This is a genomic window from Dyella sp. EPa41 (assembly GCF_016586165.1).
GTDB lineage: Bacteria > Pseudomonadota > Gammaproteobacteria > Xanthomonadales > Rhodanobacteraceae > Dyella.
This window is the reverse complement of sequence record NZ_BCPR01000006.1, coordinates 56,330-99,757: the sequence shown is the minus strand read 5'-3', so window position 1 is coordinate 99,757 and position 43,428 is coordinate 56,330. Positions and strand designations below refer to the sequence as shown.

35 protein-coding genes and 1 pseudogene (1 of these 36 running past the window's edge) are annotated in these 43,428 nt (G+C 61.2%); 22 read left to right on the top strand and 14 right to left on the bottom strand.

Annotation, left to right across the window (positions count from 1 at the left end; all coding sequences use genetic code 11):
* The 4 genes from JMF82_RS03850 to JMF82_RS03835 all read left to right on the top strand — a co-directional run.
* Positions 1-900, top strand: a 900-nt coding sequence (locus JMF82_RS03850) for a YadA-like family protein (RefSeq protein WP_201313219.1), incomplete at its 5' end; no start/stop codon positions are given.
* A 59-nt stretch (positions 901-959) separates the two neighbouring features.
* Complete coding sequence (locus JMF82_RS03845) at positions 960-1,766, top strand: OmpA family protein (RefSeq protein WP_201313218.1); 807 nt, start codon at positions 960-962, stop codon at positions 1,764-1,766.
* Positions 1,767-2,176: 410 nt separating this feature from the next.
* On the top strand, positions 2,177-2,863 hold the full coding sequence (locus JMF82_RS03840; RefSeq protein ID WP_201313217.1) for a class I SAM-dependent methyltransferase: 687 nt from the start codon (positions 2,177-2,179) through the stop codon (positions 2,861-2,863).
* Between the two features lie 43 nt (positions 2,864-2,906).
* Positions 2,907-3,047, top strand: coding sequence for a hypothetical protein (locus tag JMF82_RS03835; RefSeq protein ID WP_201313216.1), 141 nt, complete (start codon positions 2,907-2,909; stop codon positions 3,045-3,047).
* Between the two features lie 128 nt (positions 3,048-3,175).
* Here JMF82_RS03835 and JMF82_RS03830 read toward each other — a convergent pair whose 3' ends face one another.
* Positions 3,176-3,865, bottom strand: a complete 690-nt coding sequence (locus tag JMF82_RS03830; protein WP_201313215.1) for a type 1 glutamine amidotransferase domain-containing protein — start codon at positions 3,863-3,865, stop codon at positions 3,176-3,178.
* A gap of 183 nt (positions 3,866-4,048) precedes the next feature.
* Between JMF82_RS03830 and JMF82_RS03825 the strand changes: the two genes are divergently transcribed.
* Positions 4,049-4,978, top strand: coding sequence for a LysR family transcriptional regulator (locus tag JMF82_RS03825; RefSeq protein ID WP_201313214.1), 930 nt, complete (start codon positions 4,049-4,051; stop codon positions 4,976-4,978).
* Positions 4,979-5,050: 72 nt separating this feature from the next.
* Here JMF82_RS03825 and JMF82_RS03820 read toward each other — a convergent pair whose 3' ends face one another.
* Positions 5,051-5,845 carry an SDR family oxidoreductase gene (locus JMF82_RS03820; RefSeq protein ID WP_201313213.1) on the bottom strand — a complete coding sequence of 265 codons (795 nt, stop codon included), beginning with the start codon at positions 5,843-5,845 and terminating at the stop codon, positions 5,051-5,053.
* Between the two features lie 1,194 nt (positions 5,846-7,039).
* Between JMF82_RS03820 and JMF82_RS03815 the strand changes: the two genes are divergently transcribed.
* A complete protein-coding gene (locus tag JMF82_RS03815; RefSeq protein ID WP_201313212.1) occupies positions 7,040-7,288 on the top strand; it encodes an MFS transporter in 249 nt (82 codons plus the stop codon).
* Here the strand turns inward: JMF82_RS03815 and JMF82_RS03810 are convergent.
* Positions 7,285-8,223 (bottom strand): LysR family transcriptional regulator, encoded by a 939-nt coding sequence (locus JMF82_RS03810; protein ID WP_201313211.1) that lies wholly within the window; start codon positions 8,221-8,223, stop codon positions 7,285-7,287. The genes JMF82_RS03815 and JMF82_RS03810 overlap by 4 nt on opposite strands.
* A gap of 108 nt (positions 8,224-8,331) precedes the next feature.
* Between JMF82_RS03810 and JMF82_RS03805 the strand changes: the two genes are divergently transcribed.
* The gene (locus JMF82_RS03805) at positions 8,332-9,306 is read left to right on the top strand and encodes an NmrA/HSCARG family protein (RefSeq protein ID WP_201313210.1); all 975 of its coding nucleotides are present in this window, start codon (positions 8,332-8,334) and stop codon (positions 9,304-9,306) included.
* 22 nt (positions 9,307-9,328) lie between these two features.
* Here JMF82_RS03805 and JMF82_RS03800 read toward each other — a convergent pair whose 3' ends face one another.
* The 4 genes from JMF82_RS03800 to JMF82_RS03785 form a co-directional block, all read right to left on the bottom strand.
* Complete coding sequence (locus JMF82_RS03800) at positions 9,329-9,541, bottom strand: hypothetical protein (protein WP_201313209.1); 213 nt, start codon at positions 9,539-9,541, stop codon at positions 9,329-9,331.
* Positions 9,542-10,073: 532 nt separating this feature from the next.
* Positions 10,074-11,096 (bottom strand): RES family NAD+ phosphorylase, encoded by a 1,023-nt coding sequence (locus JMF82_RS03795; protein ID WP_201313208.1) that lies wholly within the window; start codon positions 11,094-11,096, stop codon positions 10,074-10,076.
* Positions 11,097-11,370: 274 nt separating this feature from the next.
* A complete protein-coding gene (locus tag JMF82_RS03790) occupies positions 11,371-12,048 on the bottom strand; it encodes a hypothetical protein (protein ID WP_201313207.1) in 678 nt (225 codons plus the stop codon).
* 180 nt (positions 12,049-12,228) lie between these two features.
* On the bottom strand, positions 12,229-12,909 hold the full coding sequence (locus tag JMF82_RS03785; protein ID WP_201313206.1) for a hypothetical protein: 681 nt from the start codon (positions 12,907-12,909) through the stop codon (positions 12,229-12,231).
* Between the two features lie 179 nt (positions 12,910-13,088).
* On the opposite strand from JMF82_RS03785, the gene JMF82_RS21910 reads away from it, so the two are divergent.
* Positions 13,089-13,415, top strand: a complete 327-nt coding sequence (locus JMF82_RS21910; RefSeq protein WP_236585284.1) for a hypothetical protein — start codon at positions 13,089-13,091, stop codon at positions 13,413-13,415.
* Positions 13,416-14,049: 634 nt separating this feature from the next.
* On the opposite strand, the gene JMF82_RS03775 is transcribed toward JMF82_RS21910, so the two are convergent.
* Positions 14,050-14,832, bottom strand: coding sequence for a hypothetical protein (locus JMF82_RS03775; RefSeq protein ID WP_201313204.1), 783 nt, complete (start codon positions 14,830-14,832; stop codon positions 14,050-14,052).
* A 174-nt stretch (positions 14,833-15,006) separates the two neighbouring features.
* On the opposite strand from JMF82_RS03775, the gene JMF82_RS03770 reads away from it, so the two are divergent.
* A complete protein-coding gene (locus JMF82_RS03770) occupies positions 15,007-16,347 on the top strand; it encodes a hypothetical protein (RefSeq protein WP_236585283.1) in 1,341 nt (446 codons plus the stop codon).
* On the opposite strand, the gene JMF82_RS03765 is transcribed toward JMF82_RS03770, so the two are convergent.
* The 4 genes from JMF82_RS03765 to JMF82_RS03750 all read right to left on the bottom strand — a co-directional run bounded on the left by JMF82_RS03765 (position 16,336) and on the right by JMF82_RS03750 (position 22,051).
* Positions 16,336-17,406 (bottom strand): hypothetical protein, encoded by a 1,071-nt coding sequence (locus tag JMF82_RS03765; protein WP_201313203.1) that lies wholly within the window; start codon positions 17,404-17,406, stop codon positions 16,336-16,338. The two genes, JMF82_RS03770 and JMF82_RS03765, sit on opposite strands and share 12 nt — an antisense overlap.
* On the bottom strand, positions 17,399-18,040 hold the full coding sequence (locus tag JMF82_RS03760; protein ID WP_201313202.1) for a hypothetical protein: 642 nt from the start codon (positions 18,038-18,040) through the stop codon (positions 17,399-17,401). Before JMF82_RS03760 ends, JMF82_RS03765 begins: the two co-directional genes overlap by 8 nt.
* Entirely contained in the window at positions 18,033-20,039 is a 2,007-nt protein-coding gene (locus JMF82_RS03755; RefSeq protein ID WP_201313201.1) for an AAA family ATPase, read from the bottom strand. The genes JMF82_RS03760 and JMF82_RS03755 overlap by 8 nt, the downstream gene beginning before the upstream one ends.
* A gap of 425 nt (positions 20,040-20,464) precedes the next feature.
* Positions 20,465-22,051: a hypothetical protein gene (locus JMF82_RS03750; protein ID WP_201313200.1), complete on the bottom strand. Its 1,587-nt coding sequence runs from the start codon at positions 22,049-22,051 to the stop codon at positions 20,465-20,467.
* Between the two features lie 899 nt (positions 22,052-22,950).
* On the opposite strand from JMF82_RS03750, the gene JMF82_RS03745 reads away from it, so the two are divergent.
* Both JMF82_RS03745 and JMF82_RS03740 read left to right on the top strand, forming a co-directional pair.
* Positions 22,951-28,902 (top strand): RHS repeat protein, encoded by a 5,952-nt coding sequence (locus JMF82_RS03745; protein WP_201313199.1) that lies wholly within the window; start codon positions 22,951-22,953, stop codon positions 28,900-28,902.
* 11 nt (positions 28,903-28,913) lie between these two features.
* Entirely contained in the window at positions 28,914-29,906 is a 993-nt protein-coding gene (locus tag JMF82_RS03740; protein WP_201313198.1) for an RHS repeat-associated core domain-containing protein, read from the top strand.
* 392 nt (positions 29,907-30,298) lie between these two features.
* Here JMF82_RS03740 and JMF82_RS03735 read toward each other — a convergent pair.
* Positions 30,299-31,331 (bottom strand): annotated as a pseudogene (locus tag JMF82_RS03735) (IS3 family transposase).
* Between the two features lie 311 nt (positions 31,332-31,642).
* Positions 31,643-32,845 carry a DUF4157 domain-containing protein gene (locus JMF82_RS03730; protein ID WP_201313197.1) on the bottom strand — a complete coding sequence of 401 codons (1,203 nt, stop codon included), beginning with the start codon at positions 32,843-32,845 and terminating at the stop codon, positions 31,643-31,645.
* Between the two features lie 598 nt (positions 32,846-33,443).
* Here JMF82_RS03730 and JMF82_RS03725 point away from each other — a divergent pair.
* The 11 genes from JMF82_RS03725 to JMF82_RS03675 form a co-directional block, all read left to right on the top strand.
* Positions 33,444-33,869, top strand: coding sequence for a MerR family transcriptional regulator (locus JMF82_RS03725; protein WP_201313196.1), 426 nt, complete (start codon positions 33,444-33,446; stop codon positions 33,867-33,869).
* Between the two features lie 2 nt (positions 33,870-33,871).
* A complete protein-coding gene (locus JMF82_RS03720; protein ID WP_201313221.1) occupies positions 33,872-36,319 on the top strand; it encodes a heavy metal translocating P-type ATPase in 2,448 nt (815 codons plus the stop codon).
* Positions 36,320-36,416: 97 nt separating this feature from the next.
* Complete coding sequence (locus JMF82_RS03715; protein WP_165418425.1) at positions 36,417-36,575, top strand: hypothetical protein; 159 nt, start codon at positions 36,417-36,419, stop codon at positions 36,573-36,575.
* Between the two features lie 146 nt (positions 36,576-36,721).
* Positions 36,722-37,129 (top strand): ketosteroid isomerase-related protein, encoded by a 408-nt coding sequence (locus tag JMF82_RS03710; protein ID WP_201313195.1) that lies wholly within the window; start codon positions 36,722-36,724, stop codon positions 37,127-37,129.
* 3 nt (positions 37,130-37,132) lie between these two features.
* Entirely contained in the window at positions 37,133-37,750 is a 618-nt protein-coding gene (locus JMF82_RS03705) for a GNAT family N-acetyltransferase (protein WP_201313194.1), read from the top strand.
* A complete protein-coding gene (gene folC / locus JMF82_RS03700) occupies positions 37,747-39,042 on the top strand; it encodes a bifunctional tetrahydrofolate synthase/dihydrofolate synthase (RefSeq protein ID WP_201313193.1) in 1,296 nt (431 codons plus the stop codon). Before JMF82_RS03705 ends, folC begins: the two co-directional genes overlap by 4 nt.
* A 61-nt stretch (positions 39,043-39,103) precedes the next feature.
* Positions 39,104-40,171, top strand: a complete 1,068-nt coding sequence (locus JMF82_RS03695) for an SPOR domain-containing protein (RefSeq protein WP_201313192.1) — start codon at positions 39,104-39,106, stop codon at positions 40,169-40,171.
* Positions 40,172-40,198: 27 nt separating this feature from the next.
* Positions 40,199-40,804 carry a CvpA family protein gene (locus JMF82_RS03690; protein WP_201313191.1) on the top strand — a complete coding sequence of 202 codons (606 nt, stop codon included), beginning with the start codon at positions 40,199-40,201 and terminating at the stop codon, positions 40,802-40,804.
* 16 nt (positions 40,805-40,820) lie between these two features.
* Positions 40,821-42,296, top strand: a complete 1,476-nt coding sequence (gene purF / locus JMF82_RS03685; protein WP_201313190.1) for an amidophosphoribosyltransferase — start codon at positions 40,821-40,823, stop codon at positions 42,294-42,296.
* Positions 42,297-42,413: 117 nt separating this feature from the next.
* A complete protein-coding gene (locus JMF82_RS03680) occupies positions 42,414-43,223 on the top strand; it encodes a ferritin-like domain-containing protein (RefSeq protein ID WP_201313189.1) in 810 nt (269 codons plus the stop codon).
* A 101-nt stretch (positions 43,224-43,324) separates the two neighbouring features.
* On the top strand, positions 43,325-43,428 hold the 5' portion of the coding sequence (locus JMF82_RS03675; RefSeq protein ID WP_201313188.1) for a VOC family protein. Its footprint extends 643 nt past the window's final position; the window shows 104 of its 747 coding nt (coding positions 1-104); the start codon lies at positions 43,325-43,327; its stop codon lies beyond the right edge, outside the window.

Genomic DNA, 43,428 nt, shown 5'->3' with positions numbered 1-43,428 from the left:
TTGGGTGCGGGATCGGTGACGGACGCGGCAGTCGCGACCACGGGCACTACGCTCAACGGCGTCACTTACAACTTCGCGGGTACCGCGCCGGGTTCCACCGTGAGCGTAGGCGCGGTGGGTGCGGAGCGCACGCTTACCAATGTCGCGGCAGGGCGCATCGGCGGAAGCAGCACGGACGCCATCAACGGTTCACAGCTGTATGCCACCAACCAGACGCTGGAGCAGTTGGGTTCGCAGGTGATCAACCTGTCCAATACGATCCGCAACCTGCCTGGTGGCGGCGTGGGCGGCACCACCATCACTACGTATCAGACCAGTGGCGACAACAACTCCACGTCTTCGGCCACTGGCGGCAACTCGACGGCGGCCGGCGCTGGCTCAACGGCGTCTGGCAACAACAGTACGGCTGTGGGTGCGGGTTCGACAGCCAGCGGCGACAACAGCGTCGCGATTGGCTCGGGCTCGGTGGCATCCAGCAACAACTCGGTTTCGGTAGGTTCGACAGGACACGAGCGCACCGTCACCAATGTCGCCAACGGCGTGAACACGACCGACGCGGTGAACGTCGGCCAGCTGAGCGACGCGCTGGAACAAGCGAAGAACTGGTCGAAGGATTACGTCGACCAGCGTTTCCAGAGCGTGGACCACGACCTCAACCAGATCGGCAACCGCGCCAATGCGGGCATTGCTTCGGCCATGGCGCTGGCGAGCCTGCCGCAGGCGTATCAACCGAACCAGAACTCGGCGGGCGTGGCGCTGGGCACGTTCCATGGCGAGACAGGTGTGGCTGTGGGCGTATCGGCCATCACCGAAAGCGGCCGCTACGTGTTCAAGCTCAACGCCACCACGAACTCGCGCGGCGATGCCGGCGCGGGTATCGGTGCGGGCATGGTCTGGTAATGACGCGGCCACGGCGCGTTGCGCCGGCCCGTCTCCCGAAAGCATCAAGGAGTCATCACATGCGCAAGACTTGGAAGCATATCAGCGTGGCGGTCTCCGCCGCATTCGTACTCGCCGCCTGCGGCAACGTCAGCCGCGACGTAGCAAGGGACGGGCACTCGGCTGGCGAACTGGTGTGGCCGACGCCCGACAGCGCTACGCCCATGCACAAGGGCGGTACGTTCCCGAACCTGGCCAACCTGCGCCAGATGCGCGCGGGCCTCAACAAGCCACAGGTCTCCGACTTGATTGGCTATCCGCACTTCAGCGAAGGCCTATGGGGCGTGCGCGAGTGGAACTACGTGTTCAATTTCCACAAGCCAGGCGGCGATGAAGTGACTGTCTGCCAGTACAAAGTGCTGTTCGACCAGGGCCAGTTGGCGCGCAGCTTCTATTGGAAGCCCGAATCGTGCGCCGATGTGTTGAAGGAACCGGTCGCATCCACACCTGCCTTGGCCACATCCAGTCGCCGCGTTTTTTCAGGCGATGCATTGTTTGCGTTCGACAGCGCAGACCTTTCGGCAGGCGGGAGGCAGGCGCTCGATGCATTGGCTGATGAACTGAAAGGGCAGGGCGAGGTATCCCGCAAGGTTCGCATTGCCGGTTATACAGACCGGCTGGGCAGTCACACATACAACCAGCAACTTTCCGACCGTCGCGCGCAGGCGGTAAAGGATTACCTGGTGGCTCGCGGTACAACGGGAAGTCTCATCACCGCGAGAGGCTACGGCGAGGCCGATCCGGTGAAGGATTGCCGCGACGGGCAGCGCGAAGCGCTGATTGCCTGCCTTGCGCCCAACCGGCGTGTCGAGGTGTTTCTCGAGTAGCACGCTTTTCGCGGCATCAGTCAGCGGATGCGGCTGCAGGGTCCCGATCACACTCGGGACCCCGCAGATCATGCCGTTCCAGCCTGTGTCATGCGCACTTGCGCCTCATCAAGTGCAGTGATCTCACTTCCTGCGGGACGATCATTCATCGACAAAGCGACGCGACAGCTTCCTCAATGACCTGAACGAGAAACCGTATCGACACTGAATCGGCGAATCGGCACAACGGGCACGTGGGACTTTTCCGATCAGCCAGCCACTACTCTTGGTCCGCCTCAATCGTTCCGATGGCATCGATGCACCAATCGATTGCCACTTCGTCGAGGGGATAAAACCAACACCAGTGTCGACGCGTGGGGTGGGGGCCACCTAGGCGCCATAACGGATCTTCGCGTGATAGGAGCGCTGTCATGAAAGGTTTGATCAAGCGGATCCCGGTCATCGGTCCCGTTGCACGCAGTGTCTACCTGCGTTGGATACACCCGGCCAAGCCGTTCCATGGTTCCGAGGACTACTGGATCACGCGATATCGCGACGGCGGCAATTCCGGCGCGGGTTCCTATAACCGTCTCGCGGAATTCAAGGCCGAGGTGCTGAACGAGTTCGTCGCCAGCCACGACATACGAGACGTGATCGAGTTCGGCTGCGGCGACGGCAACCAATTGACGCTTGCCCGGTATCCGTCCTATCTCGGCCTCGATGTCAGCCCGCACGCGATTGCGGCTTGCGCCCGTCGCTTCGCCGGCGATCCCGGCAAGTCGTTCATGCTGGTGCACGATTACAGCGGGCAGACCGCCCAGCTCGCGCTTTCACTGGACGTGATCTACCACCTCACCGAGAACGAGGTGTACGAGACCTACATGCAGACCTTGTTCGCCGCCGCGCGGGATTACGTCGTGATCTATTCGTCCGACGTCGACGAATCAAGCCCGCAGAGCGCGCACGTGCGCCACCACCAGTTCAGCCGATGGGTGCGTGCCAACGCGCCGGGCTGGCGGTTGCTGCGGCATATCCCCAATCGCTATCCCTACGCCGGTGACAACGATACAGGCTCACTCGCCGACTTCTATATCTATGGCAAAGGAAGCGTGACCTGAGCGGTTTATCCAGCGCCTGATGGGGTGGCAATGTGGCGGGACCTTGGCCAGGTTTCCACACGCGGTCGTGCGCTCCATCCGGGCCAGCAAGGGCGAGACGCTGAAGTTCTACGCGATCACGACGCCGGCATGGAGCAAAGAAGACGACGTACTCGTGCCGGCGCCGGGCGGGGCGCCCAAGTAAAACCGTATCGATCACGCGGGCACCCGGAGACCGCAGTTGCCCGGTTTTGGCCCGCCCCATCGCTTGCCTCACGCCCAAGTGCACCCACTAAGTGTGGGCGCACCTGGGCGGCGCGGGCAGCGTGGTGCTTACTTCAGAAGCGCGTCGCGGATCGCCGCGCCCACGCCCGAAGCCGACTGCGGGTTCTGCCCAGTGATCAGGCGACCGTCCATGATGACCTTGCTGGTCCACATCGGCGCCGCTTCGTGCAGCGCGCCGTCCTCCTTCAGCTTGTCGGCGAGCAGGAAGGGCACGACGTCGGACATGCCAACCGCATTCTCCTCTTCGTTGGTAAACGCGCTGACGCGCTTGCCAGCGACAAGGTAATTGCCATCGGAGAGCTTGACGTTGGCCAATGCCGCAGGTCCGTGGCATACGGCGGCCACGATGCTGCCTTGCTCATAGATGGCCCGGGTGACGCGCGCCACGTCCGGGCTGGTGGGGAAGTCCCACATCGCGCCGTGGCCGCCGGCGAAATAGATGGCCGAATACCGCGAGGGGTCGACCTGGCCGAGCTTGAGTGTGTGCTTCATGGACTCGCGGAATGACCCGTCGTTCCAGAAGCGGGCATTGGCCGGATCATCAAGCTCCAGGCCGTCGACCGGCGGCTCGCCGCCTTGGATGGAGGCAAATTCGACCGGAATGCCCGCGTCCTCCAGCTCGGCGAGCGGGTGGGTCACTTCGCCCAGGTAGTAGCCGGTCGGCTGGCCGGTGTTGCCTTTGCTGCCGTGGCTGGTGACGACGAACAGGACTGGCTTGACGTGGCTGGATGCTTTCATGGGATGGGCTCCTTGGATCTGAGGGTTGCCGGCAAAGGCGAGCGCGCTCGCGGCAAGCAGGAAGAAGGGGGCTAGCAGTCGTTTCATCGCTGGACTCCTGAAGGGAACGGGGAGCACTCTATTGACCGCCATGGCGGCGATAAACCAGCTCGACGGACAATCATTAGTTCCCAGGGAGACAAGATGGGGCGTCGATTCGACTACCTGGATGATGTGGAAGCCTTCATCGCCGTAGCCGACCACGGCTCGTTCACGGCCGGCGCGGTGGCGCTCTCCACGACAGCGTCCGTGTTGAGCAGGGCGGTGGCCCGTCTGGAAGTGCGCCTGGGCAGCCAGCTGCTACGCCGGACGACGCGCCGCCTGAGCCTGACGGAAGCCGGACGGCAATACCTGGAGCAAGTACACGCGGCATTCGCCCTGCTGGGCGACGCCGAACGGGACGTGCAGGGCGCCGGCAGCCAGCTCACCGGCCAGGTGCGCATCAGCGCCCCCACCAGCTACGGCCACTACCGCCTGCCGCCCTTGCTGGCCCACTTCGCCGAGCTGCACCCGCAGGTGCAGGTGGAAGTGAACATTGCCAACCGCAACGTCGACCTCGTGGCGGAAGGATTCGACCTGGCCATCCGTATGGGCCAGTTCCCCGACAGCGGCCTGGTCGTGCGCAAGCTGGAAGACGCTGCGCTCTGTCTCGTGGCTTCGCCGGCGTACATCGCGCGCAGGGGCACGCCATCATCCTTGGCGGAACTGCAGACCCACGATTGCCTGTCGTTTGTCATGCCGAGCACGGGACGCATCGCGACCTGGTCGCTGCAAGACGAGGGCAGGGATGTCGAATGGATGCCGCCGGGTCGCTTCCAGATTTCGGACGACGTGCTGGGCACGGCCTCCCTTGCCACCGCCGGCATGGGGATAGCGCAGACCTACGACTTCATCGCCGCGGAGCGGATCCGCACTGGAGCACTGGTCGACGTGCTGCCGCGACTGCGCGGCTGCACTCGACCTTTTTCCGTTGTTTATGCGCCGCATCGGCGCCTGTCGGCGGCGACGCGTTCGTTGATTGACGTGCTGACGCACGTCTCACGCGCAGGCGCAGGGTTGGCTGCCCGCTCTTGAACCAACCGAATCGATCAAGGGCATGATTTTCCGCAACTCGATTCCGATAACGATGGGCACCTCGGTGCTTGTTCAGACAATGGATCGCACCACGCCGCCGTCCACGCGAACAGCTGCGCCGGTGGTGGCTGAGGCCTGATCCGAGGCCAGATAGACGCTCAGATTGGCGACTTCATCCACCGTCGCCAGGCGCTGAATCAAGGACGTAGGACGGTGAGTGGCAATGAAGTCACGCTCGACCTCGGCCTGCGAAATGCCTTTCTCCGCGGCGATTTTTCCAAAGAAGTCGCCGACACCCTCGGATCGTGTGGGGCCCGGCAAGATGGCATTGACAGTGACGCCTGTTCCGGCCAGCGATTCGGCGAGACCGCGCGACACGGCGAGCTGCGCGGTCTTCGTGGTTCCGTAATGAACCATTTCTGCGGGGATCTGCACACCTGATTCGCTTGAGACAAACTGAATGCGGCCCCAGCCACGTTTGGCCATTCCTGGTGCGTAATGCCTGGCAAGACGAATGCCACTCAGAACGTTCACTTCAAAGAATCGAAGCCAATCTTCATCGGGAATATCAAAGAAAGCCTTCGGTTCGAAAATACCCAGATTGTTGACCAGTATGTCCGTCGCCGGTACAGCTTCGATCAGCTCCTGTGCACCCTTGCTTGTCCCCAGGTCGCCGGCAATACCCGACACCTTGGCCTGGGGAACGTCCTTGGTGATGGTGGCGATCGCACCATCCACGCGCTGTTGGGTGCGGCCGGTGACAATCACTCTAGCGCCTGCGGCAGCAAGGCCATTCGCGATGGCGAGACCGATACCGGCTGTCGAGCCCGTAACGATGGCGGTCCTGTTCTTAAGGTCGATCTGCATGGAAATCTCCTCTCGAGGTATTCGACAAGGTCATTACTTGGGTAGGCCATGGACCAGCAGGTCTTGCGCGAATCAGGGCGATAAGATTTCTGATATCCCCGTTTGGTCGCTGCCGCCAGCCACTCTAAGGTATGCCAGTAGATCTGGGTGACGCTCCACTTTTGAGTAGCACTGCTATTTGGGGTCCTGCCTCCTCTGACGCGGATTGGACGTAAAGAAGCGCTTTTCCGAAAAGCAGATCATCGGTTGTCTGCGCAAGGAGCAAGGTGGGACGGCAACGTTGGGATGCAGTCGACCTTCATTCCAATACAAACCTAGACCAAGGGGACGCCGGCCGCAGGCGAACAAAGGGTAGGGCGATTGGCCCGTGTTATCGCGGGTAGCCTCGTATTCGCGCTGGCCAGTGCCAAGGTTAAGGGCTCTCGACAATTGTCGTAGTTCTTTAACTCTGTCACTGAGTAAAAGCTATTCATGTACCTAGGGATTTCAATGTTCTCAAGGCTTGGTAAGGTGCTTCAGAGTCATCGTTATGGGCGATTTCCGGCCTAGAGACAACGTAACCGGCCGATATCCGGCACAGTGGATGGGCTCTGCCTCCTTGCTACCGGGCACGAGTGGCCTCCTCCCCTCAAGGAAGGAATGATGGATGTGCACCGACGGTAAAGACGTGAAAGCGCGATATGACTGGGGCTCGCTTTACCCATTGTCTGGATCTAGGCCGCTTTATGTAGATTGGCAATCCACCGTATGCGGGCCTGTCGCTTGCGGACAAGCGTCGCCGTTTCCTGCGCGTCACTTTCCCGAGCATCGAGGTTCGCCCGGACGCGGAGGAAGCCGAACTTCGGGAGCTCTATGATCGCTTGGCCTTCGGTGGCGTGCCTCACGAGCCGAGCGAGCGCGCCGTTACGTCGGTGGAGACAGCATGATCACCCCGGCGACATGGACTGACATCACCTCCTACCTCCTGTCTGCCGGACTTGTTGCACCGATAGCGATATGGGTGTTCTGGTTGGTCTTCATTGAAGCGTCCAAGTGATCGTGGGGTCGCGCGACGCATCCGCTGGGCCGCGCGCTTCTACTGGGTGCGGAGTTGGATGAGCTGTCCCGCGGCGTCCAGCTGACCTGGCGCGGCACGGTCATTCACCGCCCGCGTCGACGGCAAGTGCGAAAGCCCGTCGCCTAGGCGCTCTCGCCTTGATCAGCGCCACCTATCCGGCAGCGGCGCGCGGCGGTGCCATCGGCACCTGGTCAGGCTTTACCGGCATCACCGCCGCTGTCGGCCCTGTGATCGGGGCCTTTCTCGTCGATCATTCCGCCTGGACATGGGCCTTCCTGGTCAATGTGCCGCTTGGTCTGCTGGTGCTGGCGCCGCGTGGCTTTTTATTCCAGGCAATAGGGGCGACTCGTTACCCGAATGAGGCGAAATTACCGATTGACGTCTAGAGGCGGCGTCTGACGGCTGTGCCCTTCCTGCCATGCCTGCTGGCCACGAGCTCGACCAGCGCCTCGCGCACCCAGCGCTGGCCCTGGTGACCGTGATTGCGTTCGTGCCACACCATGCCCACCTCAAAGCCCGGCACGGGAAATGGGCATTCGACGATCTTCAGCTCACCGGCGCGATCGCGCACCAACTGCTGCGGCACCAGCGCCACGAAATCCGACTGCGCCACGATCTGCGGAAGAAACAGAAACGATGCCGCTGAGAGCACTACGCGGCGCTTGTGGCCCAGTGCAGCCAGCGCATGGTCCACCGGAGTGACGAACCCGCCGCCGTGCAGCGATACGACGACGTGCTCCAGTTGCGCGAACTTCTCGACGGTGATGTTTCTGCGCAATTGGGGATGCCCCTGCCGGCCGATCAATACATAGCGCTCATCGAATAGATGCCGTGCGCGCAGACCGGGTGCCGCAGCGCCAGGTGTCGTCAGCGCAAGGTCGACCTCGCCCCGCGCGAGCTGCGTCTCCAGTTGCAGTACGTCCAGACTCCGCAACGCCACCCGCACACCGGGTGCGCGGTGGCGCAGCTCCAGGATCAGCGGCTGCGCCAGCGCCGCCTGAAGATAGTCGGTGCACGCGATGTTCACCGTCAGGCGCGCCCGCGCGGGATCGAAGTTGCCGTGCTGAGCCACCGTGACGCGCACCTGATCCAAGGCCTGACGCAGTGGCTCGAGCAGCTCCAGCGCCTTGGCCGTTGGCGTCATGCCTCGTTGGGCCGGGACCAGCAGCGGATCGTCGAACATATCGCGCAGGCGACCGAGCTGCGCGCTCACCGCCGGCTGACTCAGGTGCAGGCGGCTCGCCGCCCTGGTCACGTTCTGCTCCACCAGCAGGGCCTCCAGTGTGACCAGCAGATTGAGATCCAGGCGCTTGGTATTCATGCAATGGATACTAGGCCAACAAAGATGTAATTTCACGAATGGCAAGCAAGACCCGAGAATAAGCACTCATTCGCACCATGAGTCCCTTGTTCACTCCGGGAAAACGCCATGTCACTCGCCTCGCAGAAACCCCTCATCACTGTCGCTGGTGCGGCCAGCAAACAAGGGCGCAGCGTCGCCGCGGCCCTATTGGACAGCGGCCGCTACCGCGTACGCGCACTGACCCGGCGCACCGACAGCGCGCCGATGCGCCAACTCGCCGAGCGCGGCGCCGAGGTCGTGGTGGCGCCACTGGAGCTTGGTCGACGAGCGGAACTCACCGCCGCCATGCAAGGCTCCCACGGCGCCTTTCTGGTGACCCCGCCGACCATGCCGGTACCACCGCCGGGCCAGCCCGAACTGGCGCTGGGACGAGAGCTGGCCGATGCCGCCAACGCCGCGGGCGTCAGGCACGTCGTATGGAGCGGCCTGGAAAACGTCCATGCGCGGACCGCGGGCGCCAAATGGGCGCCGCACTTCACCGAGAAGGCACTGGTGGAGGAATACATCCGCTCGCTGCCGCTGCGCAGCTCTTTCATCTACCTGGCGTTCTTCTACAGCAACTTCCTGGAGTATTACGTTCCCGCGCGCCGCGGCGACGGTAGTCTGGACTTCGCGATCTATCTTCCGCCCGACACGCCCATGCCGTTCGTCGACCCGCTTACCGCGACCGGGCCCGCCGTGCTGGAGATATTCGATCATCCGGAGCAGTACGCCGGCGCAGTCCTGCCGGTGATCGGCGAGATCCTGACGGCACGACAGCTCGTGGATACCTTCGTTCGCGTCTCCGGGCAGGCGGCGCATTACGCCTCCGCCTATACCCGGGATGAGCTGCTGCGGCACTTCCCTGCGTTCGGCAGCAACCCTTGGCTCGTGGACGAAACGGTAGGCATGGTGGAGTACGCCGTCGAGTACGGCTACTACGCCCCAGGTCGCGACCTGGCCTGGAGCCGAAGGATCAATCCTCATGCCCTGACCTGGGAGCAGTTTCTGCAGCAAACCCGATGGCGGGGCGAGCCCATGAGTTATGGCGTCCCCGCATAGGAGGCGCCGTTCGCGTAGGCTGTTAATGCCCCGGATGCCCGGTGGCGTAATCGAGCACGGTCGAGAACGGCGCCACCCAGATCGTGTCGGAATGAGCTTTGAGATAGGCCAGCAACTGGGCATGGTCCTGCGCGGACACGGCGAGATAGTCACCACCCACGCCATGGAAACCCAGCACGATCATCCCGCCCTTGCGCTCGGCATGCGTGCGGACGTTTGGCAAAGAGGCGGTCAAGGTGCGGCTCAATGAGCTGGCCACCCAGTCAGAAAGCTACGGTGCTGAGAGTCTCGCCCGGGCCATTTATTGGGCAGAAGCAAAGAGGTAACGTCCCGACCCAAAGTGACATCGGCTGTGCCAGGCGCTGGTCGCTTCTGGGTGCCGTAGGGCAGGGTGATTAGGCCTAGTTATCGGGGGGAACCTCATATTTGGGGCAGGCGGTGCCAGCGTTAAGGGCCAGTGCCAGTGTTATAGGCTTCAGTGCCAAGGTTAGGGACTGTCGACAAATACTGTCGAAGTAACTTAAGTCTGTCACCAAATGAAAATAGTTGATTGCATTTGCATTTCGCTCAGCGAGGCGCGCTAGGTACGCGAATCAGTGCCATCGTTAGGGGCTGTGCCGCTGGTCAGTGACAGCTTTACTGACCTATTTGGAACGCCTCCATTGACACATTCGTCAGTGGTTGGATGCTGTCTAGGTTGTGCCGGAATTCCACCGCGCACCCAACGATTGCGCAGCTAAAGGCTTAACCAAGCGGGGCGACGTCGGTCAGTGCTCAAAGGTGAAGTCGTAGTGGGCCATCGGGTCGAAGAGGGGGCGATCTACCGTTTCATAGGTGACACGCTTTACGTCGATCACTTTGCTTGATCCTTCCACCCAGTCGGCCGCCGATGGATCGAATATCACCAGGTTGTAGCCGTCACCGACCGTGCTTCGGAAAACGATGCCATCGAATCCAAGCTGGCGAAGAATCTCCGCCAAAAACTGTGTCACGGTATAGGTGCTGCGATTGCTGGGTGGGGCTGCGGTAGAAAAGACGTCCTCTATGGTGGCGATCAATTCAAGCAACTCCAGCTCCCCATCGCTCCGCCAAAGCTTGGTCAGATCATGAGCGCGGATGTCCGCGACGCGCAGATCACGCACCAGTTCAAAATTTCCCACAGACACCAGTTCACCCGGATGGGGGCGAATCTCCGCAGCGGCAGTGGCTAAGTCTGAGGCGAGATATAGATAGGACACTCCCGGGCGATTCGCACGGCCAGCGGAGGCTATGACTATAGGCGGCGCACCGATATCAACTTTATCGTGGGGTTGATACGCGTAATCGAGCGGTGCCCCAGCATGGGTGATCGAGGCGGATCGCTTCTTGATTCCTTGTCGCGCCCGGTGCCAACGCGTACCCGCTCGTAGCGTCTCGGTGATATAGGGAACGATAGGGCGCAGCTGGTCAATGTATTCCGCTTCGACCAGAAAATGATTTCGCTCCTTAAGCGCCTTTCTCGCCTCAAACAGTATGGCGCTGCCCGCAGACGCGACTGGCGTCATGGGCGCATAGTTATAAATGTCCCGGCCGAACGCTGTAATGATCGAGATTTGGGGCGCCCGGTTAACTATGTCGTAGACGCAGGACATCACGATGTCCTCGCGATCGATGGCGCTCTGCTGTGGATTGATCTTCAGGAAAGGATTCGGATCACGAAAGAAAAGCTCCTCAATGCTGCCATCGCCCAACTTGCTGTGGTACTCCCATTCACCAAAGTGGTATCGGATCAGCGCCTTTATGGCGAGCAAGAATTCGTGGTTCCCAGTGTCTACACACGGCGCGTTGGAAGCACCACATAGGCTACACGTTGCAGGCTGTCCCTCGCGGACAACTACTTGCTTCAAGAGGGGAGCTACACAGCAATCAAAGCAGACGCGGTGCGTATCCACCGGATCAGGGGTGCTATCAACATTGACAATGGGGTCTGACAAGGTTCTTTGCTCCTTTAGGCGGACACTCGGTGGGATGTGCCTCGCAGGTCGAAAATGGCGACTTGGCCGCGGGGTGGTGCTATGCCCAAACCTACGGCTTTGTAGCCTTCGGCGCGATTGCTTTGCGCCGTTTCTCTATCGCCTCAGCCTGTGCATCATCCAGCTCTCCCACTGTGCCTCGAATGACATGCTCTTTGAATTGGATCGGAACAAGTGTTGATAGTTTGCCCGTCGCTGACATGCAGGCGTCGCTGACACGCCTAATTCGGTTCGGCAAGATGGGGAACGTCACCTGTTGTTCGGCAGTCATGTGCTCAGGAGTCACATCCTTGTACCCGTTGAGGTCCGCGACCAACTCATTTCGCGTTTGAATGCATTGCGCCACGGTGGCGGCGATGTCCGCAGGCCCTTTCGCTAGATAAGCGATCTGATCATTGGATAGGTCGGCTGATGCGACGTGACCGCCGAGATGTTGAATGAAGGCAAGGTCGCGCTTGTTCGGCTGAATCATGAGTGCGTCGGGCGATCGCAAACCGATATTCTCCAATTGCCAGTCGGCGTCTTTGGTCGAATCGACTATCTCGTTTAGACGCTCTTTGATCAGCAGTACCGTGGCGTGGAACAGTGCTTCGTCGGTATTTTTGCTTCTGTCATCAGCGGCCTTCGCGAGGGCGAGTGCTTTTTCGCTCGTCTCTCCTGCGATATGTGTTTCGACAACGCTTGCGATGGCCACGACAAGCCCGAGGGCCGCCGCGATAAGCGCATACATGGAAATCCTGTCCGATCGTTTCCATGGTGTTTGCGGGGAAGTGCCGGGTGGCGCCTGCGTATTCGACGGTGGTGATGGGACTGCGGAAGTCGTAGTGGAGGTTGCGTTCGATGGGGTGAGTTGTGTCATTCGGTGGCGCATCCAGTGCAAGGGTCGGAGGTATTGAGCCGCTCTTCGACCCTAGGTGCCATCGCGAGCGATCACTTGTTGAAGTTCGATGATGTGTTGGATGTATCGCTTGAAGTTGTCGATCGGTCTCATGCCAGCGCACGAGCCATTCCCAAAAAGTATGCTTTCCTTTTCCTTTGAATAGTCAATGTGGGCAAGAAGCTCTTCGACCACACGATCATGGGCGATATCTCGAAAGGTCTGAAGCTCGGTCGGCGTCATGTATGCCTGGTAAAGTGAACGCGTTTCATTGAGTTCGCTGATACCAGACTGGATACCGTCTGCAAATTCCTCTCCCCAGGTTTCCGAGGGAAAGCTTTTGACGTTCTTGGGCTTATCGGAGAAGCAGAGGTCTTGGAGGGCGTCCAGCACATTGGGTGCCATGACCTTGTTTAGGTCGACATTCTTGATATAGATGCCGCCGAGATAGTCGCCATGAAAGAGGGCGATGGGCCGCAGGAAAAAGTAGACGGCACGTGCTTCTCCCTGTTTGAGCGCTTTTCGAGCGATTTCTTTCGTCGTCTCGTTCTTGTAGATCTGCACGCACTGTGCGCCGCATGCAACGAGGGCGAGGATCGCTGTCGCGTGCTTGGCATAGGTTGCACGCTTGGTTGCGTCCTCTTTCTTCGGTATGTCACCAAACCACGCTACGGCGGCCGCGCAGAGGGCCAGCGTTGCAATGAAGTAATCCATTCTTCGCTCCGGTAACGAGTCCCCGCAACTTACTGGCTAGAAAGTTGTTGTGCGGTTTTCGATTGTTATCGGCGGCATGTGCGAGGGCTTAAGGGGCGGCGCGTTTGACCTGGACGCAACGAACTAGTCACCAGCGCCTGCGATATCCCGATGGTTGGAGTGTCGTGCAGTCAAGCCGCGTGCAGAAGCAATGCGGTGTGGTGTGGATCGGCTTGAACCATTCCACACCGTCCAACTTTCCACGTCTTGTTGCGCAGGGCGTGCTTACGCCGGAACAGGCGGCAAGGGTCGATGCGCAAATGCTACGTGTCGGTGATCCGGAATGTATGGTCTATGCATCCTTTGGCATTCGAGAGAACGAAGCCGACTTTCGCCGGGACCGCGATAAGCGACTCATCAGCATCGCGCTCGACTTCCGCTGCGATCTCAGCCCCGTGAGCTGCCCGGGGTGGCACGTGGAAGTCCGCGATGGACTGGTGTCGACGGTGCGTCCGCTAACGAAATAAGTCGGGCAAGAGCAATGGCATCGAGGTCGTTTGGGATCGGACGAGGTGGCCACAAGCGACGGCATCCAGGAATGGTCGTGACAGGACTCCTTGTCCCACGCCCCGAAAGAAGAGCGCGGGCGCCAGGACGAACAGATCAAGGCCTCGGGCCGCCATGTACAGGAACGGTAGGGTGGCCGCTGTGGCAAGCAATGCGCCTCCAGCGGCCACCTGGCGTATGCCGAAACGGGACGTCGCCGCCAAATCGCCATCAACAACGCATCCATGGCCAACTCGCGCGCCAGGCTCGATTTCATCGACCAACCGATGACTGCGCGCGAATACAAGTCGATGACCACGGCCAGATACAGCCAACCTTCGGCCGTGCGCAGGTACGTGATGTCAGTGACCCATGCCCGATCAGGGTGCTCGACGTTGAACTGGCGTTGCAGTCGATTGGGTGCGACGACTGCCGGCTTGCCGCCCTTGTAACGACGACGAGGCGGTGAGCGCACGGAACGAAGGCCGTGTTTTCGCATCAGACGCTCCACGCGCTTGCGAGTGATGTGTTCGCCGGCCTCGGTCAAGTCACGATGCACGTTGCGGCTGCCATACACGCCACCTGAGGCGAAGTACGACTCCCTGTCGGGGCAACTTAGCCGGTCCTTGGGCGAGCTGATCGCGTTGGGCCGGATAAGTTTTCGATGGCAGCCAAGCGATCGAGCGTCGGTGGCTGTGGTGTGGCCAGGGGCAGATCGAGACGACGGAGTTGTCCGCGGATTTCATCCGAACTCCAGCCCGCGTCTTTAGCCAAGTCGAGAAAGCGCGCCCGAAGTCGCCTTGCTGAAGTACTTGAGGTGTGCTGACGCGCAGCCCATCGGGAGATTCGCTGCGCCACCGATGCAGCTGATGGCGCGTGTTCCGGATTGAAGAGAAAGGTTCGGCCGTCGGTGACAATTGCACGGAGATCAGCGGTTAGTGCCTCAGGCAGCACGACGGTTGAGCGGGAGTCACGGCGTTGGATGGTTATCAGACTCTGGTTCCAATCGAACGCCGTCACTTCCAGCGAGGCGAGCTCCCCGGGGGTGGCGCCCGTCCAAAAGCTCAACGCCGCGGCTGCGGCATCGAGGTTTTGGATGTGGACCAGGCCGCCAATGGGTGCCTGAGCATGACGCGGTCGAGTAGCGCGTGAGGCTTTCTTGGGGCGAGGGAGAGACCAACGATCAAGCTCAGCCAGGAGCTCAACTGACGCGTGCCTCTGAGTAACGCACCAGCGGAGAAACGCGGAAACGATTCGACGCGACTGCTGGAGAGAACCCTGCGACGGCGCACTGTCCACTTGATGCCGTCGACCGGTGACCAGCTGCTTCCAGAAGCGACTCAGTTGGTCGGGTCCCAGTTCGCCGAGAACAACATGACGCCCGTCGATGTAGGACATCAGACGACCGACTTCGGTGCGATACGCGCGCTGCGTATGCGCCGCCCGGGGAGTGCTTGCCAGCCATGTCGAAAGTAGGTCCATACTTGCGCGTTGTTTGTTCTATTATTAAAATAATCACACGGATTGGTTCCGTATACCATCCCCCGTTAACTCGCCGGAGTGACGTTCCACATGACGACTGCCGTTGCTGAGCGAGCTTCTCTGGGTTTTCGCCGGGTTGCGTCGCGGGAAATCCTCACGGATGTAAGGGGAGGGTCCTTTGATGAATGGATCGGTGGGCGGGTGGCGAATCAGCTATCCACGAACCAAGGCGCAGACGCGCTGCCGTTTCAGCGCTGGCATCGGTTCAAGGAAGCGTTTTCTCCCGAATTGATCGCCGAGGCGGTGCGCACGTCGCCAATCCCTGTCAGGCGCCTGGCGGATCCCTTTGGCGGGTCGGGAACGAGCGCGCTGGCCTGCCAGTTTTTGGGCGTGGAGCCGTCGACCATTGAGGTCAATCCATTCCTGGCTGATCTCATTGCAGCCAAGTTGGCCAGCTATCGAGTTGCACCGTTGCTGACGGCGCTGGGACGTGTGACTCGCAAGGCCGGCGCCTCCCGCGCGCGCGGCGCCCAGTTCGCGCGCATGCTGCCCAAGACGTTTGTCGAGCCGGGCGTCAAGGATCGGTGGCTGTTCGATCTGCCGGTCGCTGTAGAGATTTTTCGATTGCGAGCCGCGATCGAAGAAGAGGTTGATCCCACAACGGTCCGGCTGTTCCGCGTGTTGCTCGGCGGCCTCATTACCGGCTTCAGCAACGCGGTTGTGAGTGGAAAAGGGCGCCGTTACCGGGAGAACTGGCAGGAACGTCGCGTTGATCCGACGTGCGTCATTCCGACGTTTGCCAATGCCGTCGCTGCGGCGATTGTCGAGATTACGGCTTGCGCAACGCGACCTGTGAAAACCTCCACGGTGCTGCACGGGGATAGTCGTGCGCTCTTCGCAGGTCTTCAACCGGTCGACCAGATCGTGTGCTCACCGCCGTATCCGAACTCATTCGACTACACGGACGTCTACAACATGGAGTTGTGGATGCTGGGGTATCTGACCTCGTCAGAAAGCAACGCGACGTTGCGGCGTGCGACGTTGAGCTCCCACGTGCAAATTTCGCGGACGTTTGACGCGGCTCCACGCACCCCCATGCTCGATAAAACCATGCGGGCGTTAAACAAGGTCGCGGACGAACTATGGGACCCCCGGATCCCGGCGATGGTGGGGGCCTATTTCTCTGACTTGCAGAAGCTATTGCAGGCGAGCGCACGACTCCTGCCGAAGCGCGGGCAGGCCTGGTTTGTCGTCGGGGATAGTCAGTACGCCAATGTGCACGTCAAGGTGGCCAAGATCTTGGCGGCGCTGGCCCCGAGCGCGGGCTTGAGTGTGGAGCGTATCGCGCCGTTTCGGTCGATGCGCGTATCACCACAGCAAAGTGGCCGCCATATGCTGAGCGAAGATCTCATCGTGTTCTCACGACGCTAGCGTTTTGCCAACTTCGCAATCGCGTCGATGGTCGGATGAGCGATAAAGATACCAGTGGCGCAATAGGACGCCTAGTTTGGCGGCATCGTCTTTGAGTTCGGCGAAGACATTCTCTTCGCCCACATCGTCGGCGCGCATATCGAAGCAGCAGAGCATCCGTTCGAGGAAATTGCGATGTTCGCCGTAGGTGTGCGCTTGCTGCAAGCCGCTACGAATGTGCTCCTTGATGTCCTTTTCACTGTAGGTGCCGCCGGTTGAACCCTTCTCGCGAAGGACTTTCAACTCAAGGACCGCATGGTGCACGACCTTATTGGCAGGGCGCCCCTGGTCGGCAACGATCTCGATATCGGTACGCCCATCCTTTCCAGGTTGCTCGCTACGAATTGTGCATAGCCTGAAGGCGCCGATCAGTGTCATGCGCAGCGAGTGCTGGACGCGCGCTTCGGCGTTTTCCTGCGCCCACCCCTTCTTGGCGTCCACCCACAGCGGCAGCGTGGCCGACTGATCCGGTGTGATGAGCTCGCCCTTGTAGGCGCGGTCGATGGCCTCCGTAATCTTTTCGGGAGTCACAATATCGTCCGCAACATGCCAGATCTCGGTGTTCTCCTCATCGGCGATGCCTGCTGGATACCAGCTCAGTGTGGAGAATCCCTTTTTGGGGGAATAGATCAGGGTTGGCAGGGTGTCGGCGTTGGCGTTCTTGATCGTGTCGAACAACTCGGCGTCCGCGCCGACGTAGGGCAGCGAATGACCGTTAGCCACTTTGTTGACGAAATGTACGCGCCCGGTCAGCGTGTGATGTCCGGTATTGAGGAGGGGTTGGCGAATGGCTGCCTTAGGAAGGTATTGCTCCTGCCATTCGCCGGGCGCGAAAACGAACGCGGCTGGCTGGTCAAACTCAGCGTCGTTCTGCGCTTCGCGGAGCGCAACCAGCTGTGCAACGGCGCGGCCGAAGCGAACGCTGTCCGGCGCATCCGCGTCGCTGCCTCGGCCCGTCAGTGCGGCCTGCTCCAGCGTGTTGCGCTGGTTGCCCCAGGCGCCCAGATCATGATCAGCCATGGGCCACCCGCTGCTGCAAATGGTCCAGGTACAAATGAAGGCGTTCCGCCGGCGGAAGACTCTGGCCGGGCGCGAATGTCATGGCCGCGTTGCACGAGAAGTTCTTCTCGGCACTCACCCATTGACCGAAGTCGATCACGTTGTTGACGTCAACGGAAACATCGGCGTATTGGGCGTCACCGGTGGCAACATGCCCTTGCTCGGCATCCGACAAGGCGCTGTACGCCGCGGCCAATTCATCGAGAAACTGAGCCTCGATGACATACAGTTCGCGATAGCGGCGCAGCGCCTCGCGCACCTCGGTCCGGCGCAGTCGGTAGGAGGCGCTAATGCGATAGCGATGTTCGACCTCCTCCAGCTCGTAGCGGAAGTCAATCGCTTCCACCAGACCTCGGCCGACCAGCCGATCGATCGTCCGCTGCAGTTCCGGGTAATACGGGCCGGCCTTGCGCTTCAGTAGCGTGGCATCGAGCGGTGGGAGATCGAACACCGGAGCGAGGACATTCGCCAAATAGGCCAGCTCGTGCAGTGCGCGTGTCGATGAGGGCGCCAAGCCCGCAGAGGCCAGCGAGTCAAGCAACGACAGCACGCGAACGGTCTGGGACGTTGCGTTCGGGAAGGGCACATCAGTCATCGTGCACTTCCTGGTGCTCGACCTTGTCGCGGAGCTCGTTCCAGTAACGGTCGTACGCGTCCTTCGATTCGAGCATGGCGCGGGTCGGAACGCCTGCTTCAAACAGGTCGACCACCGGTGCCATGACTGGCGTTTCTGGTTTGGCGGAGGCGAGCAGCAGTTGCGGAACGAGCGCGCCGGCACCCAGGTTCGAAGTGATGATCAACCGACTTCCGGTCTGGCCATTGGCGAATTGGCTGAGAACCTGGGCAGCTTTGTCTACGAACACCGCGTCCAAGGATGATTCCGGGGCATCGACCGCCAGGGTGGATGCGTGATCCGGCGAGGCAACCTCGATGAGCGCCATGCGAAAGGCGAGATCGATGAATTCGCGCTGGCTCTCCGATACCTGGTTAGGGGAGGCGCGCCGCTGCAAGCCGACAAAGTCACTGCCGGACAACTCCACCGCAAACGCTGGGTACTCGACCGGCTCCATGCCGCCCGCCTGGCCGATCGTACGGCTGGCAGGGTTCCAGCTCAGGCCGCTCTCTTCGAAGAGGAACCCGTTGGAAACACGTTCAAAATGTTTCTTGATGGCATCGGCATAGCCCTGAATCTCGCTGCGATAGTCCGCAAGGGAGGCGGCGAACTTCCCGCGCTCTACCTGCAAATCGGCACGCAGCTGCGTGACGAGCTCCTCGAGACCAGCGAGCTTGTTCTGCTGTTCGTTGATCTTGTGCTCATCCGGCGGTAATTGGCTGACCAGGTTCTTGATGTGATCTTGCACATCGTTTCGTTCAATGGTGCATACGCTCAACTCTTCGCTGTTGGCGTGAAACTTGGTATTGGCCTCATCGCGCAGCCGGGCTTGTTCGATTGCACCAATCTTGGTGGTTTCAACCTTGCCCTGTAGCTCCAGGATTCGCTTGTCGCCGATGTCGACAACGTCCGTATGTTTGGGGAGAGGGGATTGGCAGACGAGGCATTGTTGCTGGCCAAGAAGCGCCTCAAGTTCCGTGCGCTTCGCAGTGAGTCCTTTCGTTGCGCACGCCAGGCAGGTTTCATCCGACAACAGGCGCGCGAAGATGAATTGCATCGACTCCTCGGCCTTCGGCAGGTGTGCTTCTACGGCAAGGAGGCGCGCTCGCTCCAGCTCGCGAAGCGCCTGGTCGTATTCGTTCTGTGCGCGAAGCGCATTGAGGCGTGCCTTCTGCCGTGCGTCGTCGCCTTCCTCGACCAGTGCGATCAGGTCGTCGTGACGCTTGTTCAGCTGCTCCAAGCTCTGTTCGGCCGCAGTGAGCGCCGCTTTAATGGCGGAGGCGCCCTGTACTTTTTGCACGGCCTTCATGCGTTCCTTCTGCTCGCGCCGCAGTGCGGCCTGAAGGTTTCGCATGCGCGAGTCCAGACTGAGAATGTCGCGCTCCTGGCGCGTCCACTCACCGGCCTTCGCGGGTGAAAGAAACAAGCAGCGGAGTAGCTGTCGTTGTGCGCCCGGATCCCAGACCAATGCGCGGCGATCCTCGAAGAAGAACACCAGCGTGCGCAGCACCAGCAGCCAGTCTGCGTAGTTCCCCAAGCCGGATGCCTGGAGGATGGCCTCTTGATACGCATCCTCTTCGGGCCGGCCAGGTGCGCCGTCGACCTCGAAGCGAACGATCGCGAGCTCCGTAAGTTCGCGCTCGACCAGAAAGCCGACTTCGCCGACCGAGAAGGTGAGCGTGGCACGGGCTTCGTGCGCCCCGTCGTTTACGCGATCGGCGAACTGTCGCTTGGCGGTACGGTTGAGCTCATGGTCGTCCAGGCTGGAAGAACCAATCTCATCGGGCAAGGTCAGGTCATGGGTACCAGCGATCAGACGATAGATCATCGTCATCAATGTGGTTTTGCCCAAGCCATTGGCGCCGAGGATCAACGTCAAACCGGAGGCAAATTCCAGTTGGAAGTCGCCGTCACGATTCCGGCCAGGATAGAGACCGTACTTTTGAATCGCCAGGTGGCGTAAGAGCGGGAAGTAAACCATGCGCCTGTGCTTCCAATGCGGGCTTCCTGTCAATCGGCAGCGGCAGCCCCTGTCTCCGCAGCGTTTGCGACTCTAGTATTAAACGCGGCTGCTGAGAAGCGGAAAAGATCAAGGCCGAGTAGGCCAAAGGGCATACGGTTCCCATAGAACGCGGAACGGTCGCCGCCACGACCCTGGCGGCTCAAGAAACAGATGAGCGAGCCGATTCTCAGTGCGACAACTGGAACGTCTGTACCTCACTCAAAGATGGCTTGCTGTTACGCATGACCAATGCCCCATGCAGCCCGGTGGCAGGGCCGATCTTATTGTTGAGGGCCTCAAACAGCGTTGCCGAACAAGCCCCATGAGGGCGTTGCCCGCTCGTTCTGATACTTGGTGCCCGTGAGGCCATCATGGGATTCCCCGGTCACTCGCCGAAAATGGCCTTAAGCGTTGTACTCCGCTTGCTCCGACGCGGAAGCACTGCCAGGAAGTAGCCTGAAGGTGAACTTCGCTTTGTTCCGCTCAAACCCATAAATGGCTACCAGCGGCACTGCGGTGACGATCAAGCTCGACAGTACCAGGCTGACCTCCCTGTCGTACGCGCGAAAGATGGGAACCGCCCGAATGCCTTTCGAAATTAGGTGGGCGACATAAACGCCCATCACCGCCGACACGGTGCCCAGCATGATCACTTTGATGCCTTCGAGTTTGGCATCACCCGGCGCCATCAGTAAGCGTACACAACGCACCGTTGACAGCGTGCACTCGCGAACGATGGAAAGGACCAGCGCCGGGAGGTTGGTGAGGATCGAGATGAGGATCTGTGGAATGGCACTGAGCGCGCCAGCAACCGCGCCCTCAATGCCCACCGCACGCGCGCGGTCCCAAATCTTCCGCTCTTCGAACCGGGCAACCAGTCGCGTCGACAGTCGCTCCTGTCTCACCTGCAAATCTGCCAGCAAGCCCTCGCTGCTTAACAGTTTTCCCGTGGCAGCAAGGTCCTTCACCTCGTCGACAAAGATGTCGATGGTCTCTACCACCATCAATCCAACCACTTGCTGTGCTGCCATGGTGGCAGCAACACTGGCAACTTCGACACCCACCACCTTTAGCGCGTCAAGCCTGGCCTGTGTGGCACGTTCTGATGCCTCTTCGTAGCGTTTCTCGATATCAGAGCGGCGCACCGTATGATCCTCGCCCTTGATGGAGAAGTGGAGGATGTCTGGGTCCTTCGAGTCCGGGACGCCTCGGTCGATGTAATCCAGCAGGTCACTGGCGCCTTTTGAACGATTTATAGACCTGTCGGCAAAGATGAGATTCTCATCGGTATTGATGACATCGATGAATTGATCGTCATTAGTTCCCAATCGGACGATCCAATCGTCGTAGAGCTGGCTCTTGGGGATGATGTGCTCGATATCGGTGTCGAAGGGATTGACGGGCAGGTCATGCTGATACCCGTTGTCCAGCAGGGTCCAATCCCTCTGGGCCTGGTATTGCTCGTTCTTGAGTTCCGCGAAATTGGGGTGATCGTGGAGATTGTTCTCCGCCTTAAATTCCTTATAGCTCAGTGAAAGATTGGCGTAGCGGCCTTCGGCATGGCGGTCCAGGCCTTGCATGACGGGCGCAAGGCAAAAGACGGCCACCGCCCGTCGAAGCGCCTCGTTCTTACACTGCTGAAAGATATCGTCGAACGTCTGGGCCGGAACCGGCAGTTTTCGACGAATGTCATCCACCATCTGTTCGGTGCTCTTGTCCACCTCCAGGGCTGACCGGTAGTACGAAACGACTTTTTCCGAGCTTATGGCGTAGTAGCGCTCAAAGCGTTCGCGATGGCGCTCTGCATTGGTGAGTTCTGACCATTCCAGTTCATTCCAATAACCCAGGGTCTTTTCCGTCAAGCTCGTCAACTGCTCTTTGCCTGCGGCCACCATGCCCTTGGACGTATCAGCTACCCTGTCCGTCATCTCGCCCGCGGAAGCTTTGATTGCGCTGGTGACGGTAAGGACCTTGCTCTTCCATTTGCTCATTCAATTCTCACCTTGAGGATCGGCGTCGACCTTGCGTAGCGTATAGGGTGACGCAATCGGATCGTCAATGCCTCGGTGCCGCCGCGCGGCGCCCATCAGTCTGACTGCTGGACAGTGGTCTGGAGGTATTTCGCGAGGCCAAACAACGCGAAGCCATAAACGATGGTTGCGCCGATGATCCTAAACATCTCATGTTCTCCTTTGGGGCCGGGTAGGGGGATAGCGGGCACACCCTAGGATTGGTCAGTCGCAAGGCTTGCGACGAGGCTGGTCGGGCTTGGACGACGCTTTGAAGGACGGTCGTCCGCGCTCCCGGCTAAGGGGGTGGGCTCAAAGTTGGGCTATCGACAATCGACGTCGCCCTACACGTCGCCTGAAGCGAGAAGCGTCTGCGTTGATTCGAGTCAACCAGAAGTAGCGCTCTGCGCCCGAAGGAGCTCCGCACGAAGATGTCGACGTTCGCGGTCCGCTATGGACTTCTTCCACTGAGCGGCGTGAGCACATGGGCGGCGAGTCACGCGCTCCTGAGGGATATGTGCGGTCCTCTAGGCGCCCTGTAGCGATGATCGAAGGCTCTGCAACCGAGTAATACTCCAGAAGGCCACGACGGGATCTGTCATCTTTCTTGCCCTCATGATGTAAGGCTCCGCCTACTTCGTCAGTCACGCTCACCATTGATCCAGTTCGGCCTCCCGCCTTCGCGCGGCAGGCTCCTTGAGGCATATCCCCCGAGCTGCTTGATATGGGTCAAGTTGTCGTGGAGTCCTTCCAGGTTTGCGCCGGAACAAACCGCACGATTGAGAAGCGCATAGTTCTTACGACGTAGGTCCTTGACGCGGGCATCCGGCCTCGCTAGAAAATGCGACAGCCGCACGCAATGTGTGGAACAGGGGGACAATGTGAAGGAGCTTGTGCAGGGATGCCGCTCGGCATGCCAGGGCGTGGCATATCTTTCGTGGCTTTCTCGTGTTTGTGCCGTTTTGGCGGTGACCTTTGCGGCCACCGTGGCACACGCCCAGACCGATAACGGTGTCGAGCCGTACGAAGAATTCGGCAAGAAACTTCGTGCCGCTGAAGAAATTACGCCTCTAAAGAGCGATCTCTTCGGGGACAAGGTCAGCCTGTACAACGGCTCGACGGAGTTCAATGTCGTTGATGTGAGCGTGCCTGGTAATGGCTCCTTGCCCGTGGAATTTCGTAGGCGACTGATCATCGAGGATCGGCGCAAGGATCCGGGCAATATCGGCGGACTAGGTGACTGGGATGTGGACGTCCCCTATATCGAGGGTACGTTCACTCAACAAAACGGCTGGGTCATCGATAACAACGATTCGCCCGACACGGCGCGCTGTACCAATCAACGCTTGCCTTATGTTCGCGTCAGCAACCTGACCTATAAGCCGGATGCTTCCGTCATTTGGGACGGCAACCATCTCCATATTCCCGGCGTGGCAGATGACGAGCTGCTGAAGAATACCGAGGCAAAGCTTCCCGCCATTGCGGACGGCAACACCTATCCTTGGGTAACCAAGGGATATGCGCGTGTGGGTTGTCTGGCCAGTACGGCTAACGGATATCCGGGTCAGGCTTTCGTCGCCATCACTCCTTCAGGTGTGCGTTACACCTTCAATTGGGCGGTGACTCGCACCGCCCCCATTTTGAAGCTAGGCAAGAATCAGCTCGTCACGCGATCAAGGGTGTACATGCTTGCCACGCGCGTCGAAGATCGCTTCGGCAACTGGGTGACGTATACCTATAGCGGGGACCAACTTACACGGATCGATGCCAGTGATGGCCGTGCAATCATCATCGGTTGGTCGGGCACCGCTATCTCAACGGTGACTAGTGCGGATGGAGTGTGGAACTACCATTACACGGCAGGTGCGCTAGATCGGGTCACTCAGCCGGATAATTCGCAGTGGAATTACTCCACGAGCTTAGGTTCGATGATTACGATTAAGGGCGGATTCCCAGACGACTATGTGCCGCCCAACACCCATTGCCAGATGGAAATGGACCCTAACACGGGGGACTTTGAGTACGGCATTGGCGCACCATCCGGTGCGGTGGGTGTATTTCGTTTCACCTACATGAGGCACTACCGAAATTACATCCCGTTGTCTTGTGTTGACGGAAATTCGTACCACCTTTACCCCGATGTGGATGCGTTCTTCGACAACTTTGCGTTGAAATCAAAGAAGATTAGTGGCGCGGGACTAAGCACACTCACCTGGACTTACGATTACGGGTCCGTCAGCGGCAGCTACTTCACGGCGTCGGTGCCCGGCCCTTGGCCGTCGGGCGCTGAAAGCTATGTGCCACAGGGCACCTGCTCGGGTTGCAGCGTATCCAAGACGGTCACCGTGACAGGGCCCGACGAGATCACTAAGTACAACTTCGGCGTGCAGTACGCGCGAAATGAAGGGCGCTTGCTGCAGACCGAGTACGACACGGCGTCTGGCTCACCCGTCAAGACCGTTGTGAACGCCTACGTCGATGACAGCGAAATGGGTGCTCAACTCTTCCCGGAGAACGCGGGTATTTCGGTATTGCCGTCCTACAAGAATCCCATGGTGGGGAGGATTCGCCCCACGCGGTCGACAACGACGATCCAGGATGGGGATAGCTATACCTGGCTTGCCGAGGCGTTTGATGTGTTTGCGCAGCCTACGACGGTCAAGCGCTCCAACAGCATCGCAGGACAGACACCCGTCGAAGAGCAAGTCACCTACCTCAATGATCTTCCGCATTGGGTGATTGGCCTTCGTGTCCAGCTCGACAACCTGACCAAAGGCGAGACGGTCAATAAGGACGTGTACGACCTCACCAAGGTTACGCTGTCCCAGCGTTGGCGCTTTGGCCAATTGGTGAAAAGCTACGCGTTCAACTCGCAGGGTCTCCTGGCGAGCTTCACCGATGGCAACAACAACACTACGACGCTCGGCGACTACAAGGCTGGTATTCCGCGAAACATCGTCTATCAGGATCAATCATCGCAAAGGTTGGAAGTCGACGACTTGGGGCGAATCGTTCAGGTGACCGACCAGCTCAACGCGGTTACTAAGTATGACTACTATCCGATGGGAAGGTTAAGGCAGATCACCTACCCCGCTGGGGATGAGGCCGCCTGGTATCCGAAGGGCTACTCCTACGACTACATGCCGATGGCCGAGCGCGGCCTTGACGCTGGTCACTGGAAGCGAACCATGACCAAGGGTATTGCGCAGACGGTGACATATTTTGACGCGATGCTGCGCCCCGTTCTGGTCGACAATTACATCAAGGACGACGGCAACTCGCACAGCAACGTGCGAAGTGACTACGACTGGCGCGGGCAAAAGACCTTTGCTTCCTACCCTGTCGGTGGCCAGCCGGATCTTGGTTCGATTTCTTTGGGTACGAGCAGTACTTACGACATCGTTGGACGCGTGACCCAGGTTCAACAGGCATCCGAACTGGGCGCGTTGACAACCAAGATGGAATACTTGTCTGGTGCACGCACAAAAACTACAGATCCCAAGCAATATGTAACCACGCGCACTTTCCAGGTTTTCGATCAGCCAAGCGACGACGCGGTCATCCGGGTGGAAGCACCCGAGGATGTCACGCAGACAATTGTTCGGGATGTTTACGGCAACCCCTTGTCAATCACTCAATCCGGACTCTATGGGACGGAAAGCGATAGCGTGACCAAGACGCTGGTCTACGATAGCTTCCATCGCCTGTGCCGCACGATTGAGCCAGAAAGCGGAAGCGAAGTCACCGATTACGACGGCGCCAACAACGTCAAATGGACCGGATCAGGGTTGACGATCACTGGAGGAGCTTCAGTATGCGGTCGCGAGCAGGTGGCCGACGCCGCCAAGACGGTACGCAACTATGATCAGCTGAATCGTCTCTGGACCATCCTCCCGCCGGCCGGCACGCAGAGCACCACCTACCAGTACTACCTGACGGGGACGCTTCGTCAGGCAGACTCAGGTATCACGACATGGACTGGTGTGCGAAACAAGCTGGGGCAGCTCACATCGGAAACGCTCGCCGTCACGGGTAATGGCAGCAATGCCATTCGTTACGGACATGATGCCTATGGGAGCACTCGCACCGTCAGTTATCCCGACGGAACAGTCGTGGACTATGCACCCGACGCCTTGGGGCGCCCGACGCAAGCAGGGAGCTATGCCACCGGCGTTAGTTACTACCCAGACGGGGATATCCAGCACTTCTTCTACGGCAATGGCGCCGAGTATTTCGCACAGAAGAATGAGCGCCAGCTTCTGAAGAACTTCACGTACGCGAAGGGGAGTACTTTTAACATCAGCGAGGACCTGCTCTATGACGCCAATGGCAACATCGGCTCTGTAAATGACTTGACGGGCGGGGTGCGGAGCAAATCCTTCGGCTACGACGGCCTCAACCGCCTAACCAGCGCACAGGCTCCGGGGATGTGGGGTGCAGAGTCCTATACCTACGATCCCATCAACAACCTTCGTACGCGTCTCACCGCAGGGCAGACCTACACCTATAACTACGACGCCACTAACCGGTTAGCGAATATCTCTCAGGGATCGAGCCCGGTCGTGACGCTCCAGTACGACAACAAGGGCAATGTTTCCAACAGAAACGGCGCCACGTTGCATTTTGACGAGAAGAACCAGCTGCTGGACATCCCTGGGTATGACACGTACGGCTACGACGCCTCCGGGCGCCGAGTCGTACGGACGCCCGCCGGCGGGCAAGGCTCCGTGTACTACTTCTATACGGACGCAGGACAGTTCCTCTATCAGTTTGATGCTGCCACGACCAAGACTACTGCCTACATCTATTTGGGCAAGAAGCTGATCGCGCGAAATGAGGCATATAACACCACGGTTCGCGGCAACATCGACGGTGTCAACATTGATGGATCGAATAACGCCACGGTCGTCGGGTGGGCATGCTCCTCCGGCCTGACCTCATCGATCAATGTGGATCTGTATGTCGGCGGACCTGCGGGCACGGGTGCAGCACTCGGTCGCTATTTGGCCAATCAATCGAGCGAAGCTGGGGTCGCGTCAGCCTGTGGCGTGGGGGCAGGGAGCTTCCGCTTCAGTATTCCGCTTACCGCAGCCAATCGAAGCCAATATGTTGGGCAGAGTATCTATGTCTACGGTATTTCGCCTGTAGGCAACGGCAACCCCGCACTGACCAACAGCGGCACCTACGTTGTTCCTGCGTCACCGAATGCGCCACCGCAACCTGCATCGCTTACCGCGACGCTCGCAGGGGACCTGACGAGCATCTCCGTTACATGGGCTGGATCGAGTGGCGCCACGAGCTACACGTTGCAGCAGAACGTAAGCAATGGTGGCTGGGCGCCGGCATACAGCGGATCTGGCACGAGCTATGTCCTGAGCAATCCGGCGGACGGCGACTACGCCTATCGTGTACAGGCTTGCAAATCCAGCGACTGCAGCTTGTTCGTCATTTCAAACACGGTTTCGGTCAGGCACATACCACTGGTGCCCCCGACGATCTCGGTGCCAGCGACCAGCAATGGCCCCCTCACTGTGAGCTGGGCGGCCAGCGCGTACGCAACAAGCTATACGCTTGAGCAAAGCATCAATGGGCAGGCATGGGCCGCCATTTACTCGGGCTCTGCGATCACTACGTCCTTCAGCGCGAGCACGACAGGCAGCTATACGTTCCGGGTGAAAGCCTGCAATACGAATGGCTGCAGTACGCAATACACGACGAGCTCTGCAGTCACCGTGACGATTCCGCCTGGCAGCGCCCCGACGCTAAGCTCGCCGAGCGGTAGCACGACGGGAAGCTATACGGTGAGCTGGACCGGCGTCACGGGCGCAACGTATTACAACCTGCAAGAGCAAGTCGGTGGAAGCTGGAGCACCGTGCAGTCCAACTCCGCCACCAGCTGGGGAGCGTCGGGCAGGGGCAACGGCACCTACGGTTATCGTGTCCAGGCCTGTAATGCCGGCGGCTGCAGCGGTTGGAGCGGTGTAAGCAACACCACCGTTCTGCTTCCACCGACCCCCGCACCTAGCATCAGTGCACCGGGTAGCAACACCACAGGCAGCTATGGCATTAACTGGAGCAGTAATGCCACGGCGTCTTACTACCAGCTCTGGCAGCTCAATCCCGGGGGGGGATGGGCGGTGGTCCAAAGTACTGGCGCCACGAGTTGGTCGGTGAGCGGCAAAACGAGTGGCAACTACCAGTATTACGTGACCGCCTGCAACGCCAGCGGCTGCAGTGCGGCCAGTCCCACGGCGACAGTCGTCGTGCTCCTGGCGCCGGCCAGTGCACCATCGCCGAGCGTCCCGTCGAACAGCACGAACGGTAGCTACACAGTCAGTTGGAATGCAGTCACCGACGGCGCGTCGTACACGCTACAAGAAAGCGTGAACGGTGGTGGCTGGGCAACCGTTCAAGCCAACGGTGCAACCGCTTGGTCGACGAGTGGTCGCGGCAATGCGAGCTACGGGTATCGCGTACAAGCGTGCAACGCCAGCGGATGTGGCCCATGGAGCGGGACCGCAACCGTGACCGTCTTGTTGCCCCCGCCCGCACCAGCCTGGGTCCAGGCACCGTCGTACGTGCATGGGCAGCAGTACTACATCACCTGGGCGAGTTCGAGCACAGCGACGTCATACAACGTGATTCGAAAGAACCTCGATAACGGCAACACTGCCGTCTACACCAGCACCTCAGCGACGACAGTGACCATTCCTATCCCAGGTGCGACGCAATCCATTCAGTGGGGAGCTCAAGCCTGCAACGCCTCAGGGTGTTCGGCGACGACAAATGCGCCAAACATCACCAACACTGACCCGCCCGGTCCGATCCATTGAGGAGCAAGGATATGGAATTCACTGTGAAAGTGGCGGGCAGGTTGGGCTGCGTGTCGCTCTTTTTGATGGGGGTATGCCTTAGCGGACAGGCAAATGCTGGAACTGTCACCTACATTTATACTGACCCGCAGGGAACCCCACTCTCGGAAGCGGATACCAATGGCAATGTGATAGCAAACTTTGACTATCGCCCTTACGGAAGCAACTATTCTGGAGCTGGCATGGCTGCCACGCCAAGCGGGCCAGGATATACGGGGCACGTAAGCGATCCGGACACGGCACTCATTTATATGCAAGCTCGATATTATGACCCTGCTATTGGGCGATTCTTTTCAGCCGATCCAATTGGTCCCCTGCCTGGAGATCCATTCAACTTCAATCGATTTCAGTACGCAAACGGCAATCCAGGGAGGAATACTGATCCTACTGGAGCATGCACGGGCTCATTGTTCTGCGAGTTCCACAATGAAACAGACAAGCAAAGAAACTCTGAGCTTGCCATGCAAGAGGCTGGGATTGCTGGCGTGAAGCACCAAAACGAAAAGCCAAGAGTTCAGGCCAGCAACACGCCCACGCCTCAAGCGAACAATCGATCACGCGGTGGTGGGGTGTGGCAAGGATTGAAGGAAAGGAGTTCGTTTACCGCAGACGGCGCGGCCGCATTTGGTCCTGGGGTCGACGTAAGTGCCACGAAGGAGGTCGGAAAGTCTCCGGATTCACTTGGCGGGACTTTTGTGATCGGCGAAGGCGCCATTGCTTCGGCAACTTACAACCTAAAGGTGTGGTCGGGTTCCAAGGAGTCAAGCAATGGCATCGTATTTCAGGCCGATCCATCTTCGTACTTGAAGGTCAAGCTGGGCTCGGGCCTCGCACTGGGTTTCGTGTTTAAGACAGACGTACACGGCGCTAGCGATCTGAGTATCTCAGTTGGTGCGGGGATCGGTGAAGAAGTCATCTATAAGCCACCAGTATCTGTCGGTGGAAACTACAACATACCCAAGTAGCGCAATCTCTACAGGTGATCCATGAGTGACGAGGCAGGCTATTTAGCCTACGCTATTATTTTTCTACTTTTTTTGAGTGGGCTGACATACTATATCTTGCTGTACTTGCTTGGTCGAAGCGCGAAAGCTCACGATGCGCAACTATGGTCTTACAGCCGAGGGCAAGGCAAATCATCCGATTCCGATTTCAACATTGCCTACAGAGTTATCAAGGACAAGACAGCGTGGGCAATGTTTAAACCTGGCCTCGAAACTGGGCGCCTTATTCGTCTTGCCCGATACAACTTGTACCTGTCTATGACTCTATTCATGATTGTTCTAATCGTAGGTATCTACGCGTCTTTCTAAGTCCGTCCAGCCACTCGGTGGTACGCCCCCGCTTTCGTAGACGGTTAGCTGCTGGATTTTGAGTTAGCCGCCTCGAACATCATTGGCGCAAGGCCACCCAGATGTCCATGGCGACGTTGCCGGTTGTAGAACACCTCGATTTAATCGAACACATCGCTGCGTGCTTCCTCGCGACTGCCGTAGACGCGGCCTCGTACGCGCTCCTTCTTTAGACTGCTGAAAAACGACTCCGCCACCAAGTTGTCCCAGCAGTTACCACGCCGACTCATGCTGACGTCCAGGCCGTGTTCGCGACAGAAGCGGCGCCAGTCATCTCTGCCATATTGCACGTCCTGGTCGGAATGAATCACCACGCCGGACGTCGCCGCCAGATCGCCATCAACAACGCATCCATTGCCAGCTCGCGTGCCAAGCTGGATTTCATCGACCGACCAATGACAGCACGCGAATACAAGTCGATGACCACTGCCAGATACAGCCAGCCTTCGGCCGTGCGCAGATACGTGATGTCGGTGACCCACGCTCGATCAGGATGTGCGACGTTGAACTGGCGTTGCAGACGATTGGGTGCAACGACCGCCGGCTTGCCGCCCTTGTAGCGACGTCGAAGCGGCGAGCGCACCGAACGAAGACCATGCTTGTGCATCAATCGCTCAACACGCTTCCGACTGATGTGTTCACCGGCCTCGGTCAGCTTCAACCATGCGTAGTAACCGCTGCGCTCGACCTTGAGCACACGGCACATCGTAGCGAGGCGAAACTCCCGGCTATGGGCCTACATGAAGGCGTACTTTGCTCTTACCCCTGGGCAAAGTACGCGGCGGCCTTTTTTAAAATGTCGCGCTCCTCTTCGGCACGACGCAGCTCGGTGCGAAGCCGGGCATTCTCCTGTACCAGGTCGACTTCCTTCTGCGCTTTGTGCGCATCGCGGCTGACGCCTCGCTCACGAAACCATGCATAGAGACTGTGCGATGACACGCCGAGCCGCTCGGCCACCTCGGTGACGGGGTAACCACGCTCGCTAACTTGCTTGACCGCTTCAGCCTTGAATTCGTCAGTGAATCGCTTGTTGGTCATAGATCCTCCGATCCTCAATAGACACTATCAGGTGTCTACGGAATCGGCGGCGTACCACTGCTCAGAGAATTAGGGATCGACTGTCGATCTCTGTCTGGCCCGCCTAGCAATGGAGAAATGAGATGCCTGACGTCCAGATGTGGGAACTCGAGCTCGCCTGGGGAGTGACTCCCATGGAGCAGGCTCTATACGGAACGACATTCGCGCTCCATGGGATGAATGTCGAAGGCGGCTTAGCTGCAGCAGACCGGTCATTGCGACCTGTATGGGTCAATCCATACGCCACAGTCAGTGCTGACAGCCTTCTCCTCCTAGCGGATGTTTGACGCAACGACATAGCCGACAGGGCGCCAGTTCTCTTGTGGAAAGAGAATGCTTCCATCGGACATGACCGCGAACGTATAGTTCGGTGTTTGATACGTCCATGCGACATTAGGCGCCCGCGGCGGGGTGGCCCAACCGACCTGAAATGTCTGGCCAGTCATATCATTTACAGCGTAGATGTTGCTCATGTTCGTGACGACATAGTGCACCGGGAAGACCCCGCCGTTATTGTCGTAAAAGACGCACTGCGCTACGCCGTACTCTTGTACTGGCTGCGGCGGCCCAGTCATTGGCCCAGAAGACCCAGGGCCTCCCTGACCACCATTGTTAATCTGTTGCGCGATGTTCCCCCCATTCCCCCGAGCCTCACTTTCGAGTGACTGGCCAAAATCACGAACGTAGTTCCAAGCAAATTCTTCAACTCCCATAGCGGCGTACTGGCGGACATGAGTCATCTCATGCGCCCACCAATCCGGATTCTCCTCGATCGAGGGAGGTGAGGTATTGAACACAATGATGTCATCGACAGTTACAGCATAGTCAGATCCCATAAGCCTGTACGATTGTCCGATCATCGTGGGCAACGTAATTTCGACATTGCCGACGGCATATTTGGCCCTCGCCAGCACCGATGGATCGAAGTATGGAGCGAGCGCACGAGCTACATCCTCAGGAAGTGGCCTGGCTTTTCCAGAAAACCGCTGCCGCGCCGCCCTGATTGCTCCTGCCAAGGGAGCGCCGACCAGCTGAAGAGGATCCTCTCCGCGAAGCACATTGGCCGTCGCGTTGATTGACGCCGACCCCAACTCATTCATCAGTTGCGAATTGAAGGTAGCTACGTCAAACATGAACGAACCGCTATCGCCATCGATATCCTGCGAATACTGCAACGCGCGACGATAAAAGAAGTCTTGCGGCTGCTGCGCGAGCGAATAGCCATCCTGAAGTAGGTCGCCATTCGTCTTGGCCAACTGCTTATAGGGATCGAATATCTGATTAGGGCTCTTTTGACCCGTGGCAGCCTGGGCTGCATTGATCACCGTATTCGTAGGTGCGACAGCGCCTTGCCACACTGCAGCTCCGACAGATCCAACGGTATGTTGGACGTCTTCCCACCAGCCAGCTGACGCTTGGCCGGAAAGAGCGAGAAGCAACCCCAAAAGAACGTACCGCGTACGCAGAGATTCCATGGTGCACCTCTGAGCAACCAATTTTGATCAGAAGACCGAGGACCACGTGCCTGCTGAAACTCCCGTAGCCGCGCAGGCAGCACCCGGCTTCGAACCGCAGGGATCCTTAATCACTGCCGTTAACAGCAACCCCTTGCCTTCGAAACACCGGCCCGGTCCCTTAAATTTCGGAAAGCCAGTGCCTGCGGCACTAGCCTTCTCCCTTCCCCAGGGATCCCTCAATAGAGCGAACGGAATATTCATCTGATTCGGAATCAGGCGTACGTGTAAGCGTGCCGTGGGTTGGCCGCTTCAAAGGGGCGGAGCGCAATTACGTTCGATAGCCCGCGTTTCCTCGTCATGGAAGACCAATGGTGGCTCAACGCCGCGCTGCCAGGATCGATGCACGACATCGATCTGCGATGGAGGCCACCTTAGTTTGGGGGTAGCGCGATTAGGGCAAGTTATCGCGGGTGGCCATGTATTTAGGGGAGTGTCATCGTTAAAGGGCCAGTGCCAAGGTAATGGGCCTCAGTGCCAGGGCTAAGGGCTCTCGACAATACGACGGGAGGAACGGGGGCTTGACTCTAGACCTTGATCAAAGGTCTAGACTTGGCCCATGAACACTCCCCATACCCCCATGACCATTGGTGCCGTCGCCAAGCGCGTCGGCGTGGCGATCGACACCATCCGCTATTACGAACGCGAAGGCTTGCTGCCGGAGCCGCTGCGGCGTGCCTCGGGCTACCGCAGCTACGACGAGGGCGCGGTGCGGCAGTTGCGTTTTATCCGGCGTGCCAAGGATCTTGGCTTCACGCTGGAGGAAATCCGCGACCTGCTGGCGCTGTCGGCCGACCGCCAGCGTGGCGTGAAGGCGGTGAAGAAGCGGGCGCAGGAGCGGCTGGCGGCGATCGACGAGCGCATCGCCGAACTCACTCGCGTCCGCAACGGATTGGAGCAACTCATCGACGCCTGCCCGGGCCACGGCTCGCCCGAGCAGTGCCCGATCCTGCGCGCGCTGGCCGATCAGAGGGACGAAGCATGAACATGGAGAAGCACGCCTGCTGTAGCGCGAAGGAGGCTGCCCCAGTGCCGGAGGCGAAATCCTGCTGCGGCGGTAACCCGGCGGCGACGTCCCATAAGCATCACCACCACGATCACCACGGTCACCACGATCACGACAGCCACCATGACCACGCCGCGCACACGGTGAAGGATCCGGTATGCGGCATGGATGTGGATCCGCACACCGCCGCGCACCACCTGGAGCACGACGGACACGCGTATTACTTCTGCGCCCAGCGCTGCAAGGAGAAGTTCCACGCCGATCCGCCGCGTTATCTGCGGCCGCAGCCGGCGCCCGCACCTGCGCTGGCGGGCGTCATCTACACCTGTCCGATGCACCCGGAAGTGCAGCAGGTCGGCCCCGGACATTGCCCGAAATGCGGCATGGCGCTGGAACCGATGATGCCCAGCCTGGACGAGGACGATGGTCACGAGCTGCGCGCGATGTCGCGTCGCTTCTGGTCGCTGCTGGCGCTGACGCTGCCGGTCTTCGTGCTGGCGATGGGGCCGCATCTGTCTGGCTGGCATTGGCCGTCGCCGTGGGATGGCGTGGCTGCCTGGTCCGAAGCGGCGCTCGCCACGATCGTCGTGCTATGGGGCGGCGCGCCGTTCTTTGCGCGCGGTTGGCATTCGCTCAAGCCGTGGTCGCCGAACATGTACACGCTGATCGCGTTGGGCACGGGCGTGGCATGGATCTACAGCGCCGTGGCCTTCCTGGCGCCCGGCCTGTTTCCCGAGGGCTTCCGCGACATGCATGGCCGCGTGGGCGTGTATTTCGAATCGGCCGCCGTCATCGTCACCCTGGTCACGCTCGGCGATTTCCTCGAGCTGCGTGCACGCCGGCGCACCAGTGCCGCGTTGAAGGGCTTGCTCGAACTGGCGCCCAAGACGGCTCGTCGCGTCGACGCCGACGGGGGCGAACACGATGTGCCGCTGGACGCCGTGCACGCGGGCGACACATTGCGCGTGCGCCCCGGCGAAAAGGTACCGGTGGACGGCGTGGTGCTCGATGGCCGCAGCCATGTGGACGAATCCATGCTCACCGGTGAGCCACTGCCGGTCGCCAAGGGCAGGGACGATCAACTCACCGGCGGCACGCTCAACCAGGATGGCGCCTTGCTGATGCGCGCGGAAAAAGTGGGCGCGGAAACCGTGCTCGCGCAGATCGTCACGCTCGTGGCGCAGGCGCAGCGGAGCAAGGCGCCGCTGCAGCGCGTGGCCGATCGCGTGGCGGCATGGTTCGTTCCCGCCGTGGTGGCGGTGGCCGCGCTGGCCTTCGTGCTGTGGGCGTGGTTCGGGCCTGATCCGAAGTTGACCTATGCGCTGATCGCCGCGGTATCGGTGCTGATCATTGCGTGTCCTTGCGCGCTTGGCCTGGCCACGCCCATTTCCATCATGGTGGCCAGTGGTCGCGCCGCGCAGAACGGCGTGCTGTTTCGCGATGCGGCGGCGATCGAGGCGCTGCGCGACATCGACACGCTGGTAGTGGACAAGACCGGCACGCTCACCGAAGGCAAGCCCGCGCTGAAGGACGTGGTGAGTCTCGGCGCGTATCCGTTCGATCAGTTGCTGGCGCTTGCCGCGGCGCTGGAAAAACCGAGTGAACATCCGCTGGCGCGGGCGATCGTCGATGGCGCCGAATCGCGCGGCATACGCGTACCTGCGGTGGAGGATTTCCGTTCGGTTACCGGCGCGGGCGTCGAAGGCTCGGTGCAGGGACACCCGGTGGCGCTGGGCAATCGCCAGATGCTGGCGAATATCGGTGTCGTTGCCGAGGCGTCGGCGCTCGAACGCGCCGATGCGATGCGCACCGAAGGCGCCACGGTGATGTTCATCGCGATCGATGGCCTGCTGGCGGGCCTGGTTGCCGTCGCCGACCGGGTCAAGGCGAGCACGCCGCGGGCGATCCGCGACCTGCATGCGGCCGGCCTGCGCATCGTGATGCTGACCGGCGACAACGCCGTCACCGCGAAGGCGGTGGCCGCGTCGCTGGGCATCGACGAGGTGCATGCGGATGTCTCCCCGGCCGACAAGGCTGCCGTGGTCCAGTCGCTGCAAGCCCAGGGTCACCGCGTGGCGATGGCTGGCGACGGCATCAACGATGCGCCGGCGCTCGCCGTGGCCGATGTGGGTATCGCCATGGGCAGCGGCACGGATATCGCCATGGAGAGCGCAAAGGTCACCCTGGTCAAGGGCGAGCTGACCGCCATCGTGCGCGCCCGCGCGCTGTCGCAGGCCACCGTGCGCAATATCCGCCAGAACCTGTTCTTCGCTTTCGTCTACAACGCGGTGGGTGTGCCCCTGGCCGCCGGCGCGCTGTATCCGCTGCTGGGCGTGATGTTGTCGCCCATGGTGGCGGCACTGGCGATGAGCCTGTCGTCGGTATCGGTGGTGGGCAACGCGCTGCGCCTGCGGCGGACGCCGTTGTGATCATTGTCACCCGCGATGATTGACGGCCGGCCCTGCCGCACGGGCAGGGCGATGCGGAAGATGACTCCCGCACCAAAGGGGTGCGGGAGGGCATCACATGAACATCATCAACGACACCCGAAGCACGCTGGAAAAGCACATGCCGCTGCTGCTGGGCCTGCTGGTCGCGCTGCTCGCCGGCCGCGCGCTGAAGAAAATGTTCTGGACGGCGTTCGGCATGTACTGGGCGTTGCGCGCCAGCGGCATCCACTTCTGATCGCGCCAGTGCCTTTCCGGCGAAAGCGAGGATCCAGCATTTGCCGGAAAGCACGGAAGCGGCCCGTCTTGGCACGCACGAACGGCACTGCGTCGCGGGCACCCATGCTTTAAGCTGTGTGGCCCGATTCCCCGACGGATGCCGCCATGCCTGCCAGCATTGCCCTCATCGAGAGTTACTACGACGCGTTCAACCGCGGTGATTGGGAGGCCATGCTGGGCCACCTTGCCGGCGATGTGGCGCATGACATCAACCAGGGGCATCGCGAGACGGGGCTGGACACGTTCCGCCGCTTTCTTGAACGCATGAACCGCTGCTATCGCGAGCAGCTGCGGGACATCAGCGTGATGGCCAGCGCCGACGGCAGCCGCGTCGCCGCCGAATACGTGGTGCATGGCCAATACCTCGCCGACGACGAAGGCCTGCCGCCGGCCCGTGGCCAGCGCTACGTGTTGCCGGGTGGCGCATTCTTCGACATTCGCGACGGCCGCATTGCCCGCGTCACCAATTACTACAACCTGCAGGACTGGATCGCCCAGGTCACGGGCGCCTGATCGATGGCCCTGCGTGTCATCACCAGCATGGGCCAGGGCGTGCGTCCGCACCTGGATGCGCTGGCCAGGCTGCGCATCCGCGTGTTCCGCGACTACCCCTACCTGTACGACGGCGACATGGCGTACGAACACCGCTATCTGGAGGCTTATTCGCGCTCCCGGCGCAGCGTGTTCGTGCTGGCGCTGGATGGGGACGAGGTCGTCGGCTGCTCGACCGGCATCCCTTTGGCGGACGAGGTGGCGGCGATCCAGCAGCCTTTCGTGGAACGCGGGATGCTGCTCAGCGACGTGTTCTACTTCGGCGAATCGGTCTTGCTGCCGGAATACCGCGGGCAGGGCATCGGCCACCGCTTCTTCGATCTGCGCGAGTCGCATGCGCGGCACCAGGGCGGTTTTCGCTGGACCGCGTTCTGCTCCGTGGAGCGCGCGGTCAACGACCGGCGCCGTCCGCGCGATCACCGCACCAACGACGAGTTCTGGCGCAAGCGCGGCTACCAGCGCCAGGACCACATGTTCTGTACGCTGGACTGGACCGAAATCGACGCCGTGGAAGCCACCGCGCATCGCCTGGGCTTCTGGCTGCGCCCCCTTGATGCCGACAGGACGAATGCTTTCGCATGACCCGTACCCTCGACGAATGGCTGGCCTACCAGGAGCGCGTGAACGTGCGCAGCATCGAGCTTGGGCTCGATCGCGTACGCGCCGTATGGCAGGCCATGGGCGCGCCGCCGCCGGCAAGGCGCGTGATCACGGTTGGCGGCACCAACGGCAAGGGTTCCACCGTGGCGCTGCTGGAAAGCATGCTGGCCGCGGCGGGCCAGCGCGTCGGCTGCTATACCTCGCCGCACCTGCTGCACTACCGCGAGCGCATCCGCATCGGTGGCGTGGACGCGTCGGATGACGCGCTGATCGCCAGCTTCGAGCGCATCGAGGCGGCGCGCGGCGAGATCCCGCTGACCTATTTCGAGTTCGGCACGCTTGCCGCGCTGGACCTGTTCGCGCGCGCGAACCTCGACGTGGCCGTGCTCGAAGTGGGCCTGGGCGGCCGCCTGGACGCCGTGAACATCATCGACGCGGATGTCGCCATCATCACCACGGTCGACCTGGACCACATGGACTGGCTGGGGCCCGATCGCGACAGCATCGGCGTCGAGAAGGCGGGTATCGCCCGCGCGGATCGACCGGCCATCGTGGGCGAAACCCAGCCGCCGCAAGGGTTGCTCGACGCGCTGCAGCGCATCGGGGCAAGAGTGCAGCGCGCGGGGACGGACTTTTTCGTGGAGCATCTGGCGCAAGGCGGCTGGCGCTGGCGCCATGTCGACGGCACCGGCATGCAACTGCCCGATCCGGCGCTGGCCGCGCCGGTGCAATACGCCAACGCCGCGGCAGCCATCGCCGCGATCCATGCGCTGCAGGCAAACGATGAGGTCATCGCCGCCTCCGATCTGGAGGCGGCCGCCGCCACCGGATTGCGGACCGTCCACGTGGCGGCACGCCTGGAAGCGCTGGGCGGCGATCCTGCCCTGGTGGTGGACGTCGGACACAATCCGCAGGCGGCGCGCGCCCTGGCGGAATGGCTGGATGCGCATCCGGGCGGGCGCGTGCATGCGGTGTACGGCGCGCTGTCCGACAAGGACGTGGGAGGCGTGATCCGCGCGATCGGTTCGCGCATCGACCACTGGCATCTGGCGGGACTCGAACACGATACGCCACGTGGCCTGCCTTCCAGCGTCCTGCTGGATCAGTTGCTGCTGGCCCTGCCTGATGCCCGTTACGACCTGCACCACGATGTGCGTTCGGCCTTGGCGGCGGCGCGCGCCGCATCCAGGGCCGGCGAACGCGTGCTTGCCTTCGGCTCGTTCTTCGTTGCCTCGGCCGTGCTTGCTGAATCGAAGGGATCGCTTTCGGCCTGAACGGGAAGCGGGGCAGGTATAATCGCGCCCGTTTCCGCCCCCCTGCCGTTTGGAGCCTGTCTTGAAAACACGTCTGCTGGGCGCTGCCGTACTCATCGCACTGGCTGTCCTCATCGTGCCGATGCTCTTCTCCAGCAATCCGCCCAGCACGAGTGGCGATGAAACGGTCAGCCTGGCGATTCCGCCGGCGCCCGATCGCGACCTGCAAACCAAGACCATGAGCCTGACGCCTGGCGCAACGCCGGCTACGGCGGCGTCGGCCGCACCCAAGCCGACGGCGCGGGCGCCGACCCCGGCGCCCGCAACGGCCGCGCCGCCGGTGGGCTCGTCCGACCAGCTGGCCACCGTGAACATCGGTTCCAACCGTCCCAAGGATGTGGAAACCGACCCGACCGCGGGCCAGAAGCCCGAGCCGACGACGGTGACCCGACCAGGCTCCAGCGCATCGCAGCCGGTGATACCGGCACAGGGCAAGGCGGACACCACGGCGGCACCCGCCAAGGCGGCCGCGCCCATGGCTTCGGCCACGACGGCTGCCACGCCCGCCGCTTCGCCGGCTACCGCGGCGCATGGCCAGTATTCGCTCAATCTCAGCGCCTATGCGTCGAGCGCGAGCGCACAGAACCTAATCCAGCGCGTGCGCGGCCTGGGTTATCCGGCCTCCGGCCGCAGTATCAGCCAGGGCGGCAAGCAGCTCACGCTGGTTACGGCCGGCCCCTTCGAATCGCGCGCCGCCGCCGAAGCGGCACGCCTGAAGATCACCCAGACCATCCCGGGCGCGCCGGCCCGTCTCGAGGGCAGCGCCAGCACGCCGACCCAGGACGATCCGGCACCGGCCGCCAGGCCCGCCGGCCCGGCCGCGGCTGCCGCGCCGGCCGCCGGTTCGTCGAAGCCCGGCGGCTGGGCCGTGCAGATCGCCGCCATGGGCAGCCAGGCCGATGCCAATGCGCTGCGCGACAAGCTGCGCGCGAACGGTTTCGACGGCTATGTGGATACGGTGAACGCGAGCGGCAAGCAGCTGTGGCGCGTGCGTGCCGGCCCGCAGACCCAGCGCGCCGACGCGGTCCGCATCCGCGATGAGATCAAGACCAAGATGGGCGTGGACGGCAACGTCGTCAGCGCCCCGTGAACCTGAACCCGTCGAGATGCTGACCCGGTGAATTGGGCCGACTACATCATCCTTGCGGTGCTCGCCCTCTCGGTCTTGATCGGGCTGTGGCGAGGCCTCATTTCAGAGGTGCTGGCGCTGGCGATCTGGGTCGCGGCGTTCTGGGTGGCGTGGACGTTCGGGCCCAGCGTGGCCGGGTATTTCGAACACAGCATCCAGCTGCCGTCGGCGCGGATCCTGGTGGGATACGGCATCTGTTTTCTCGCCGTGCTGATCGCCGGAGCGCTGTTGCGCTTCCTGGTGAGCAAGCTGATCGAAGGCACCGGGTTGTCCGGTACGGATCGCTTGCTGGGCATGGTGTTTGGTTTCGTCCGCGGCGTGCTGCTGGTGACGCTCGCGGTGTTCCTGCTCGGGTTTACCGCGTTCACGCGCGACCCGTGGTGGAACGAGTCGGCTCTATTGTCGCAGTTCAAGGGAATGGCTGCGTGGCTGGGCGAGCGCGTGCCGGACAGCGTCCGCCACTACCTCAACCCCCCGGCACTGCTGGACCATTTGCCCGCCTTGCCGGCGGGAGCTTCGGGCGCTTCACCAGCGACCGGGCACCAGACCCATCCGGCGGCCGCATCCACGGCCGCTCCGGCAACGACTCACTAATTACAGGCTTTCAACCATGTGCGGAATCATCGGCATCGTCGGCACCAGCGAGGTCGCCGCGTCACTCTATGACGGTCTGACCGTGTTGCAGCACCGCGGCCAGGACGCCGCCGGCATCGCCACGGTGGACGGCGCCCGCCTGCGCCTGCACAAGGGCAATGGCCTGGTGCGCGACGTGTTCAACCAGAGCGCGATGAGTGGCCTGCGCGGCCGCATCGGCCTTGGCCATTGCCGTTATCCCACGGCAGGCTCGGAGGGGTCGTCCGAGGCCCAGCCGTTCTACGTGAACTCGCCCTACGGCATCGCCTTCGCGCACAACGGCAACCTGGTGAACACCGAGACGCTGCGCCGCGAGATGTTCGAGGACGATCGCCGCCACATCAACACCGATTCGGATTCCGAGGTGCTGCTCAACGTGCTGGCGCACGAGTTGCAGATCCAGGACCGCATGGCGCTCACCCCTGACCACATCTTCAAGGCCGTCGCCGGCGTGCACCAGCGTGCGCGCGGCGGTTACGCCTGCCTCGCCCTGGTGCTGGGCTATGGCCTGCTGGCGTTCCGCGACCCGAACGGCATCCGCCCGCTGGTGCTCGGTGAGCGCGTCACCCCGGAAGGCCGCGAATACGCGGTGGCTTCCGAGTCGGTGGCGCTGGACATCCTCGGCTTCAAGCGCCTGCGCGACGTGGAGCCGGGCGAGGCGGTGTTCATCACCAACGACGGCCAGCTGTTCTCCCGCCACTGCGCCGAGGGCGCGGTGCATGCGCCGTGCATCTTCGAATACGTGTACCTGGCCCGCCCGGACTCGATGATCGAGAACGTGTCGGTGTACAAGGCGCGCCTGCGCATGGGCCAGAAGCTGGCCGAGAAGATCCTGCGCGAGCGTCCGGACCACGGTATCGACGCGGTGATCCCGATTCCCGACACCGCGCGCACGGCCGCCTCGGCGCTGGCCGAGGCGCTGGGCGTGCCGTTCCGCGAGGGCTTCGTCAAGAACCGCTACATCGGCCGCACCTTCATCATGCCGGGGCAGGGCGAGCGCGTGAAATCGGTGCGCCGCAAGCTCAACCCGGTGGAACTGGAATTCCGCAAGAAGAACGTGCTGCTGGTGGACGACTCCATCGTGCGCGGCACCACCTCGCGCCAGATCATCCAGATGGCCCGCGATGCCGGTGCCAGGAACGTGTTCTTCGCCTCCGCCGCGCCGCCGGTGCGCTACCCGAACGTGTACGGCATCGACATGCCGGCGGCGTCGGAACTGGTGGCCGCGGGGCACACCGAGCAGGAGGTCGAGAAGGTGCTCGGCGCCGACTGGCTGATCTACCAGGATCTCAAGGACCTGGTGTGGGCAGTGCAGGACGGCAACGAATCGTTGAAGCAGTTCGATACCTCATGCTTCTCCGGCGAATATGTCACCGGCCTCGACCAGCAGTACCTGCAGCAGATCGAGATGCTGCGCTCGGACGACGCCAAGGCGGCGCGTCGCAGCGCGTAAGCAGCGTACCGTTGTGCCGTTGTAGGAGCGCACCCAGTGCGCGACCGCAGGGCGACGGTGCCTTCGCTCCGTCAGGTGATCGCGCACTGGGTGCGCTCCTACAGTAGACATGTCCGCATGCCCGACCTCCACGCCGCCGCCAAGCGCTGCCTCGACGCCACCGACCCGGCCGAAAAGCTGCGCTTGACGCACGCGGCCTGGGAGGGCTTTCTCTCCGGCGAGCTTCATCCCGATCCCTCGTCGCCCGCGCCCGAACCGATCGGCGCGCCCGGTAGGCCGGAGCGCCCGCAACTGGTTCCCCAGCGCCAGGTGCCGCATCGCGGCCTCGGCACCGCGGACGGCCGCGCCGCGCTGGTGCATGCGGTGGCGCATATCGAGTTCAACGCGATCAATCTCGCGTGGGACGCGGTGTACCGTTTCCGCGGCAAGCCGCTCGACTATTACCGCGATTGGGCGAGTTGCGCGCACGACGAGGCGCGCCACTTCGCGATGCTGTCCGAACGGCTGGCCGAGCTCGGCCATGCCTATGGTGACTTCGATGCCCACAACGGCCTGTGGGAAATGGCCGAGAAGACGGCCCACCACGACACCGCGCGCATGGCCCTGGTGCCGCGCGTGCTCGAGGCGCGGGGCCTCGATGTCACGCCCGGCATGATCGATCGGCTGCTTTCCGTCGGCGATGGCCGTACCGTGGCGATCCTCGACGTGATCCTGCGCGAGGAAGTGGCGCACGTGGCGGCCGGTACGCGCTGGTTCCGCCATTGCTGCGAACGGGACGGCCTCGACCCGCGCGAGACCTTCCTCGACCTCTTGCGCGACTACATGGGTCGCAACCTGCGAGGCCCGTTCAACCGGCCGGCACGCCTTGAAGCCGGCTTCGACCATGAAGAACTCGATCGCCTGGCCGAACTGGCGCTGCAAAGCTGACAGGGGCGTCCGCGGCCACGCAGCCGCGACTTTCCCGTCATCTCTCGCAGGGTAGCCTGCGGCCTTTCCCGGGCATCGCCCATTAGGAGAGGAGCCGGCTCATGAAGACCTTGCCCGGAAAGCTCGTCTGGGTCGAACACGCCAGTACCGATCCGGCGCGGGCGAGCAAGTTTTACGCCGCGCTGTTCGGCTGGGGCGATGCGCC

Excerpts from the sequence above, each read along its gene's own strand:
- JMF82_RS03845 (WP_201313218.1), top strand. The coding sequence starts at position 960 with ATGCGCAAGACTTGGAAGCATATCAGCGTGGCGGTCTCCGCCGCATTC.
- JMF82_RS03840 (WP_201313217.1), top strand. The coding sequence starts at position 2,177 with ATGAAAGGTTTGATCAAGCGGATCCCGGTCATCGGTCCCGTTGCACGC.
- JMF82_RS03830 (WP_201313215.1), bottom strand. The coding sequence starts at position 3,865 with ATGAAAGCATCCAGCCACGTCAAGCCAGTCCTGTTCGTCGTCACCAGC.
- JMF82_RS03825 (WP_201313214.1), top strand. The coding sequence starts at position 4,049 with ATGGGGCGTCGATTCGACTACCTGGATGATGTGGAAGCCTTCATCGCC.
- JMF82_RS03820 (WP_201313213.1), bottom strand. The coding sequence starts at position 5,845 with ATGCAGATCGACCTTAAGAACAGGACCGCCATCGTTACGGGCTCGACA.
- JMF82_RS03810 (WP_201313211.1), bottom strand. The coding sequence starts at position 8,223 with ATGAATACCAAGCGCCTGGATCTCAATCTGCTGGTCACACTGGAGGCC.
- JMF82_RS03805 (WP_201313210.1), top strand. The coding sequence starts at position 8,332 with ATGTCACTCGCCTCGCAGAAACCCCTCATCACTGTCGCTGGTGCGGCC.
- JMF82_RS03790 (WP_201313207.1), bottom strand. The coding sequence starts at position 12,048 with ATGTATGCGCTTATCGCGGCGGCCCTCGGGCTTGTCGTGGCCATCGCA.
- JMF82_RS03785 (WP_201313206.1), bottom strand. The coding sequence starts at position 12,909 with ATGGATTACTTCATTGCAACGCTGGCCCTCTGCGCGGCCGCCGTAGCG.
- JMF82_RS03775 (WP_201313204.1), bottom strand. The coding sequence starts at position 14,832 with ATGTCCTACATCGACGGGCGTCATGTTGTTCTCGGCGAACTGGGACCC.
- JMF82_RS03770 (WP_236585283.1), top strand. The coding sequence starts at position 15,007 with ATGACGACTGCCGTTGCTGAGCGAGCTTCTCTGGGTTTTCGCCGGGTT.
- JMF82_RS03765 (WP_201313203.1), bottom strand. The coding sequence starts at position 17,406 with ATGGCTGATCATGATCTGGGCGCCTGGGGCAACCAGCGCAACACGCTG.
- JMF82_RS03760 (WP_201313202.1), bottom strand. The coding sequence starts at position 18,040 with ATGACTGATGTGCCCTTCCCGAACGCAACGTCCCAGACCGTTCGCGTG.
- JMF82_RS03755 (WP_201313201.1), bottom strand. The coding sequence starts at position 20,039 with ATGGTTTACTTCCCGCTCTTACGCCACCTGGCGATTCAAAAGTACGGT.
- JMF82_RS03750 (WP_201313200.1), bottom strand. The coding sequence starts at position 22,051 with ATGAGCAAATGGAAGAGCAAGGTCCTTACCGTCACCAGCGCAATCAAA.
- JMF82_RS03740 (WP_201313198.1), top strand. The coding sequence starts at position 28,914 with ATGGAATTCACTGTGAAAGTGGCGGGCAGGTTGGGCTGCGTGTCGCTC.
- JMF82_RS03730 (WP_201313197.1), bottom strand. The coding sequence starts at position 32,845 with ATGGAATCTCTGCGTACGCGGTACGTTCTTTTGGGGTTGCTTCTCGCT.
- JMF82_RS03725 (WP_201313196.1), top strand. The coding sequence starts at position 33,444 with ATGAACACTCCCCATACCCCCATGACCATTGGTGCCGTCGCCAAGCGC.
- JMF82_RS03720 (WP_201313221.1), top strand. The coding sequence starts at position 33,872 with ATGGAGAAGCACGCCTGCTGTAGCGCGAAGGAGGCTGCCCCAGTGCCG.
- JMF82_RS03715 (WP_165418425.1), top strand. The coding sequence starts at position 36,417 with ATGAACATCATCAACGACACCCGAAGCACGCTGGAAAAGCACATGCCG.
- JMF82_RS03710 (WP_201313195.1), top strand. The coding sequence starts at position 36,722 with ATGCCTGCCAGCATTGCCCTCATCGAGAGTTACTACGACGCGTTCAAC.
- JMF82_RS03705 (WP_201313194.1), top strand. The coding sequence starts at position 37,133 with ATGGCCCTGCGTGTCATCACCAGCATGGGCCAGGGCGTGCGTCCGCAC.
- folC (WP_201313193.1), top strand. The coding sequence starts at position 37,747 with ATGACCCGTACCCTCGACGAATGGCTGGCCTACCAGGAGCGCGTGAAC.
- purF (WP_201313190.1), top strand. The coding sequence starts at position 40,821 with ATGTGCGGAATCATCGGCATCGTCGGCACCAGCGAGGTCGCCGCGTCA.
- JMF82_RS03680 (WP_201313189.1), top strand. The coding sequence starts at position 42,414 with ATGCCCGACCTCCACGCCGCCGCCAAGCGCTGCCTCGACGCCACCGAC.